This window comes from Rhizobium sp. PRIMUS64 (assembly GCF_023006465.1).
Lineage (GTDB): Bacteria > Pseudomonadota > Alphaproteobacteria > Rhizobiales > Rhizobiaceae > Rhizobium > Rhizobium leguminosarum.
Genome location: NZ_JALBGX010000056.1, coordinates 1 through 42,369, shown reverse-complemented (window position 1 = coordinate 42,369; position 42,369 = coordinate 1). Strand labels below are relative to the sequence as shown.

General features: G+C 60.4%; 32 protein-coding genes and 1 pseudogene. 4 read left to right on the top strand and 29 right to left on the bottom strand.

Going from position 1 to position 42,369, the window contains the following annotated elements; all coding sequences use genetic code 11:
- The 14 genes from MOV76_RS21480 to MOV76_RS21415 all read right to left on the bottom strand — a co-directional run.
- Window positions 1-1,414: 2Fe-2S iron-sulfur cluster-binding protein (locus MOV76_RS21480; RefSeq protein ID WP_247265236.1), on the bottom strand; the 1,414-nt coding region annotated here is incomplete at its 3' end.
- 33 nt (window positions 1,415-1,447) lie between these two features.
- Window positions 1,448-2,713: an NADH-quinone oxidoreductase subunit NuoF gene (gene nuoF, locus MOV76_RS21475; RefSeq protein ID WP_018243735.1), complete on the bottom strand. Its 1,266-nt coding sequence runs from the start codon at window positions 2,711-2,713 to the stop codon at window positions 1,448-1,450.
- Between the two features lie 4 nt (window positions 2,714-2,717).
- Window positions 2,718-3,227 (bottom strand): NADH-quinone oxidoreductase subunit NuoE, encoded by a 510-nt coding sequence (nuoE, locus tag MOV76_RS21470; RefSeq protein ID WP_018243734.1) that lies wholly within the window; start codon window positions 3,225-3,227, stop codon window positions 2,718-2,720.
- A gap of 16 nt (window positions 3,228-3,243) precedes the next feature.
- Complete coding sequence (gene nuoD, locus MOV76_RS21465; RefSeq protein WP_018243733.1) at window positions 3,244-4,458, bottom strand: NADH dehydrogenase (quinone) subunit D; 1,215 nt, start codon at window positions 4,456-4,458, stop codon at window positions 3,244-3,246.
- A 29-nt stretch (window positions 4,459-4,487) separates the two neighbouring features.
- Window positions 4,488-5,024 carry an NADH-quinone oxidoreductase subunit C gene (locus MOV76_RS21460; RefSeq protein WP_112905351.1) on the bottom strand — a complete coding sequence of 179 codons (537 nt, stop codon included), beginning with the start codon at window positions 5,022-5,024 and terminating at the stop codon, window positions 4,488-4,490.
- Window positions 5,021-5,524, bottom strand: a complete 504-nt coding sequence (locus MOV76_RS21455) for an NADH-quinone oxidoreductase subunit B family protein (protein WP_018446419.1) — start codon at window positions 5,522-5,524, stop codon at window positions 5,021-5,023. Before MOV76_RS21455 ends, MOV76_RS21460 begins: the two co-directional genes overlap by 4 nt.
- On the bottom strand, window positions 5,512-5,877 hold the full coding sequence (locus tag MOV76_RS21450; RefSeq protein ID WP_018243731.1) for an NADH-quinone oxidoreductase subunit A: 366 nt from the start codon (window positions 5,875-5,877) through the stop codon (window positions 5,512-5,514). Before MOV76_RS21450 ends, MOV76_RS21455 begins: the two co-directional genes overlap by 13 nt.
- A gap of 134 nt (window positions 5,878-6,011) precedes the next feature.
- Window positions 6,012-7,469, bottom strand: coding sequence for an NADH-quinone oxidoreductase subunit N (locus MOV76_RS21445; RefSeq protein WP_018243730.1), 1,458 nt, complete (start codon window positions 7,467-7,469; stop codon window positions 6,012-6,014).
- Entirely contained in the window at window positions 7,466-8,941 is a 1,476-nt protein-coding gene (locus MOV76_RS21440; RefSeq protein ID WP_018446421.1) for an NADH-quinone oxidoreductase subunit M, read from the bottom strand. Before MOV76_RS21440 ends, MOV76_RS21445 begins: the two co-directional genes overlap by 4 nt.
- Window positions 8,942-8,949: 8 nt before the next feature.
- Window positions 8,950-10,710, bottom strand: coding sequence for a Na(+)/H(+) antiporter subunit D (locus MOV76_RS21435; RefSeq protein ID WP_247265235.1), 1,761 nt, complete (start codon window positions 10,708-10,710; stop codon window positions 8,950-8,952).
- Window positions 10,703-10,957 carry a hypothetical protein gene (locus MOV76_RS21430; protein WP_018243727.1) on the bottom strand — a complete coding sequence of 85 codons (255 nt, stop codon included), beginning with the start codon at window positions 10,955-10,957 and terminating at the stop codon, window positions 10,703-10,705. Before MOV76_RS21430 ends, MOV76_RS21435 begins: the two co-directional genes overlap by 8 nt.
- Complete coding sequence (locus MOV76_RS21425; protein WP_112905347.1) at window positions 10,954-12,417, bottom strand: monovalent cation/H+ antiporter subunit D family protein; 1,464 nt, start codon at window positions 12,415-12,417, stop codon at window positions 10,954-10,956. The genes MOV76_RS21430 and MOV76_RS21425 overlap by 4 nt, the downstream gene beginning before the upstream one ends.
- Before the next feature lie 4 nt (window positions 12,418-12,421).
- Window positions 12,422-12,724, bottom strand: coding sequence for an NADH-quinone oxidoreductase subunit NuoK (gene nuoK / locus MOV76_RS21420; protein WP_017961910.1), 303 nt, complete (start codon window positions 12,722-12,724; stop codon window positions 12,422-12,424).
- Complete coding sequence (locus tag MOV76_RS21415) at window positions 12,724-13,224, bottom strand: NADH-quinone oxidoreductase subunit J (RefSeq protein WP_017961909.1); 501 nt, start codon at window positions 13,222-13,224, stop codon at window positions 12,724-12,726. Before MOV76_RS21415 ends, nuoK begins: the two co-directional genes overlap by 1 nt.
- Window positions 13,225-14,182: 958 nt before the next feature.
- On the opposite strand from MOV76_RS21415, the pseudogene MOV76_RS21410 reads away from it, so the two are divergent.
- Together MOV76_RS21410 and MOV76_RS21405 are read left to right on the top strand one after the other, a co-directional pair.
- Window positions 14,183-14,743 (top strand): annotated as a pseudogene (locus MOV76_RS21410) (phosphate acyltransferase); the annotation flags it as partial.
- 36 nt (window positions 14,744-14,779) lie between these two features.
- Window positions 14,780-15,958 carry an acetate/propionate family kinase gene (locus MOV76_RS21405; protein WP_210068030.1) on the top strand — a complete coding sequence of 393 codons (1,179 nt, stop codon included), beginning with the start codon at window positions 14,780-14,782 and terminating at the stop codon, window positions 15,956-15,958.
- A gap of 259 nt (window positions 15,959-16,217) precedes the next feature.
- Here the strand turns inward: MOV76_RS21405 and MOV76_RS21400 are convergent, their stop codons facing one another.
- The 5 genes from MOV76_RS21400 to MOV76_RS21380 all read right to left on the bottom strand — a co-directional run bounded on the left by MOV76_RS21400 (window position 16,218) and on the right by MOV76_RS21380 (window position 26,796).
- Entirely contained in the window at window positions 16,218-17,537 is a 1,320-nt protein-coding gene (locus tag MOV76_RS21400) for a glucoamylase family protein (protein WP_028734540.1), read from the bottom strand.
- A 5-nt stretch (window positions 17,538-17,542) separates the two neighbouring features.
- Complete coding sequence (locus tag MOV76_RS21395; protein WP_247265234.1) at window positions 17,543-21,436, bottom strand: GH36-type glycosyl hydrolase domain-containing protein; 3,894 nt, start codon at window positions 21,434-21,436, stop codon at window positions 17,543-17,545.
- Window positions 21,437-21,466: 30 nt separating this feature from the next.
- Complete coding sequence (locus tag MOV76_RS21390; protein WP_247265233.1) at window positions 21,467-23,932, bottom strand: phosphoketolase; 2,466 nt, start codon at window positions 23,930-23,932, stop codon at window positions 21,467-21,469.
- A 406-nt stretch (window positions 23,933-24,338) separates the two neighbouring features.
- On the bottom strand, window positions 24,339-25,007 hold the full coding sequence (locus MOV76_RS21385) for a CBS domain-containing protein (RefSeq protein ID WP_018446430.1): 669 nt from the start codon (window positions 25,005-25,007) through the stop codon (window positions 24,339-24,341).
- Window positions 25,008-25,107: 100 nt separating this feature from the next.
- Window positions 25,108-26,796 carry an ABC transporter ATP-binding protein/permease gene (locus tag MOV76_RS21380; protein ID WP_131604920.1) on the bottom strand — a complete coding sequence of 563 codons (1,689 nt, stop codon included), beginning with the start codon at window positions 26,794-26,796 and terminating at the stop codon, window positions 25,108-25,110.
- Window positions 26,797-27,344: 548 nt separating this feature from the next.
- Between MOV76_RS21380 and MOV76_RS21375 the strand changes: the two genes are divergently transcribed.
- Together MOV76_RS21375 and MOV76_RS21370 are read left to right on the top strand one after the other, a co-directional pair.
- Window positions 27,345-29,867 carry a HAMP domain-containing methyl-accepting chemotaxis protein gene (locus MOV76_RS21375; protein WP_247265232.1) on the top strand — a complete coding sequence of 841 codons (2,523 nt, stop codon included), beginning with the start codon at window positions 27,345-27,347 and terminating at the stop codon, window positions 29,865-29,867.
- A gap of 267 nt (window positions 29,868-30,134) precedes the next feature.
- On the top strand, window positions 30,135-30,947 hold the full coding sequence (locus tag MOV76_RS21370) for a hypothetical protein (RefSeq protein ID WP_247265231.1): 813 nt from the start codon (window positions 30,135-30,137) through the stop codon (window positions 30,945-30,947).
- 92 nt (window positions 30,948-31,039) lie between these two features.
- Here MOV76_RS21370 and MOV76_RS21365 read toward each other — a convergent pair whose 3' ends face one another.
- The 10 genes from MOV76_RS21365 to MOV76_RS21320 form a co-directional block, all read right to left on the bottom strand.
- Window positions 31,040-34,210, bottom strand: coding sequence for an efflux RND transporter permease subunit (locus tag MOV76_RS21365; protein ID WP_247265230.1), 3,171 nt, complete (start codon window positions 34,208-34,210; stop codon window positions 31,040-31,042).
- A gap of 41 nt (window positions 34,211-34,251) precedes the next feature.
- Window positions 34,252-35,448 carry an efflux RND transporter periplasmic adaptor subunit gene (locus MOV76_RS21360; protein WP_166480744.1) on the bottom strand — a complete coding sequence of 399 codons (1,197 nt, stop codon included), beginning with the start codon at window positions 35,446-35,448 and terminating at the stop codon, window positions 34,252-34,254.
- A 180-nt stretch (window positions 35,449-35,628) separates the two neighbouring features.
- Window positions 35,629-36,393 (bottom strand): DUF4239 domain-containing protein, encoded by a 765-nt coding sequence (locus tag MOV76_RS21355; RefSeq protein ID WP_247265229.1) that lies wholly within the window; start codon window positions 36,391-36,393, stop codon window positions 35,629-35,631.
- Between the two features lie 137 nt (window positions 36,394-36,530).
- The gene (locus MOV76_RS21350) at window positions 36,531-37,664 is read right to left on the bottom strand and encodes a calcium:proton antiporter (protein ID WP_247265228.1); all 1,134 of its coding nucleotides are present in this window, start codon (window positions 37,662-37,664) and stop codon (window positions 36,531-36,533) included.
- Between the two features lie 295 nt (window positions 37,665-37,959).
- Window positions 37,960-38,667, bottom strand: coding sequence for an SDR family NAD(P)-dependent oxidoreductase (locus MOV76_RS21345; protein ID WP_247265227.1), 708 nt, complete (start codon window positions 38,665-38,667; stop codon window positions 37,960-37,962).
- Window positions 38,668-38,844: 177 nt separating this feature from the next.
- Window positions 38,845-39,195 carry a ribbon-helix-helix domain-containing protein gene (locus MOV76_RS21340; protein WP_222286271.1) on the bottom strand — a complete coding sequence of 117 codons (351 nt, stop codon included), beginning with the start codon at window positions 39,193-39,195 and terminating at the stop codon, window positions 38,845-38,847.
- A 24-nt stretch (window positions 39,196-39,219) separates the two neighbouring features.
- Window positions 39,220-39,816, bottom strand: a complete 597-nt coding sequence (locus MOV76_RS21335; RefSeq protein ID WP_112905321.1) for a DJ-1/PfpI family protein — start codon at window positions 39,814-39,816, stop codon at window positions 39,220-39,222.
- A 106-nt stretch (window positions 39,817-39,922) separates the two neighbouring features.
- A complete protein-coding gene (locus MOV76_RS21330) occupies window positions 39,923-40,315 on the bottom strand; it encodes a DUF779 domain-containing protein (protein WP_222286269.1) in 393 nt (130 codons plus the stop codon).
- A 165-nt stretch (window positions 40,316-40,480) separates the two neighbouring features.
- Window positions 40,481-41,989, bottom strand: a complete 1,509-nt coding sequence (gene adh, locus MOV76_RS21325; RefSeq protein ID WP_247265226.1) for an aldehyde dehydrogenase — start codon at window positions 41,987-41,989, stop codon at window positions 40,481-40,483.
- Between the two features lie 166 nt (window positions 41,990-42,155).
- On the bottom strand, window positions 42,156-42,369 hold a 214-nt coding region (locus MOV76_RS21320), incomplete at its 5' end, for a helix-turn-helix domain-containing protein (protein ID WP_309506345.1).

The window sequence follows — 42,369 nt, the reverse complement described above, 5'->3', positions numbered from 1 at the left end:
CGCAGATCCTGCGGCTGTTGATTGACATTCGCGACCGGCGCGGCCTGTCGATGTCCGCAAAAGCGCCGCCCGGCAAGGCCTGACCAGCTGCCGCCACAAGACCGGCCACCACCGCCGCAAGGCTTGCCGCTTCTCCGCCCGGAGGCACACGAACCACCACCCTTGCACCGGCGTCCAGACGCGATGGCCGCGCCGATAGCATGAGCAATCCGGTCTGCCGCCGCCGCGCCCCGTCCCGCAGCAGGTATTCGGTGACTGGGTTCTCCTCGGTTATATTGCCTCCGACGACGAGCACGCAGTCGTTGCCGATTAAGTCGTCCAGCGGCGTGCGGCTGTAGAAAGTTCCCAATAGCGGGCCGAGCGTATCGAAGGGCGCGGCCCAGCGTGACGAACAATCAATGTTGTTGGTCCGGAATACCGTTCGCATCAGCTTCTGGAACTGATAAAGCACCTCGTTGGGCAGGCGAGGCGAGGCCAGCCCGCCGGCATCCTTGGTCTCGACGGCCAACAGTCGCCGACGCAGATAGTCCCCCGCTTCGTCCCAGGAAACCGGAACCAGGGCGCCATCCTGACGGATCATTGGCTGCTTGATCCGGTCCCGGCTTGCAACGAAATCGAGGCCGAAGCGTCCTCGCACGCAGAGAGTTTCGTGGTTGACACCTTCGTCCCACTTCGAGCGCACCCGCATGAACTCGCCCTTGCGCGTGCCCACCGTCAGCTGGCAACCGGTGCCACAATGCGGGCAGACCGTGTCGGTCTCTACGAGATCCCAGGGGCGCGCCTTGTAGCGGTAGGGGAAGCTCATCAGCGCGCCGACCGGGCAGACCTCGACGCAATTGCCGCACTGGTCGCAACTCGCCAGACTGCCCTCGAAGCCGGTGACGGCGGTATCCATGCCTTTTTCGATGGTGCCTAGCGCCACCGCACCGACGACCTCCTCACACATCCGGACGCAGCGCTGGCACTGGATGCAGCGGTTGACGTTCATGATGATGACCGGGCTCAGACGAATGTCCTCGGAGTGGAACACACGTTTGTCATCGCGGAATTGGCTTTCGCGGGGCCCGTAGGCCATTACCATGTCCTGAAGCTCGCATTCGCCGCCCTTGTCGCAGATCGGGCAGTCGAGGGGGTGGTTGGCGAGCAGCATGTCGAGCATGGAAGAGCGCGTTTCCTCGATCAGAGGCGTGTTCGTCCGCACGACCATGCCATCGGTGGCCGCAGTGGCGCAGGACGGCTGCAACCGCCGCACGCCCTCGATCTCCACCAGGCACATGCGGCACGAAGCCAGCGGCGGCAGCCGCTTCAGATAGCAGAAGGTCGGGACGTCGATGCCCAAACGCTGGGCGGCCTGCAGCACTGTCGAGCCAGCCTCAACTTCCAGCGTTTGTTCGTCGATCGTGACTTTAAGCATGGTTTCCTCACAACCCTGATCCAGCACACTTCTTCAGTGAAACGGGCACCTCCGCTCCTCGACATGGGCGACGAATTCATCTCGGAAATGCGCGAGTGCTGCACGCAATCCCATCGCTGCACCGTCACCCAAGGCACAAAACGTATTGCCGAAAATGCCCTTGCAGAGCATCTCCAGCTGCTCCAGATCGCCGGGTGCGCCATCCCCGCCTTCAACCCGGCGCAGGACCTTCACGACCCAGTTCAATCCTTCCCGGCAGGGCGTGCACTTGCCGCAGGACTCATGGTGGAAGAACTCGATGATCCTGGTGGCGACCTTGACCATGCAGGTGCTATCGTCGATCACGATAACGCCAGCCGAACCGAGCATCGAGCCGGCGGCAGCCAGCGAGTCAAAATCCATCCTCACGTCCAGCCCTTGCTCAGGGATGACCGGCGCTGAGACCCCGCCCGGGATCACCGCCTTGATCTTGCGTCCCGGCAACGCCCCGCCGGCATGTTCCTCGACCAGCTCGCGCAGCGGTATGCCCATCGGCAACTCGTAGAGGCCGGGTTTGCGCACCTGCCCACTGAGGCAGTAGAGCTTCGGGCCCGGGCTCTTGTCCGGGCCGATGCCGCGGAACCAGTCCGCGCCCCGCGCCACGATATGCGGCACGCAGGCCAGCGTCTCGACATTGTTGATCACAGTCGGGCTGGCATAGAGCCCGGCCACGGCCGGAAACGGCGGCTTCAATCGCGGCTGCGCCCGCTTGCCCTCGAGCGACTCGAGCATCGCAGTCTCCTCGCCGCAGATATAGGCGCCTGCGCCGCAGTGGATGTGGACGGCGAAATCGAAATTCGAGCCCAGAATGCCCGTTCCCAGATAACCCTTTTCGTGTGCCTCGGCGATCGCCTGCTCCAGGCGGCGGATCGCCGTCATATATTCTCCGCGGATGTAGACATAGGCGGTTTTGGCCCCAATCGCATAGGCGCTTACCGCCAGCCCCTCGATGAGTTGATGCGGATCGCGCTCCATGATGATCCGGTCCTTGAAGGTGCCTGGCTCGCCCTCATCGGCGTTGCAGCAAAGATATTTCGGCTTGTCGACCTGCTTCGGCACGAAACTCCATTTCATGCCCGTCGGGAATCCGGCACCGCCGCGACCGCGCAGGTTGGACTGTTTGACGAGGTTAACGACCTCGTCAGGCGTGTATTCGCGCAGCGCCTTCGCCAGTGCCTGGTAGCCGCCGTCAGCCTCGTAGGTCGACAGCAGGTGACTGTCCGGCACGGCGACATTCTTGAGGAGAACCGGCTCGAACATGGCGCTACTCTCCCTGCGGTCGCGCAGAGGGCTCGATGCTCGCGACCCGTTCCGTGGTAGCCCGCAGGTTGTCCAAAAGTGCATCTATCCGCGCGACATCAAGGGCACCATGGTAATCGTCGCCGACCTGCATCACCGGAGCCATCTCGCAGGCACCGAGGCACTCGACGGAGGAAAGCGTGAACAGCCCGTCCGGCGTGGTGTCGCCCTTCCTGATCGCCAGCGCCGTTTCCAGATGCTTCAGCAGGTCCTCGGCTCCGCACAGCATGCAGGAAACATTGTCACAGAGTTGCAGGTGGAACATGCCCACCGGCTCGGTATGGAAGAGCGTATAAAAGGTCGCCAGCTCGTAGACCCAGATCCGTTCGACTCCGAGAATGTCGGCGACTTCTTCCAGCACCTGACCAGGCAGATGGCCATGCTCCCTCTGCGCGATCAGAAGCGCGGGCATGATCGCAGAGCGCTGGTCGGGATACCGCGCCGCTGCCTCTTTTATCCTTTCGCGCATGGTCATTGCATTCAAATCCCTGCTACTTGTCCACCTCCGCCATCACTGGGTCGAGACTGCCGAGCACGGCGATCATGTCCGCCAGATAGCGGGCGTTGGTCACCCCGAACAGTCCCTGAAGGTTGACGAACGAGGGTGCCCGCACCTTCATGCGGAATGGTTTTGGCGACCCGTCGCTGATGATATAGAACCCAAGCTCGCCCTTTGGCGCCTCGATCGCCGAATAGACCTCGCCCTTCGGCACCTTGAAGCCATAGGCCGACAGGTCGAAATGCTGGATCAGTGCTTCCATCGAGCAATGCACCTTGTCCTTGTCCACTGGGAAGGCGATTGTTGGCATGTCGATCTGAAACGGCCCCTCGGGCATCTGGTCGAGGCATTGCTCGATGATCCGGACGCTCTCGCGCATTTCCTCGACCCGACATTGCCAGCGCGCATAGCAGTCGCCCTCGTCGCGCGTGATGACGTTGAAGTCGAGCCGGTCATAGATCTCATAGGGCTCGTCGCGACGGATGTCCCAGTCGACGCCCGAAGCGCGCAGGTTCGGACCGCTCAGGCCAAGATCGATGGCGTCCTCGGCGGAGATCACGCCGATCCCCTGCGTGCGCTTCAGGAACACCCGGTTGTTTTCGAGCAACCGCTCATAGTCGCGGATCCGGTTCGGGAAGATGTCGCAGAACTCCCTGATCTTGGGAAGGAAACCGTCAGGCAGGTCCTCGCGCACTCCGCCAACCCTGCAGAAGGACGTGTGCATGCGTGCACCGCTGATCATTTCCAGGAGGTCCATGATCATTTCGCGCTCCCGCATGGCGTAAAGCAAGGCGGTCATGGCGCCGAGGTCCATCGGCAGCGCGCCGGTGATCAAGACATGGCCGGAGATCCGCGCCAGCTCGGCCATCATCACGCGGATATATTGTGCGCGGATCGGTGCTTCTATGCCGAGGAGTTTCTCCACCGCCAGCGCGAAGGCGAGGTTGTTCGACGGTGGACAGAGGTAGTCGAGCCGGTCGGTGAGCGGAAAAATCTGGGTGTAGGTGAAGCTCTCCGCCAGTTTTTCGGTGCCGCGATGGAGGTAGCCGATGTGTGGGTCCACGCGCTTGACGTACTCGCCGTCCAATTCCAGGACGAGCCGAAGAACCCCATGCGTGCTGGGGTGCTGGGGGCCGAGATTGAGAAGCACCTCCTTGGTGTCGAACGCTTCGCCTTGCGGCCTGATCAGTTCGGTGACTTCGGTCATTTTAAGTTCCCGGCGTGGAGCGGCCTCCCTTATGGAATGTTCTTGGTGGCGAGGTCGGGCTGCGTCGGTGGCGTGCCTTCGGCGCCAAACGGGTTCAGCTTGTCCTTGTAGCCACGGAGCGGAAAATCCTTGCGCTGTGGGAAGCCCTCGAACCCTTCCCACATGTAGATCCGGCGCAAATCGGGGTGGCCCTCGAACCTGATCCCGTACATATCCCAGGCTTCGCGCTCATGCCAATTGGCGGTTCGCCAGATCCCCGTCACCGACGGGACCCGCGGCGGATCGGCGAGGCGGCATTTGATGCGAACGCGCAATTTGTTCGGTAGCGAATAGAGGTGGTACACCGTCTCGTAGCGTGGCATCTCAGGATAATGATCGACCCCGCAGATGTCCGACAGGAAGTTGAACCGCAACGCCGGGTGTTCCTTCAGAAACCGGCAAAGCTCGACGATCATGTCAGGCGGAGCGGCGAAGGCATATACACCATGCGCGAAGCCAAGATCGTCGATTGCCTCGCCGAAACGCTCCGTGATCGTAGTGCGGATGAGGGGCGTCTCCACACTCATGACGCTGCAACCCGACCCAGAGGAGTCCCGGCCAGTGCTCGGGATTTTTTGATCTTCTCCTGAAGTAGCAGGAATCCATGCATCAGCGCCTCGGGCCGCGGCGGGCAGCCGGGCACATGCACGTCCACCGGCACGAAGGTTTCCGCTCCCTGCACCACCGCGTAGGTGTTGTAGACCCCGCCCGAGATGGCGCAGGTGCCCATGGCGATGACCCAGCGGGGCTCCGGCATCTGGTCATAGAGGCGGCGCACCACGGGCGCGAACTTCCGCGTTACTGTGCCGGCGATGATCATCACATCGGACTGGCGCGGCGAAGGCCGGAACACCACGCCGAACCGGTCGAGATCATAGCGGGCGCACCCCGCCGAGATCATCTCGATGGCGCAGCAGGCAATTCCGAAGGTCTCGGGCCACAGCGCCGAGCTCCGGCTCCAGTTGATAACGCTCTCGGCCGTGGTGAACAGCACGCTGTCGCGGATCGCGTTGTTTACGCCTCCCATTCGAGTGCTCCCTTCAGCCAGGCATAGGCGAAGCCCACAAGAAGCAGCACTATGAAGACGAACATCTCGACAAAGCCGACCAGCCCGATGTCTTTCAGGACGGCGGCCCAGGGAAAGAGGAACATCGTCTCGACATCGAAGACGACCAGCAGGATCGCAAGGATAAAGAACGGCACTCTGAAGCGCCCCGCGGCGGCCTCACCCGCGGCGTCCATGCCGCACTCATAAGGCATGTTCTTTTCGGGATAGGGATTGGACGGACGCAGCAGCGAAGAGACAAAAAGCGTCGCGCCCGTCACCAGAACGACTCCGACGATCATAAAAAGAACCGGCAAGAATTCCATCGCAGCCATATCGCACTGCACCGGTTACCCACTGACTGCTTTCCTCAGGCCGCGACCGTCCTGTTCAGGACCGTAATGCAGTCGCCCCGGGAAGCAACTTGGGCAATCCTTTCTTGAGCTTTGAGTTTATTCCGTCGGACAGATCATTGCAAATTCAATCGGTCAGCCGCCAACACGGAATGCTGGGCAAGTCTTAAAAACCAGGCGGGGAACAGGCCGATGCCGATGGTGCCCGCAGCAGTGAAGGCGAGCGTCGCGCGCACCAAGGGCGTCAGCGCCGGGTCGAACGTCCTTTCCGGCTCGCGCATGTAGATCACCATGACGATGCGGATATAAAAGTAGGCGGCAACAGCACTCAGCAGCACTGCGATCACCGCCAGCATGACGAACCCTCGCTCGACGAGCGCGACCAGCACGTAGAACTTGGCGAAGAACCCGGCCGTTGGCGGAATGCCGGCGAGCGAGAACAGATAGAGCAGCATCAGAAGCGCGAGCCCGGGACGGGACTTGGCGAAACCCGAGTAGTCTTCGATAACCTCGCCCGAGAAATTGCCGTTCCGCATCATGATGACAGTGGCGAAAATGCCGAGATTCATCAAAGAGTATATCAGCAGGTAGAGCATCACGCTGGCGATCCCGTCGGCACCGCCGGCCACCACGCCGAAAAGGGCGAACCCGGCATGGGCGATGCTGGAATAAGCGAGGAGCCGCTTGAAATTATCCTGCACCAGCGCCACGAAACTGCCGAGCGCCATCGTGCCCACGGCAATGACCGCGACGATGATCCAAACGTCCGAGGCTGCTACCAGCGGGTTGAGGAACACCCTCAGGATCACTGCGAACCCCGCCGCCTTGGGGCCGACTGACATGAAGGCGGTGATCGTCGTCGGCGCGCCTTCATAGACGTCCGGCAACCACATATGGAACGGCACCGCGCCGACCTTGAAGACCAGCCCCGCGACGATGAAGACCACCGCCAGCAGCAATCCGGGATCGAGCGGATCGCCGGTGACCGCCGCAGCCATCCCGTCCAGCTGCGTCGTGCCGGTGAGCCCGTAGACCAGCGAAACGCCGTAAAGGAAAATCCCGGTCGAGACCGCGCCAAGGATCACGTATTTCAGCGCCGCTTCGTTTGACCGCCGCTCTCGCCGCAGGAATCCGGTCAGCACATAGGTGCAGAGCACCATCAGTTCGAGGCCCACATAGATCGAGAGGAGATCGGTCGCCGAGGCCATGATCATCATTCCCGAAAGCGCAAAGAGCAGCAGGACATAGTATTCGCTGCTCCCGATCCCCTCGATATCCGCATATTTTCGCGAAAGGAGGAATGTCAGGATGGTGGCCAGGTAGAACACGAACTTGAAGAAGACCGCGAAGCGGTCGGCGACGAACATGCCCGTATAGGCCGGCCGCACCTCGCTCGAAAGAATGAGTGTCGCCAAGGCGGCAATCAGCACGATCGCGACGGAAGCCCAGACCAGGAAATATTCCTGCCCCCTGCGCACAAGCTGTCCCAGGATCAGCAGGATGCAGGCTCCAGTGATCACCACGATCTCGGGCAGGCTTGCGAGAGCCGACTGGAAAAGTGCTGCGGCGGTCATGGGCCGCTCCCCTTATCGTGCACCTGAGCCAGCAAATGCTTCACCGAGACGTCGATGATGCCGAGAAAGGGTTTCGGATAGAGCCCGACCCACAGCACTAACACGGCCAGCGGCAGGGTCGCTGCCAGCTCGCGGGCGTTCACGTCGCGTATCTTGAACCGGACGCCGACGCTGGCCGGACCAAGCGCGACTTTCCTATACATGCCAAGCAGATAGGCCGCGCCAAGCAACGCGCCCAAAACGGCGGCCGCGCCGATGGCCAGGTTGGCCGCAAACCCGCCCGACAGGACCAGCAATTCGCCGACGAACGAATTTGTTCCCGGCAGCGCCATCGACGACAGAGTGAACAGCGCAAGAAACGCGGTATAGACGGGTGCTGCCTTCATCAGCCCGCCATAATCAGCGATGCTGCGGGTATGGGTCCGCTCGTAAATCAAGCCGACGAACAGGAACAGGGCGCCCGTCGTCACGCCATGATTGAACATTTGCAGGATACCTCCTTGGAGTCCGCGGAGATTCAGCGCAAAAATCCCCATGGTCACGAAGCCCATGTGGCTGATGCTGGAATAGGCCACCAGTTTCTTCAGATCGTCCTGTGCCAGCGCGAGCAACCCGCCATAGACGATCGCAAGCGCTGAAAGCGAAAGCATCAGTGTCGAATAATATACCGACGCCTCTGGCAGCATCGGCAGCGAGAACCGCAGGAACCCATAGGCGCCCATCTTCAGGAGTACGCCCGCCAGGATGATGCTGCCCGCGGTCGGCGCTTGTACATGGGCGTCCGGCAGCCAGGTATGGACCGGCACCATCGGCACTTTGACGGCGAAGGCGATCAGGAAGGCGAAGAACAGCCAGGACTGGACCGGGAACGGCAAATCCTGCGCTGTCAGCGCGAGGATGTCGAAGGTCTCGCCGCCGTTGAAATAGAGCACGATGACACCGATGAGGAACAGGAGGCTGCCCGCCAGCGTGTAGAGGAAGAACTTGAACGCCGCATAGATCCGGCCTTCGCCACCCCAGACGCCGATGATCAGGTACATCGGGATCAGCATCGCTTCCCAGAAAACGTAGAACAAGAACAGGTCGAGCGCGCAGAACACCCCCAGCATCAGCGCCTGCATGGAGAGCAGACTGACCATGAACGCCTTGACCTTGCGGTCGATCGCAACCCACGAGGCGAGCACACAGATCGAACCCAGCAACGCGGTCAGGAACACGAAGAGCGCGCTTATCCCGTCGATACCAAGCGCATAAGTGATCCCGAGCGCGGGCACCCAAGGGCGCTTCTCTGTGAACTGCATCTCGTGGGTCGTGGTGTCGAATCCGGCCAGCATGGCGATGCAGAGGGCGAGGTCAAGGATTGTGACACCCAGCGCTGTCCAGCGCACCGCATCGTCGCCGCGGAGAAACATCAGAACCGCTGCCCCGGCGACGGGCGTGAAAATTATGAAGCTCAGAAGCGGCAATCCCATCGCGCCCCCTACCGCCATACCACGGCGAAGACCACGGCGGCTGCGATCACACCAGCGATCATCGCCAGCGCGTAATGGGTCACGACGCCGGTCTGGAGCCGCCGGAGCCGCCCGCCGCCGCGCAGGATCGAGCGGGCGACGCCGTTCACGACGGCGTCAACGCCGGTGACATCGATCCGCAGTCCCATTCGCGCCGCCCCATGCAGGAAAGGCAACACAGCAGTCTCGGACACGTCGCTCACCGCCTTCTCGTAGCGCGCCAGCGGTTTTCCGGCGATCCACATGAAGACCCGAGCGCCCTTGCGGTAGAACCAATCGGTGTCGATGCTGATCGTGTTCTCGGGGTCGAGCGCCCTGAGGAATATGACAAAACCCAAGGCGGTGAACATCAGCACTCCAAGGCTCTCGGTGACATGGACGCCGGTGTAAGGTTCGTAGTCCACCGGATAGGGCAGAAGATCGTAAAGCGGCTGAGGGAACACCCCGATCGCGATGCAGAGCACCGCCGCCATGCCCATCGCAACCAGCATGTTGCGGGGCGGCTCCCGCGCCTCCAGCCCACGGTCGGTGCCAAAGAACATGTAGTACGGCAGCTTCAGTCCGGTGTGCAGGAACGTCCCCGCCGACGCCATCGTCAGCGCGAGCACCATCACAGCGCGGTGATCCTGTCCGGCGGCGGCCACCACCATCGACTTGGTGACGAAGCCCGAGAAGAATGGAAATGCCGAAATCGCGAAAGCGCCAACCATGTAGAGCGCCACGGTCACCGGCATGGTCTTGTAGAGCCCACCAAGCTCGGTGAGCTTGCGCCGGCCGGTGACGTAAATCACCGCCCCAGCACCCATGAACAAGAGCGCCTTGTAGAGGATATGTGCGAAGGCATGACTGGTGGCCCCGTTCACCGCCATCTCGGTGCCGATGCCGACGCCCGCCACCATGTAGCCCACCTGGCTAACGATGTGATAGGCCAGTAGCCGGCGGCAGTCGTTCTCCAGCACCGCGTAGACGACGCCGTAGAGCGCCATCGCGGTGCCGAGCCAAACGAGAAGTTCAGTTCCCGGAAACGCCCGAGCCAGCACATAGACGGCGGTCTTGGTGGTGAAGGCGCTCATGAACACCGCGCCGGTGACAGTCGCCTCCGGGTAAGCGTCGGTCAGCCAGGCGTTGAGCGGCGGCACAGCGGCGTTGAGCATGAACCCGGCAAGGATCAGGTAAGCGCCGACGCCCATCTCGCCTCCGATCGGGCCGAAGAGCAGCGAGCCAGTCGAGAGCCCGTAGAGAATGACGCCGCCAAGTAGGACGACGCCGCCAGTGATATGGACCATGAGATACCGGAACCCGGCGGCGATCGCCTGTCGGCCGCCCTGGGCGAAAACCAGATAGGCAGAGGCAAACGCCATGCCTTCCCAGAACAGGTACAAGGTCAGGTAGTCGCCGGCGAAAACCACGCCAAGCGCGCTGCCGACATAGACGAACGCAGCGACATGCTGGCCGGGGCGCGTCAGGTGCAGAGCATAGACCGTTCCGATCAGCGCCATAATGGTGAAGACCGTTGCGAAGACGATGCTCAGCTTGTCGACCTTCGCGATGAGGATTTCCTGCCCGATGAACGATGCCGCGCCGTAGCTGCCTGACTGCATCGTGAGCACGGTGAGGATCGCAAGTATCGGGATCAGCAGCAGATAGGCCTTGCGGATCGACCCGTTCAGAAAGGGGATCGGCAGGGCACCGAGAATGAACAGCAGGGCGGGATGGACGAAGTCAGTCATAATAGTCCTCGCGCCGCATGAGCCCAGCCCGATGGCCGAGGAACTTGGAAACGAAAATCAGCAGCACGCAGGATAAGAAGCCGTAGACGGCCGACCAGCCCGGCAGACGGTCCCACGGGTATTCGGCGTGTTCGCGCGGCACCAGGAAGTCGGCGATGACGATCAGGACGAGCACCAGATAGAAAAGCCGACGCCGTTCGGTCGCATACTTTCCGTCGCCAAAGAAATCGACCAAGCGCTTTATCACCTGACAACTCCTTCCGCCAAGGCGACGAAATAGTCGGGGAAGATGCCCATCGCCACCGACAGGATGGCGGTCGCAACTAGCGGGATCGTCACCATCGGAATTTCACGGACCGTTGCCGGGCTCCCTTGCGCCTCCGTCCCGAAAAAGGCGACATAGCTGACCGGCAGGAAATAAGCGGCGTTGAGGACCGAACTCGCTAGGAGCACGATCAGGAACGCGATTTCCCCCGCCTCCACCGCGCCTCGCGCCAGATACCACTTGCTCACGAACCCCGCAGTCGGTGGCACGCCGATCATGCTGAGTGAGCCGACGAAGAACGCCCCCATCGTCCAGGGCAACCGGCGGCCGATACCTGCCATGTCGCTGATGTTGCGCTTGCCAGACGCGCAATAGATCGACCCGGCGCAGAAAAACAGTGTGATCTTTGAGAATGCATGCGCCGCGATGTGGATGATCCCGCCGACCATCGCGACCGGCGAGAGCAGAACCGCGCCCAGCACGATGTAGGAGAGCTGGCTGACCGTCGAATAGGCGAGCCGCGCCTTCAGGTCGTCCCGCGTCAGGGCGTAGACCGACGCCATCAGAATCGTGAACGAGACCAGATAGGCCGTGGCGATGCCCAGTCCTAGCCCGTCCACCAGCCCCGTGCCGAACACATGGAACACCAACCGCAGCACGCAAAACACGCCCATCTTGACCACGGCCACGGCATGCAGGAGCGCACTGACCGGTGTCGGCGCCACCATCGCGGCAGGCAGCCATGCGTGCATCGGCATCACCGCAGCCTTGGCGAAGCCGAAGAGGTAGCAGAAATAGACGACTGTCAGCAGCGCCACCGAAGCATCGCTCCCTGCCAGCAGGCCCCCCGTGACAAAGTCGAGCGATCCCGCAATGTGGTAGGTCAGCGCCAGCGCGGCGAGAAGCACGCTCTTTGACGCTCCCATCAAATAGACCAGGTACTTGCGGCTGCCCGTCCATCCCTCTTCGTCTTCGTGGTGGTAAACGAGCGGATAGGTAACGAGGGTGAGCATCTCGTAGAAGATCACCAGCGTGAACAGATTGGCGGCGAAGGCGCCTCCGACCGCTGCCGCGAGACTGGCGGCAAAGCAGGCGAAGAACCGGGTCTGCGCATGCTCGTTCAAGTGCCGCATGTAGCCGATGGAATAGATCGCCGCGACAATCCACAGCAGCGACGAGACGGTGGCAAACACCATGCCGAGCGCATCGACCCGGAAAGCCAAGTCAATCCCCGGCAGAACCTCAAACAGGCGCAATTCGACCGTCCCGCCCGCCAGCACCGTGGGCGCCATCGAGACGACAATTGCGAACATGGCGATTGCCGCCAATGGCGAGACGATATCGCGGAGTTTCTCGCGGTTGTTCAGGAGAAGAACTGCAAGGGCCGCCAGGCCCGCGACGGCGACGGCAAGTAGCGGCCGGATCGATACCACCGGGTCCAAGCCTCTATCCTTTCATCATGGTCACGTCGTCGACCTTGAGGGTAGATTTGTTCCTCACGAGGGCGACCAGGATTCCGAGGGCGACGGCAACCTCCGCCGCGGTGATTGCGATGACGAAGATCGCGAAAATCTGACCGCGGAAATCGGCGTAGTAACGCCCGAAAGCGATGAAATTGATGTTGACCGAGTTGAGCAACAGCTCCAGCGACATCAGCACGACCAGAATGTTGCGCCTGAGCAGCACGCCCGCCGCTCCGATCACGAACAGCGCCACTCCGAGCAAAATATACCACCAGAGCGGAACCATCACCGCTGCTCCTTCTGCGCCAGCACGATGGCCCCGATCAGGGCGGCCAGCAGGATGACGGACGCAACTTCAAACGGCAGGAGATAGTCGGCGAACAGCGTTGTGCTGAGCTGCCTGACCTGATCGCCACCGCGCACGGTGACGGGCTGCGTGAGCGAAAAGCGGCCGCTCCAGAGCACCAGCGCAACCATCTCGATCCCAAGCAGGACGAGCAACACCAGAGCCGCCATGTTGCCGCCCGGCAAGAACCGTTGCAAGACCGCTTCGCGCACATCGATCATCATGATCACGAAGACGAACAGGACCATAATCGCGCCGACATAGACAAAGATCTGGATGACCGCGAGCAGCGGCGCCTCGAGCAAGACGAAGATTGCCGATATCTGCAGGAAGCACGCCATCAATGCCAATGCGCTGTGAACCGGATTGCGCGCCATGACCAGCGTCAAGGCGGTGATCACGGACACCGTAGCGAACAGAAGAAAGAACCCCTGATCCATCGACGCCGACCCTCCGACGCGAACTGCTACCCGGCGCGAGACGGCCGGATTTGAGATTGCGCCGCAACTTCCGATGCGTTCAAAAATTGTGCCCTAAAATCGGATTTTTCACAAGATTATTGTCATTGGCGGAGCAAGACCGGGTCGGTCCGGATGTGGCGAAGGTCGCTTGCGAAGCGCGCGCTTTCGATAGCGCCGTACCGATTTTATTGTTCCATAGGCAAATGGCTTGAGCCGGTCGGTACCGACGTTTTGTTACGGCGTAGTGGGAAATTTCTTCCAAATAACACCGGCTGTTCCGCCGAAGTTACAAGTCGCTGTGGCTTCAGGCCCCCGCAACCAAATCTTTCCCTCCAAAAAACAAAACGCTCCTCGTGGAGCAGCCCGCTCGGCGGGCAATCGAGTCACTGGATCGATTGCTTGTTGGAAGCCGCTGGCAAACACGCATGCCCGTAGGGCCGCCGGCAATGAGATCGAGGACGAACATCGCTCCGCCGCTGCGGCCCGACTTTCGGAGATCAATCTCGCGAACTACCGCGTCTTTGCCTAGCCAGCCGTCCGGGCGGCCATTACGCCGCCGGTGGCCGATGCGGCATCCCCACCCCTTGCGCCTCGGCTACGAAAGTCGTGCCAGCGCAGGTCGATTGACGCTGGCTGGGTTCAAGACGATGATGCGAGAACAGTATTTCGTCCTCTTGATCGACGAGCCCGGGTCCTTGGGACAATTCCGGCACTCCTGCCGGCGGACATGGACGAGCGCCGAAAGGCCTTCGAGGCCCTGCGCGAGCTGCTGGTGTCGTCGGGCGTTGCAGGCCGGCGGGAGCCGATTGCCTCGATCGTGTGGCCGAGCTGTTCAGCCTCGGCAAGGAGGAATTCGGCAGCAACCCAGTCCGCGGACCGGCAAGCAAGAGCGCTCGCGTTCGCAACGCATCCTGATCGAAGCAGAGGGAGCTTCCCAATGACCGACCTTTCCACGACCAAACCTGAACAATCAAAATACGACCGACTGATTGCCGCTGCACGGGAGGTTGCGCCTGCCGTCACGATCGTGGCGCATCCCTGCGACGAGACGTCATTGCAGGGCGCGCTTGACGCCGAGAACAGACTGATCGTACCGGTCCTGGTGGAGCCCGCCGCAAGAATTCAGACGGTGGCCGCGGAGAATGGGCTTGATCTGAAAGAGCACGAAATCGTCGACGTTCCAAATAGCCACGCCGCTGCGGCGAAGGCAGTCGTCCTGGTACGAGAGGGAAAGGGCGAGTTCCTCATGAAGGGCAGCCTCCATACGGACGAACTGATGCGCGACGTCACGGCCCCCGCCACCGGCCTGCGCACCGAACGCCGCGTCAGCCATATCTTCGTGATGGATGTGCCTGACCACGCCGACACGCTCTTCATCACCGACGCGGCGATCAACATCTCTCCCGACCTCGATGTTAAACGCGACATCGTGCAGAATGCAATCGACCTCGGGACGACGGTCGGGCTCGGTCAGCCCCGTGTGGTGATCCATTCCGCCGCCCGGCGGCGTGTGACACAAGTGGCGGCCTGAACCATGGACGCGATCCTTGTCGTCAACGCCGGCTCGTCAAGCCTAAAGTTCCAGATCTTTGAGATCGCCGACACCGGCCCCAATTGCCGCATTCGCGGCCAGATCGATGGCATCGGAGTACGGCCCCGTCTAGCGGCGAGCGCCGCCGACGGAACGGTCCTGGTTGATCGTCGATATGCGCCGGAGGTAGTCGACCACCTGCCGGCGGCAATCGCTGAAATCCGTGCGTGGTTGCTGACCCTTAAGGGTTTCACGCTCCGTGCCACTGGTCATCGCGTCGTTCATGGCGGCCCGGACTATGCGAAACCGATCCTCATAGACCGCGACACACTCGACAAGCTTGCGACTTTCCAGGAGCTTGCTCCGCTGCACCAGCCGAACAACCTCGCGCCGATCCGCCTCGCGATGGAAATCAATCCGGATGTGCCGCAGGTCGCCTGTTTCGACACCGCTTTCCATCGCGGCCACGCCCCGCATACGGATTGCTACGCCTTGCCCTGGGACTACTACGAGCACGGAGTACGACGATACGGCTTTCATGGCCTGTCCTACGAATACATTGCCGAGCGGTTGGCCGAAGTCGCGCCCGGAATCGCCGGTGGACGCATCATAGTTGCCCACCTCGGCAGCGGTGCGTCCATGTGCGCGCTGAAGGACGGACGCAGCCTTGAGACTACGATGGGCTTCACGGCACTCGATGGCTTGCCGATGAGCACCCGCCCGGGCCAGATGGATCCCGGCATCGTGCTATACCTGCTCGATCACAGAGGAATGACCATGGGGGAGGTTACGGACCTTCTCTACAGGGCGTCCGGTCTGAAGGGGCTGTCAGGCATTTCGGCCGACATGCGCGATCTTCTTGCCAGCGATGACCCGCGTGCGGCCCTCGCCATCAATCACTTCGTCCATCGCTGTGCGCTCAGTGCCGGCATGCTTGCCGCCGCGCTTGGAGGTCTTGACGCTTTCGTCTTTACGGCTGGCGTCGGGGAGAATTCGCCGCCAATCCGCGCTCGCATCGCCGAACGGCTTGCCTGGCTGGGAGCCGAACTCGATCCCGCGGCCAACGAAGCGGGCGCGGTGCTCATTTCCACTTCTGCGAGCCGCGTCGCGCTCTACGTCCTGCCGACGGATGAGGAACTGATGATCGCCCGCCACACGCTTGCACTCATAACAGCACCCTGAAACCGATGTAATGCGCATGATCAACCCTTTCGGCCCGAGAAGCGCCGCGCGCCCAATCACTGGGTAGGAGCTCTATGTGGACGGCGGCTATCATATTGTCGACTGAGCATGCGGCGAACAAAACAGCCGCCGACCCCTTGATCCCGCCAAGTTGAAGTAATCCAGCTCGCCTTCGCATGCCCGGAAGATACCAATTGACAACGAAGGCGAGAGTTGGCATCCGCGGGCGTGAGGCGATAGAATCCAAGCGGCATCCAATCTAAAGCCAGCCCCCTGAAAATCCCGCACGTCTCAACCCGGTCACGATGGGCTTGCATTGGCGCATGATGTTCCAGAGCAAGCCGGTCCGATAGTTTTCGATCATCAGCACCACCGGTCCTTGGTCGATGCCGAAGTGATAAGGGCTTACCCACCATCCGGCTTGACTGTTTTCCACCGCATATGTCTGGTTAAACGACGGTTTGAAGCCGTAAAGCCGCGTCATACCGAGCTTCATCCGCGCAAAGTTGCGGACAGTTGGCACGACAATCTCCGGCGCGAACGGCAGCGAGGCGACAACGACCCATGGCGCGATAGTCCCATCGTCAGGTCCGAAAGGAGCCCCGCGGGCTACGTAGTCGAAGAACTCCCGATCGACCCCATCTATCGTCCGCTTACCCCAACCCGGGCCGTCGCATGCGGTGAACCCCCAACAATGTTCGCCATACCCTACAAAGTTCATCGGGTTGCGGATTGCGTATTGTTGCTGGATATATGTCGCATGCCGACTGTTTTCGAAATAGTCGGTGTCATGGTGGCGCATGAACGCATCGCGGATGCCTCGAAAGTCTATCCACATGTGCGACAGTTGATGGGTAAAAAGCGGTCCTGAATACAACAACTCGCGGCCGTAGATATTCCGCCATTCGTAGGTTTCGGTGTAGGCGGCATAGCACTCGGGCGGCAAAGGGTGAGTTGGGGATCCCAGACCAATGATGTAGAGCAGCAGGCCTTCATCATAGCCACGCCACCGATAGGGGATGAAGCCACTCTCCGGACGCCAGCCATGCGTTAAAGTTGCACCGCCATCGCAGGCCCAATTCCAGTCGGCACGCTCGTAAAGCGCCATCGCGAGCTGGCGGATTTCAGCCTCAGCGGCCGTGTCGCCATCAAAGTAGGTGGCAACGGTCAAGGCACCTGCGAACAGGAAAGCCGAGTCGATTGTCGACAACTCGCATTGCCAAACCCGGCGCCCAGTTTCGATGTCTAGGAAGTGATAAAAAAACCCTTTGTAGCCGGATGAATCCGGCTCCGGCCCCTGCGGGCATGCCATCAGGTATCTCAAGCGATTGCGGGTGATCTTTGCCGCAAATTCGCGGATGAGGACGCCGCGTTCTACAACCACGGGGATGGTCGCCAACGCCATGCCGATCGCCGCGATGCTTGCCGGGGCGTTCGGTTCTGTCTTGTCGCGCACCAGGCCGTTGTCCGGGTTTGTGCATTGGAGATAGTACAAAAGAGTGGTGAATTGCAGCCGAGCGAGGTCCTGGTCCGTTGGCATGCGGTCGAGATCAGCGTCGGTTGAGAGCATTTCGGGCATGGCCGCTAACCAACTATGATGTGGACGTTATGCATGCGTCCGTCATCCACAAGCGAGACGGCTTCGTTCGCGACTGGTTCACCGTCCAGGGTGACGGAGTGCACGCCTCGGCCAATGCCCTTCGCGTTGTCGAAACGGATGCGGTAGGTCGCTGATCCATATCGGTATGCGATCTCATAGGCCGGCCAGCCTGCCGGAACGCACGGCTCGAACCGCAGAAACGGCCCTTGCTGGCGAAAGCCGAGGATCGCCTCGAGCGCTACGCGGTAGAACCAGCTGGCCGATCCGGTGTACCAGGTCCATCCACCGCGCCCAGTGTGTGGCGGCGCGCCATAGATATCGGCGCTGACCGCATATGGTTCCACCTTGTAGCGTTCGACTTGATCTCGCGTGGCGCCATGACAAATCGGATTGATCAGGTTCCACAGCTTTAAGGTGAGATCGCCGTCGCCTTGCAAAGCGGTCGCCCAGACAACCCAGGTTGCCGCATGCGTGTATTGGCCGCCATTTTCACGGATGCCCGGGACATAGCCCTTGATGTAGCCGGGCTGTAGCAAGCCTTCGTCAAAAGGCGGGTCGAAGAGTTTGATCAGCTTGTCCTCTTGGCGTACCAGCCGGTCGTGGACCGCACGCATCGCGTTTGAAGCTCGTCCAGCATCGGCTTCGCCCGAAATGACAGCCCAGGCCTGCGGGATGGCGTCGATCTGGCATTCGTCGTTCAGGTCCGACCCGAGCGGCGTGCCATCGTCAAAATAGGCCCGGCGATACCAACCACCGTCCCAGGCGTTGGCCTCAAGGGCTGTGCGCAGCGCCTCGACTCGCTCGCGGCACCAGGCGGCTCTGCTTTGATCTCCACGCGACACTGAAATCTCGGCAAATGATTTCAGGACCGTGAGGAAGAACCAGCCGTTCCAGACGCTCTCTCCCTTGCCTTCGGCGCCGACCTTGTTCATGCCGTCGTTCCAGTCACCGGTTCCCATGAGAGGAAGGTCGTGGCTGCCCAATCGATAGCCATGCTCCAGCGCACGGATGCAATGCTCGTAGATGGAGCCGGACTGTTCGCTGGTCGCCGGCTGGTTGAAGTCTTCCTCCTGGTCTTCTTTCAACACCGGCGACGTGATGAAGGGTACCATCTCATCAAGCAGTTGAACGTCGCCCGTCGTGGACACGTAGTGGTGAACGACCAGAGGCAAGAAATAGAGGTCATCGGTGATCCGGGTACGCACGCCGATACCGGATGGAGGATGCCACCAGTGCTGGACGTCCCCCTCCTCAAATTGCCGTGCTGCCGATCGCAGGATCTGGGAGCGGGCCTCGCTCGGAGCGCTGTAGACCAGAGCCATCACGTCCTGGAGCTGATCCCTGAAGCCGTAAGCGCCTCCGGACTGATAATTGGACGTACGCGCCCAGACACGGCACGCCAGAACCTGGTACAGCAACCAGCGGTTCATCATCAAGTTCATCCCGACATCGGGCGTGGTCACCTGGATCGAGTTTAGAATATCGTCCCACTGGCGGACAACAGCCGACAGGCTACTGACAGCACGCTCGGAGTCGGCATGCTCGTGGACCAGCCTGCGGACTTCATCGAGGTCGGTAGTCTCTCCCAAGACAAAGACGATTTCTCTGCTTTCGCCGGGTGACAAGGAGATATCCACCATCAGCGCAGCGCAGGGATCCAGCAATGGACCGAACCGTTCTGCAAGATTGGTTCGCAGCATAGCCGCTGGCTGAAATACGGAACCATAGTTGCCAAGAAACTCCGCGCGGTCAGATGTCGCCGAGCGCGCCGGCTGACTGGCGGCTGCGAAAGCCAGCTTCCCGGCAAAGGCTCCGCCCCAGGGGTTTCTGGCGACGATGGCGCCCGACCGCGTATCCCGCGTGCAGACAATCCGCGTCGCCGCGTCTTCGCGGTGGGTCCCAAGTACCCACTCAGCGAAATAGGTTGCGGTGACGTGCCGAGCCCGAACATCATTGTTAGTAAGCCTGAGACGAATGATCTTGACCGGATCGTGGAGTGAAACGGAGACCGTCAGCTCTTGATCGAGGTGACGGCAGTGACCGATATAACGGCTGTAGCCTTGGCCGTGACGCACGGTCACCGCCGCACCAGGACCGATGGGCAGGGGTGTCGGCGTCCAGATATCTCCGGTTTCCTCATCCCGCAAATAGAGGACTTCGCCCGGCGCATCCGTAACCGGGTCGTTCGACCACGGTGTTAGCCGGTTCATCTGGCTATTCTCCGACCATGTGTAGCCGAGACCGGCTTCAGTCGTCAGACAGCCAAAATGCGGGTTTGCGATCACGTTGCTCCAAGGCGCAGGCGGCAGGGCGGCGGCTTGGGGTTTCAGCGCGCTCACGTGCACCACATACTCCTGTCCATCGGCTGTGAAGCCGCCGAACCCATTCCAGTATTGCAAATCCTCGGCTGGTTTAGGCGGAGGGGCTGTGGGTTGCTCGCTCAGCCCAGTGGTGATGGTGGGCGAAAGAGGTGACGTGGCCGGGAAGAGCCGGTTGAGTTGATCGCTGAGTTCACCGCCGGTTCCCAGCAGGACGATGCGCGCTGCCGCGGCGATGGTCGCCAGGTGGTCGCTTTCGGTACCGGGCTCGGAAAGGATAAAGATTCCGCCGGGTTTGCCGAACATTTCCGCTTGCGGGCCTGATTGCAGCTTTTCGGCCAGCCGCTTGGCGCTTTCTGCACCGCCCCCGTCAAGCAGAATCAGGTCAAATCTCAATCCCCTCCGTCGAGCGAAATCATGGCCCATCGTCACCTGGCGAACGAGCGCATGATCCCCATCGCCATCCGCGCGGACCAGCACGATCGGGAGGTCGCCGGAGATACCTTGAGCCCAGAGAGCCGCTTGATCCCATCGATCTCTCGGGATAACAGGCGCCTGCCGCATGGCCTGGTTCGCAAATGCGACGCTCGCGGCCAGCCGATTGAACAGCGAGATATCGTCGGGCTTCAGGTTCAGTGTCCGGAGCTCGCTTTCGTATTTCCTTGACGCATCGGAGAAAGCTTGTTCGACCGCGTCGAACTTGGCGTATCTCTCGGCGATGCGCTGCACGGCCGACTGATCGTCTGCCGCTCCTGTGACGAAGGCGACGCGCGCGTCGGCGCCTGGCGCCAGACGAACCGTTCGCCGCAGACAGAAAATCGGGTCGAGGACAGGGCCGGTTGTTCCGGAGAGCGATGCGCCCACGTCGAATACCGAGGGGTTGGTTGTCGTCCGGCCTCGGCCAAGAAATCTCAGCCGATCGGTTTCATATTCGGCCGCTTCGGCAGACGGCACGTTCGATGAGGAAACGTGAACTGCCCAAGTGGCTTTCTCCCCGGCAGCACGTGGCCTGCGGCGGGCAAACAGAGCGCCTGTCGCCTCGTCAAACCGGGTTTCTATAAAAAGCTTGGCAAAACCCGGATGCGCCATATCCGCGCGACGATTGATCAGGCAGACCTCGGCATAGCTTGTCAGTTCGAGGGTTCGTTCCCGTGTACCATGATTCATGATCATGAGCACACGCACCTCCGCGTCCACATCGGACGCGACACAGATCTTCGAGACGATTTCAATGTCACCGGCGTGACAGCCAAATTCGGCCCTGTCTCCGTGAAAGGCGTGCTTGTAGACATTTAAAGGGCGAAATATTGGCTGCTTTCCGATGGACCAGAGATCGTTGTCCGTCAGATCCCTGATATAACAAAATTGGCCCCAGCAATCGCGGGTGCTGTCCTCGCGCCACCGGGTAATGTCCAGGCCTTGCCACATTCCGTAACCGGCCCCGGCGGCCGTGACCAGCACACTATACCGATCGTTGGAAAGCAAGGCGACCGCGGAGCCGGGATTCGCCGGCTCCGCGATATTGTCATGTCGTGCTGCGTCGGACGTGCTCGTTGCCACTGGAACCTCCGTTCGATTGGACGCCGCCGCTCAAGCATTATCCCCTTCGGTCGAGGTTCTTTGGGACCTTCCCGGCTGGCCTTTCGAGCCCCATTTCCAGCCGCTGATTGCTGGCATGTCGTCGCCGTATTTCTCGATGTATTGCCTGTGTTCGATCAGCTTCTCGCGAATTGCCTGTTTGAAATAGGCAGCGCGCGCACCGAGTTGCGGCAGCCGGTCGATGACGTCCTCGACCAGATGGAAACGGTCCATTTCATTCAGGACCACCATGTCGAACGGCGTCGTCGTCGTTCCTTCTTCCTTGTAGCCGCGGACGTGTAGATTGCCGTGATTGGTACGGCGGTAGGTGAGCCGGTGAATGAGCCACGGATAGCCGTGGAAGGCGAAGATGATCGGCTTGTTCTTGGTGAACAGTGCATCGAAATCGCGATCCGGCAGCCCGTGTGGATGCTCGGATGGCGGTTGAAGTTTCATCAGGTTCACCACGTTGATGAGGCGGACTTTCAGTTCCGGCAGGTGCTCCCGGATCAGCTCGACTGCCGCGAGCGTCTCAACTGTTGGAACATCGCCACAACATGCCATCACGACGTCTGGCTCACTTCCCTTGTCGTTGCTTGCCCATTCCCAAATGCCGAGACCCTCGCTGCAATGCTTGATGGCCTGATCCATCGTGAGCCACTGCGGGGCGGGCTGCTTGCCTGCGACAACGACGTTGACGTAGTTGCGGCTGCGCAAGCAGTGATCCGTCACCGAGAGCAATGTATTGGCGTCCGGCGGCAGATAGACCCGGACAACCTCCGCCTTCTTGTTGACCACGTGATCGATGAACCCCGGGTCCTGATGGCTAAAGCCATTGTGGTCTTGCCGCCAGACGTGGGAACTCAGGAAGTAGTTAAGCGAGGCGACCGATCGCCGCCATGGAATGTCGTTGCACACCTTCAGCCATTTGGCGTGCTGGTTGAACATCGAGTCGATGATATGGATGAAAGCTTCATAGCAGGAAAAGAAGCCATGCCGGCCGGTCAGCAGGTAACCTTCCAGCCAACCTTGGCATTGATGCTCGCTGAGCACCTCCATCACTCTGCCATCGGGCGACAGATGATCATCTTCCGGATAGATCTCCGCCATGTAGCAGCGGTCGGTGACCTCCAATACATCCTGCCAGCGATTGGAGTTGTTCTCATCGGGGCTGAACAGTCGGAAGTTCTTGCTGTCCATGTTCATCTTCATGATATCACGGAGAAACTTACCCATCACCCGCGCCGCCTCGGTGTGGGTTTGCCCGGGCCTTGGAACGGAGACTGCGTAGTCGCGGAAGTCGGGCATCTTCAGGTCCCGCAACAGCAATCCACCATTGGCATGCGGATTGTCGCTCATCCGACGATGCCCCACGGGGGCCAGCCCCGCCAGCTCTGGCTTGAAGCGGCCATTGTCGTCAAACAGTTCCTCTGGGCGGTAGCTCTTCATCCATTCCTGCAGAATTTGGATGTGCTCCAACTTGTCCATGTCGCCCATCGGCACCTGGTGCGCCCGCCAGTAGTCCTCGCACTTCTTACCGTCGATCTCGGGGGGGCAGGTCCAGCCTTTCGGCGTGCGGAAAACGATCATCGGCCACATCGGACGTTTCACGTTGCCCTTGGTGCGGGCTGCTGCCCATATTTCCTGGATATCCGTCACTGCTGTGTCGAGCACGCCGGCCAATTGCTGGTGCACGCTTTCTGGGTCACTGCCTTCTACGAAATATGGCGTGTAGCCCATGCCTTCGAAGAATTTCCTTAGCTCTTCACGGGGAATGCGGGCCAGGAAGCACGGGTTGGCGATCTTGTAGCCGTTCAGATGCAGGATCGGCAGCACGCAGCCGTCGCGAGCCGGATTGAGGAACTTGTTGCCGTGCCATCCCGTCGCAAGCGGCCCCGTTTCGGCTTCCCCGTCGCCGACGACGCAAGCGACAATCAGATCCGGGTTGTCGAACGCCGCCCCGTAGGCGTGGCTAAGGGCATAGCCCAGCTCGCCGCCCTCGTGGATGCTGCCGGGGGTTTCCGGCGCAACATGGCTAGGGATGCCGCCGGGGAAGCTGAACTGCTTGAACAGCTTCTTCATGCCTTCGTCGTCTTGGCCGATATTGGGATAGACTTCGCTGTAGGTGCCTTCGAGATAGGCGTGCGCAACCAGCGACGGTCCGCCATGTCCCGGTCCGATGACGTAGATCATTTCAAGATCATCGCGTTTGATCACGCGGTTGAGGTGCACGTAAAGCATGTTCAAGCCCGGCGACGTGCCCCAATGGCCAAGCAGCCGTGGCTTTATATGCTCGCGTTTCAATGGTTTTTTCAGCAGCGGATTGTCGAGAAGATAGATCTGACCCACCGACAGATAGTTCGATGCCCGCCAATAGGCGTCCATCGACTGTAATTCTTTTTTCGAAAGGGGGCCGCCCGTTGCTATCTTCTTGTGTATGGCGACCTTTGCGTCTCCAGTCGTCTTGAGCGAAACCATGGTATCTCCTCCTCTGAGCCCAGATTGCTACGGTAAGATCTTCCAAGGCGAGAAATCGTCGAGTTTTTAAATGCCAGGAGTTTTTAAATGCCAGCGATTGAAGAGGGCGGTGCGATGCTTGGCGGAAGGAATGCTAAGCGCGAGGCATAGTCTGCCCCGCGATCGTTATCGACCGAATATGCGATATGGTGCCCGTTTCAATCAGCCTAAGGCGCTGGCACGCCGTTGCGGCGGTCCATCACCCATGCCTCCAGCTCCTATGTATCGCCCTGCCGTCAAAAACGGCTTCGTGCCAGGCTGTCTATGCGTAAGAGCTAATACTCTCACGAAACGCGTCTGAAGCACAGTCAAATTCGAAGGTGTCTGAGGTTTAATCCGAAGCCGATGGCAAAGAGCTTGCTGACTCTCACGGACGATCGCCGGAGAAGTGTTCAACCACTCGCGTCACGCCCCTGACACTTTCGGCAGCGACGCGCGCTGCCCTCTTGCATTCCTCCGTGTCGATGCTTCCCCACAGGTGGGCCACGCCGTCAGTAACCGTTACGGCCATGTCTTTTCCTAGAAGACTTGAATTTTCGCTGAGGCGTATCGCAATGCTGCGACGGATGGCCTCGTCACCTGGTGCGGTTTCATCACGATCGGCAGCAACGATCGCCTTCAGCAGATCTGCACGACTGATGATGCCAATCGGCACGCCATCTCTCATCACGGGAATACGTTTTATCCGGTGTTTCTGCATCAAGGCTGAGACCTGGCCCAGAGACGTGTCCTCGCCTACGACGACCGGGTCGCGGCTCATGACGTCGGCGACTTTCCACGCGTTGCTCTTGACGTACGCCGTGGCTTTCTCTTCGGCGGTAAGGGCAAACGTTCCGAGTTCGGCGGCGGCTGCCCCTCCTAACTCCGTTCTCCGCAGCAGATCACCTTCACTGAGGATCCCGATCAGGCGACCCGCATCGTCGATGACCGGGACGCCACTAACCTGATTTGCGAGCATGATTTCGGCGGCTCGCCGAACGCTGTTATCCGGTGATACACCGACAAGCTTCGTGGTCATCACATCTTTGACTAGCATCTCCGCACGACCTTCCCCCAAAGAGGGCAACGAGGATTTGCTAAATTAAACCTGTTGCGGGTGTACGACAACCAAATTAACGGCGTTGCCGCGCCCTGTCTCAGGCGCGGTTCACCGTCCATGTCCAGCTGCCATCCTCACCGCATTCCAACACCGCATCGTGGCAATCGCGTAGGACGTCAGTTTCCGCGTTGTTGATGCAGGTGATCGAATTTTCAGAAAGTATCTGCAGGATCCTGGGAAATTGTTCGAGACCGAGCGTCGTGTCGATTCGATCCAGGAAGACGAACTGCGGGGCCGCGAGAAGAATATTGACGAGCGCGAGGAGTTGCTGCTCCTGCAGCGAAAGCAACTTTTCCCAATCCTTCTCGGCATCTAGCCCGCCCGCTTGTGCTAACACCCGTTCGAGATTGAGCTCGTGCAGGAGCTGGATGATGCGGTCGTCCGGGATTTTGCTCGAGCGTACGTTGCGTACGAGAATCTGGTGCAGCGTGCTTGTCGGCAGATAAGGCCGCTGAGGGAGAAAGAGTATATCGTCGGGACCTGGGCGAATGATGCGCCCGGAGCCCTTGAAGGAAATGCCGGCTGTCGCTCTAAACAGCGCGACGCGTGCAGCTTGGGCCGGCCCCGTGATCAAGACACGCATCCCGATGGGGATCGAAACCGACAAGTCTTTGACGACAGGAACTTCGCTCGCCGATGACAGCAGAGTCAACGTCTCATAGGCCAGACGCCCTTTTTCTTCGACAATCGCGATACCTGATCCTGCGGGTGCTCGTACCTGTTCTATAGCCTCCATCAGCGAGCTAAGCCGCGCCACGACCGCAGCGAACGTCGAGATGGACTGGAACTGGGTTATGATCAGCGAAAAAGCTCCCACCAGCATTGCGAAAGCTGCGCCGGACTGGGTGATCACGCCGAAGTCGATGTCCCCTCTCATGTAGGCAGGAGCAATGATTAAGGCGGGAATGATTTGGATCAGCCAGTTGTAACCCGTGGTGAAGAATCCCACGTTGCGATTGATCGCGGTGACTTTGCGAAAATTGGTGACCGCATCCTCGAGTCGCTGCAGTAGACGAAAGCTCTGCTGTTCTTCGCAATGCGCCAGCACAATGGATTCGGCGTTTTCTCGAACTTGAATTAGGCCGGAGCGGAAGCTGGCCTCCTTGTCGAGCTGATCGTAGTTCAGTTTGATGAGCGGTCGCCCAAGCGCGATCGTCAGGTACGACCCGCAAGCGGCATACAGAACGGCCACCACAAACAGCAGGGGACTTATCGACCACAGCACACCGGAAAAGGCTATGATTGTGAGGCTGCTGTTGAGTACCATCAGGACGAAGGACAGCGTAGTGACCGTGAATACACGCATGTCCTCAGTGATCCGCTGGTCGGGGTGGCTAAGCTGTCCCGACACATCCAGCTGATAATAAGCCCTGTCGGCGAGATAGAGATTGATGGCCCGCCGGGTGAGGAATTCCCGCCAGAGCAGCGCAAGGCGTTCCTCAATGAACCGGGAGACGACCGCGACGATGGTGAATGCCGCAAAGACCCCGATATAGAATATTGCCTGCCGGATGAATTCGGGCGTTTCGCGATTGGCGATCGCGGTCATGAAGTTACGGCCGACGTAACTGTTGACGACGTTCAGGCTGCTGAGCGCGAACAAGAGCGCCACGAGCCCGGCAAACATCAAGCCAGCTTTGCTGCCGACCTCCGATGTCATGAAGACCCTGACCGCTCGTACGAAGCGAACGGCGGTCACCTTGAAGGGAATTTGTCGCGTGTCCATGGCATCCCTTTTGGCGAGCTCGAGTTACGAGTAGGAATGGCCTCTTAGTCGTTGGGCAGCGCCAAAACCGAACGTCTATGAGAAGGCCGTAAAGTGAAGATCTGCGGGATAATCTGACCAATATACTCCCTCAACCGGCGGCCTGCTCACACTTCATGTGACGTCGTCGGCGATGAATCGGCAATGAGGATCGCCTCCACGGCGAGGTCGCGCATCAACAGACATACGCGGAGCGTGCAGCCAGCCATAGATGGGCGAATAAGCCCCTTGGCTCTTGATAAGAGATAATCGATACCAACTACGTCCTCGTAGAGCGGGTGCATTGCCTGTTCAGCGCAGACGACAAGGAGGGCTTTTTGCGTTTCCAGAAGTTCCTCAGCAGGGGCCGCTTATGATGAATACCCGATCTGCTTACATGCTTGTTCGAGTGTCTGAACCACGCCCTTCTCCCCGAGAGGCGAAGCGTGCATGGTCCTCGGATCAACCCATTTATCGGTTCTTAAGCAAAGAATGACAGCTTAGCTGCAATCGGTGGTGGGGGTGCATTCGTGGTAAATGGCTTGATGTCGCGGGTTCGCATTCAGACGAAGGTGCTCGTACTTTTGGCACCATTCGTCATTAGTCTCTGCGCAGTGGGACTGACGGGGTACTACGCGTCCAGCCTCCTCGAGGGACGGATGGAGATCTCCAACCATGTCTTGCAGTCCCTGAACGGGTTCAAACATGTTTCTTCCAGCATGACCGGCTTTCTGATGAAACCGTCGCAGGAAGCTCGTGATACCGCGCTTGCGGACGCCCGAGAGCAACTGGCAAACCTGAAGCAGACGATCGAGAGGCTAAGGCCGACGACCGATGTGGGGCTTCTTGACCGGGCGCTTGATCAGTCGCAAATCATCCCGCAAAAGATCGAAGCGATCTGGCAAATCGAAACGGGACAGCAGAAAATTCTCAGTGATGTGGACGCTGCTTCCGCTGCACTACTTGACCTGCAAGGGCAGGTTGGCAAGCGCTCGTTCATGCTGATGGCCAGTGCGAAAAAGATGGAAAATGCCAACAAGAGCGGCCTGAGCAATTCCGTCTCCATCAGCGCCGCCGCCAGTGTCGCGACAAAACTTCGCAATGACTATACGAACGCGACGACGCCGGCTGACAAAGTTAGCCTGCTAGCCAAATATGCGCCCGATTTGAAAAAGGCAAAGGAGCAGCTTTCGCCTGCTGTAGCGACCGAAGCCCTCGCCGCGCAGTATGCCGCTGCTGTGGATGCCATCGCCAACGCTTCGAAGGTGTCGCCTGACATTTTGGATGTCCCAGCAACGGATACCGCCGTCGCCAATCTTGCTGCAACTGGCGACAGTCTCAAGACGATTGGCGACGATCTGATGCGGACCTCCGTGCTTGCGCTTGCCGCGTCGGACAAGGATATCTCTCAGGCGACGAATGTCGGCAACGAACTGCGCGCCATCGTTAACAGCAACAACGAGATCCGCGTCGGCTTCGCCGAACTCGCCGGCAATCCAGACGACGCGCGAGTGAAGAAAGTCCAGCAGTCGATCTACATGTATCAGACCGAGCTCGGCCGTCTCGCCGGCGTGGTGAACGACGATCCGGTCTTTGCCGAAATTCCGAAGAAGGCTCAACCCGTCCTCGATCTGCTTGCGGCGAACGCGGCAGCGCTCTCCGAAGGTGCGGTGCGCAAGCTGGCTGAGTTCGACAGCGCTGCGGGGCAGATCGACAACACCTGGAACCTGCTTGCTCAATTCGCCGAGACGCAGAGGCAAAATGCTGGGCAGGATCGTCAACAGGCCAATAGGATATCCGGCGGCGCGATTGTCATTGGCATCCTGATTGCTATGACCGCAGGTGCCGCGCTGGTCGTCACCCTGAAGGGACCGATCACCCAGATTACCGCAGCGATGCGCAAGATCGCAGAGGGAAGGCTCGATACCACAATCACCGGCGAGGCGCGGGGCGACGAAATCGGGGAAATGGCCCGTGCGCTTTCCGTCTTCAAACAAAATGCGCTGTCGAATGTCGAAATGGAACAGCAGGCCCAGATCGCGCGTAGTGATGCGGAATCTGAGCGCGCCCACAACGAACTCGAGCGACGTCGCGCCAAGGCCCAGGTTGACGCCGCAATCGAGGCGCTTGCAGAGGGACTCACACGGCTGTCGCGCGGGGAGTTGAATTTTTCGATCGATACGCCCTTTGCCGCCGAACTCGACCGGATCCGTATCGATTTCAACATGTCGGTGGCGGGGCTCAGGGAAACGCTCAGCGATATCCGCGGGACGTCTTCCCTCATTAGCGACAATGGCCGACAGATGGCGGAAGCCGTTGATGACCTGGCCAGTCGAACGGAGAAGCAGGCGGCTGCACTTGAAGAAACCGCAGCGGCAGTGGAGGAGATTTCTTCCGCCGTCAACACCTCTTCAGGACGGGCAGCAGCAGCGCTTGCGCTTGTCCAACGCGCCAAACAGGGCGCCGACGCCTCGGCTTCAGTGGTCCAAGACGCGGTTTCGGCCATGGGACGGATTGAGGACGCGTCGGGCAAGATCGTTCAGATTGTCAGCGCCATCGACTCCATCGCCTTCCAGACCAATCTCTTGGCCCTAAATGCGGGAGTCGAAGCGGCGAGAGCCGGTGAGGCCGGCAAGGGCTTTGCTGTCGTGGCGCAGGAGGTGCGGGAGCTGGCGCAGCGATCGGCTCGCGCAGCCAAGGAAATCGGCGAGCTCATCAATAATTCCGTTCGAGAGGTTGCGTCCGGCTCCGAATTCGTCGGCCGCACGGGCGATGCGCTGACGGAGATTTCCAGCGAGATCGTCCACATCGTCGGCCATATTGAACTCATCGCGTCGTCAAGCCGCGAACAGGCAACGACACTTCATTCGATCAACGCGTCGGTCAACGATATTGATCGTATGACGCAGCAAAATGCGGCGATGGTGGAAGAGACGAATGCTGCCACCCAACAGCTATCGTCCGAGGCGCTTGCACTTACCGACATGATTGCACGCTTTCGGCTTGAAGGCCGCGAGAGCCCGGCTTCAAGAGGATACGAGGCTGCGGCATGACGGCAGCACGTATTCGCAGAGCCTGTTAACTTGCTTTGAGATGCATGGTTTCCGATTTGAAGGCTGATGAGTGATACGTTTCCCTTGATCAGTTTTCAGGCGCACGATCGTTGCTAAAATAGCAATATTCTAATATACGTGGAGCCGGCGTTTTAATATTTTCGCAACGGCAAGCAACGTCCCACCGAATGGCGGGCGTTTATTATCCTATTCAGCAGGGCGTTCGATTTCATGAAGTAGATCATGGATTTATAGGGGGAGGAATAAATGCGGCAATGGGCATCTTCTTTACTGACGGCTCCGCATGGAAGGCGTCGTCTTTGGTTTGCTGTCTTGGGATTGCCAGCGCTCTGTGTAGCGGCGTTCTCAGCTGGAGTCGCGTCCGCACAGGCGCCGACTGAAGAGCAGCGCAATGCGATCAGGGCGGAATGCCGATCCGATTTCATAGCGCAATGTTTAGGGGTGACGCCGGGCGGCATCGAGGCGCTCACTTGTCTACAACAGCATAATGCCACACTGTCGGCTGGCTGCCGGAAGGCGGTGTCGGCGGTGAGCAAACCCAAGTCGACATCCGCGGAGCCGGCTCCGGCTGCGCCCGCGACCACTGGGTCGACCACCCCAGCGCCGGCGACGGGCGCACCGGCACATCAGCCGACGCAGGCGCAGCGCAACGCCGTCAAATCGGCCTGCCAACGCGATTTCATGACGCAATGCTCGGGCGTCACACCGGGCGGCACGGAGGCACTCAGCTGCTTGCAACAGCACAATGCCGCTCTATCGGCGCCGTGCCAACAAGCCGTTGCGGCTTTAGGAGGATCAACTGGGGGAGGATCAGCCGGATCAAGCCCAGCCACCGGCGGTGCTGCTGCGACGGTTGCGACCACGCCTGCTCCTCGGGCCATGATGCCGGCCTTCTCGCCACGCGAGGAACTGATGATCCTGCGCGAAACCTGCGGATCGGATTTCCAGGCCCTATGCCGCATGGTGCCTTTGGGTGGAGGGCGGGGTATCGCTTGCCTGCGGGACAATCTGCAACGTGTGTCGCCTGCCTGCCACAGGGTACTGACCTCGGGATTATAGCGCTTGTTCGAAACTCGCACTGTGAAGTGCCGCCAACAACCTGCCCCGGCGCGAAACCGCAGGTGATCGCGCAACAGGTTGTTGCAACAGCCTTACTGAACCTTCGGCATCTCTGCCTCTGCGACGCCTGCGGCCTTTGCGCGGCCTTTCCAATATTCCTCGAGGCGCTGCAACACGACGTAAAAGGACGGTACGAAGAGCACAGCCAGGCAGGTCGAGGCGATCATGCCGCTGAAGACCGATATGCCGATTGACTTGCGGGCCGATGCGCCGGCGCCGGTCGCCAGCACCAGCGGCAGGACGCCGAGGATAAAGGCGAAGGAGGTCATCAGAATTGGCCGGAAGCGCAGGCGGGCGGCCTCGACGGCCGCGTCCAGGATTTCCATGCCTTCCGCCCGCTTTTCCCGCGCATATTCGACGATCAGGATGGCATTCTTCGATGCAAGCGCGATCAGCAGAATAAGGCCGATCTGCGTATAGAGATTGTTGGCAACGCCGGCTGCCGTGAGTGCTGCCACCGTGCCGAGGAGGGCGAGCGGCACGGCGAGAATGACGGCGAAAGGCAAGATCCAGCTTTCATACTGGCCCGCGAGCACGAAATAGACGAGGAGCATGGCGAGCGCGAAGATGAAATAGATCTGCCCTCCCACGGCCTTCTCCTGATAGGACAGCGCCGTCCACTCGAAACCTGTGCCCGGCGGCAGTGTGCGATCGGCAATCTGCTCCATGACGTCGAGCGACTGGCCGGAACTGAAGCCGGCGGCAGGCCCGCCAACGATGGTTGCTGTGGGGTAGAGATTGTAGAGGCTGATCAGAGAGGGGCCTTGCGTCGTCGAGACATCGACGACCGTGCCGAGTGGCACCATCGTCCCGTCACCGGCTTTGACCTTCAGATTGCGGATGTCTTCGGCGCTGACCCGGAAATCGGAAGCGGCTTGCGCATAGACCTGGAAGGTGCGGCCAAATTTGTTGAACTGGGTCACATAGCTCGATCCGACATAGCCGGAGAGAGCGGAGAAGACCTGCCCCACCGTAATTCCCAGCGTCTCCGCCTTGATGCGATCGACGGAAACGGCGAGTTGCGGCACGTTCGAGCGAAAAGGCGTGCTCAGCCTTTGCAGCGACGATTGGGCACTGCCGTTCTTGACGATCGTATCGGCAAGCGATTGCAGCAGCGGGTAGTCGGAAATGCCGTTCCTGATTTCGACCTGCATGGTAAAGCCGCTGGCATTGCCGACGCCCTGGATCGGAGGCGGGACGATCACCAGCGTCTTGGCGGCCAGCACACTTTGCAGCGCGCTATTCAGATGCTGGTAGATGGACCGCAGATCCTCCCCCTTCTGCTTGCCGCGCTCGTCCCAATCTTTCAGCACGACATAGGCAACGCCGGCATTCTGCAGGCTGGCATTGTTATCGAGAACGGAAATGCCGCTGATGGTCAGCACCTGATCGACGCCGGGTGTGGCTTCGGCGATCTTGCCGACCTCCTCCATCACCGCGTCGGTGCGCTCTTTCGAGGCGCCGTCGGGCAACTGCGCGCTGATCAGCACATAGCCTTGATCCTCGATGGGCAGAAACGCAGTCGGTAGGCGGGCGAGCCCCCAGACGGCGACCCCGATCAGCGCAAATGCTGCTATGACCATGATACCGCTGTGGCGGGTCATCGATCCGATCAGTCCGGCATAGCTGCGTTCACCCCTGTCGTAGACCCTGTTGAAGCCGCGATAGAAGACGTTGCGTCTCTCTGGTGGGACAGGCGGGCGCAGCCAAAGCGCGCATTGCGTCGGTTTCAGGGTGACGGCATTGATCGCGCTGATCAGCGCCGTGGCGGCGATGACGAGGGCGAACTGCCGATAGAGCTGCCCGGTCAGGCCGGGCAGGAAGGCGGCCGGAATGAAAACGGCCATCAGCACCAGCGTAATGCCGATGACCGGGCCGAGCAGTTCCTCCATCGCCTTCTCGGCCGCCTGTCGGCCGGACATGCCCGCCTCGATGTGCCGGGCAACCCCTTCGACGATGACGATGGCATCATCGACGACGATGCCGATGGCGAGAACGATGGCAAACAGCGTCGACAGGTTGACGGTGAAGCCCAATGCCGCCATGGCCGCGAAGGCGCCGATGATGGTAACCGGAACGGTGGTTGCCGGCACGAGCATCGCCCGCCAATCCTGCAGGAAGACGAGAATGACGATGAGAACGAGAACACCCGCCTCGATCAAGGTGACGTAAACCTCGTTGATAGAGGCCTCGACGAATTTCGTCGTGTCGAACGGCACGTGATATTCGAGGCCCTGCGGGAAGCTCTTCGAGAGCTCCTGCATTTTCGTGTTCACCGCCTGGGCCACCGCGATGGCATTCGCCTCCGGCAGCTGAAAAATGCCGATACCGGCCGCCGGTCGACCGTTCTGCATGAAGGACTGGCTGTAGGTTTGGGCGCCGAGTTCGACGCGGCCGATATCGCGGATGCGGGTAACGCGGCCGCCCTGTCCGCTCTCGACCTTGACGATGATGTTTTCGTAGTCTGCCGCCTCGTTCAGCCGGCCATTGACGTTCAGCGTGTATTGGAAGACCTGCCCTTTCGGCACCGGCGGAATGCCGATCTGGCCGGCGGCGACCTCCTGGCTTTGCTGCTGCACGACGCTGACGACATCCTGCGGCGTCAGGCCGCGCGCCTGCAGCAGGTTCGGATCCATCCAGATTCGCATGGCATACTGGCCGGCGCCGAACACGGTAACGTTGCCGACACCCGGCAGGCGGGCAAGTTCATTCTGCAGGTTGATGACGGCATAGTTCGACAGGAACAGGCTGTCATAGCGGCTATCGGGCGAGGTCAGGGTGACGAACCCGAGGATCGCCGTCGATTTCTTTTGCGTCGTCACGCCCTGAAGCTGCACCGCTTCGGGAAGCGATGACATCGCTATGGCAACGCGGTTTTGCACCAGAACCTGGGCCTGGTCCGGATCCGTTCCGATGGCAAAGGTCACGGTCAGCGAATAAGTGCCGTCGCTGGCGCTCGTCGACTGCATGTAGAGCATGTCCTGCACGCCGTTGACCTGTTGCTCGATCGGCAGCGCGACGGTGTCAACGAGGGTTTGGGCGTTGGCGCCCGGAAAGCGTGTCGTCACCTGTACCGTCGGCGGGACGACATTCGGATATTGCGCCACAGGCAGTTGGAAAAGGGCCACCGCGCCGATGAGCACGAAAACCAACGCCAGAACGTTGGCGAGTATCGGTCGCTCGATGAAGAAGCGCGAGATCATGCTGTTGTCCTTAGACGTTCAGATGAACCATGGTGGCGAATTCATTGCGTGGTGGTCTTGGCTTTGGCATCGCCGGCGGCAGCTGCCGGCGGGTTCATTTCTATTTTCTCGGGCGTGACCTTGCTGCCGGGGATGGCCTGCTGGATACCTTGGGTCACGACCCAGTCGGCCGGATCGAGACCGGAGTCGATGACGCGGAGCGCACCTTCACGCTGGCCGGTCTTGACCTGCTTCTGCTCGATGACGTCGTCCTTGCCGAGGACAAGCAGGTAGCTGCCCAACTGGTTCGTTCCGATGGCGTCGTCGCGCACCAGCAGAGCCTTGTCGTTATGGCCGACCGGCACCCGAACCCGCACGAAGAGACCGGGCAGCATGGCGCGGTCCTTGTTGTCGAACAGCGCGCGCACTTGAAGCGTGCCTGTGGAGGCATCGAGCTGCGGCGAGACGTAGTCGAGATGGCCCTTGTGCGGATAACCTTGTTCCGTCTGCAGGCCGATCTCCGCAGGAATGCTTGGAAGGTCCGTCTGCTTGAAGGTATGACCCTGCTTCGCCAGGCTTTCCTTGATCATCAGCACCTGAGTTTCGCTGACGTTGAAATAGGCATAAAGCGGATCCGTCTGCACGATGCTGGCGAGTTTGGTGGGACCGGATACGCCGACAAGCGCGCCGATATCGACGAGGTGATCGGTGACGGTGCCGTCGAACGGGGCAAGCACCTCCGTATATCCGAGATTGATCGTCGCCAGATCGAGATTGGCCTGGGCATTGAGGATGGACGCATTCGCCTCGTCGAGCGTTGCCTTGGCGCTGTCGACGGCGGTCTGCGTGGTGACCTGTTGCTTCGACAGATTGAGCTGGCGGTCATACTCCTGCTTGGCGCCGACTTGGGAAGCCTGTTGCGAGGCGAGTGACGCCTTCGCCTGATCCAGTTGCGCCTGATAGGTGTCGCGCTCGATGCCGAAGAGCTTGGTGCCCTTCATCACCGTCATGCCGTCCTGGTAGTCGATCGATTGGATATAGCCCTGGACGCGCGCCTCGATATCGACAGCATTGAGCGGCGCGGTATTGCCGGTGAGTTCGAAATAGAGCGTTACCGGTTGCTGGAGCGGCTGAGCGACGCGAACCGGAGGTGGCGGAGGGGGAACGTAGGTGTTGCCACTTTCCTCACAGCCAGCGAGAATTACCATGCCGGCAAGCACCACGGACAGGTGCAGACCCTGATACAATCTCACACGCATTGCCGCCGCCCCGATGTTTACGAGCCCCAGTCTTCATGCGTGCCTCGGCGGAGACGACCCCTCTCCGAAAAGTTCCGGGCATGCGATATTATGTCGCGGCATTGCTGCAAATTGCAATAGCGGCTGGCGCACAATTAAGCTGTGTCGAAGCTCACTCTCGACGGACGCCATTACGTGGCTCTAGGGCTTCCCCAGGCGTTCGATGGCAGACTGCAAAGGTGCATCCGAAACATGGACCAGCCCGACATAGGGATTGGCCATATCCGAAATCAGGAAAATCGCGCCCGCAACGGACAGGGCGCAAACAAGCAGAATTGACAGCACCGTCGGATTGACCGGTGCCTGCAGCCCGAAGGTCGCGAAAAGCAGCGCGAGCCAACAGACGAGAACGGTAAGGAAGGCCCAGGGCAAACCCTCCTTACCGGATTCGACCAGCAGCCAGTGGGTTTCGGCTACCATGCCGCTCACCTCCAGAGCACGCGCCTGGAGAGAGCGCTGCGCCGCATCCTTCGGCGCCAGGGATCGAAGGTCGGCCTGAACCGACTCTATATCCTGATATTCTCCCAGCGCTTTGGCGGATGGCTCGTCGGTGGTTTCGGCAGTCCAGCCGCGGCTCAGTCGTTTCGCGATGAGTTCACGTAGCAATTGCCGCGCCTTGTCAGTTTCCGGCCCGTATTGCGCCATGACGCGGTCAAGCAGCAGTACCCGTGCAGCCGCCGTTCTCATCTCGACCTCGGCGTTGTCGTAGGTCGACTTGGCGGATGCGATCAGCAGGCCGAGCGCCAGGGCCGACAGCGTTCCCACCACTGCGGTTGCCAGCCTGATGACGTCCTTGGATTCCGCATTGAGATGGTGATCGGGCAAGCGGGCACGCACGATCAATCCTATCGACGTCGCCATCGACAGACATAGAAATACAAGCCCGCCAACCACTAGTGAGCCCAAGTCCGGTCTCCGTATCGCCACGTAAGTCGTGCAGCCATCTTGCAAGCTGTGCAATAGCTCCCGTCATCATAGCGGAAGACAGACCAAGCGCGGGAATCTTTACTTGCTTGCCCTCACGCGGTCGCCATCGGGCGGTTTCATTGCTGGAAAATGAGCAGCACGTAAGCCAGGAAAAGCACCAGATGGACAGCGCCTTGCATGAGATGCGTGCGGCCGCTGGCAAAGGTGATGATGCTGACGGCAAGAGTGAGCAGGAGCATCACCAGATCTCCATGCTCCAGGCCGAGTGTCACGGGGTGTCCATAAAGCTGACTGACAACAAGCATCGCCGGCACCGTCAGCCCGATCGTCGACAGCACCGAACCAAGGAAGATATTGACGGAACGCTGAAGATTATTGGCGATGGACGCACGCACGGCGCTGATTGCCTCAGGCGTAGCGACCAGGATGGCCATGACAACACCGCCAAATGCGGTTGGAGCATGCAGGGTTTCGATAATGTAATCGATCGGCAGGGCAAGCTGTTCGACGAGAAAGACGACGGGAGCCATATAGGCGAAAAGCAGAATGGCATGAGGCCAGACCGGTCCGTGGCGAGGGACACGCTCGCTGTTGGGCTCGTGACGGTTGCTGTCGTCAGTGAAATAGTCCCGATGGCGGCCGGCCTGAAGAAACAGAAACGTAGCGTAAAGGCCGACCGATATTATACCTAGTATCAGTTGTCTCGGTGCGGATGGATGCTGTCCGTCCGGGCCTGCAAGAAATGTCGGCATCACCAGGCTCAGGGTCGCCAGCGGTACGATGACCCCGAGATAGGCGTTGGCGCCCTGCAGATTATGTTGCTGTTCCGGTCGCCGCCATGCGCCCAGCAGCAAGGACAGACCGACCATGCCGTTCAGGATGATCATGACGACGGCGAACAGGGTGTCGCGCGCAAGCGTGGGATTGTTCTCGCCGTGAAGCATGACGGCTGATATTGCCATCACCTCGATCGAGGTGATGGCAAGCGTCAGAATGAGCGTGCCGTAGGGCTCCTTCAGCCGCTCAGCCAAATGATCCGCGTGCCGGACAACTGACAGAGCGGAGCCAAGGACGGCAGCGAACAGCCACGCGAAAACGACAGTGAACCAAAGCGGATCGGAAAGCTGCCCGAAGAGCTGCTCCTGGAAAACAAGAAACGCCAAGCTCGTTGCGACGCTGACGCCCAGGAACCATTCCTCGCGTAACAGGCTGTTTGCGCCGATAGCGCGCAATGCCGGACCGTCTGTCATCGAAACCACCCGCCTTCTGGCAAATGCCGCCGCAATGCGATCCTCACGACCATTGTGTCCGCCCGCTGTCTTGTGCCCGTCACATGAGCGGGCGGAGACGAGGCTGCCTTAAGGCGAACCGAACCTCAAGCCAGATCGTGTGTCACTGATTAAAACTTGCAGGTCTCTGTAGTCTCGTCACCCATTGCTCAAGACAAAGGGACTGCCGCCGAAACGGAAGGCAAGGCGAGGCCGGCCACAGCTCGGCGCGGCGGTTGAAGCGCGTTTCGACGACGGGCTCACGCCGCGTCTTCCACTATTCGCGGCCGGTCGCGGGGATTGCTGCGCCAGTGACGACGGCTGCGGCCGGCGAAATCAGGAAGGCGATGAGGCGGGCGATCGATTGCGGCGACACCCAGCCATCCGTCTTCGCATTGGGCATGGCCGCGCGATTCTCAGGCGTGTCGATTGTCCCGGGCAGAATGCAGTTGGCGGTGATGCGGTCGTCGCGGCATTCGGCAGCGATCGCCTCGGTCAGACGGATGACAGCGGCTTTCGAGGCGGCGTAAGCGGCCTGCTTGGCGCCGGCCTTCAGGCCGGGCGCGGCGGCGATATGAACGATGCGGCCGTAGCCCGCAGCCTTCATGGTCGGGAGAACCGCGGCGCTGATCGTCAGCGCAGTGCGGGCGTTTGCGGTCATCATCGTCTCCCACTGCGCGGGGGCCTCCGGCCCGACCGGCCCCATCTGGAAACCGCCGACGGTATTGACCAATGCGCTGACACCGCCGAAGCGCTTAACGGCCCGGGCGACGGCGGCGGCGCAGGAAGCATAATCGGTGAGATCCGTTCCGGCGATCGACAGAAACTCGGTGGAGGCAGGAAGATCACCGGCCAAGGCTTCCAGCTCACTGCTCGAACGGTTCATGCAGACGAGTTTTGCGCCGGCGTTGGCAAGCTCGCGGACAACGGCGCTGCCGAGGTTGCCGCCGGCTCCGGTGACGATCACGGCTTTCAGGTCGTTCATGGCAATCGATCTCCTGACGGTGCCGGTGCTGGATGATACCGCGCATTGTTGATCCAGGCTGCCCGGCAGTGCAAGCCCGCTGGGGAAGACAAGGTCAGACATCTTGCGGAACTGCCCGAGGAGTTATCCGCGGGCAGTTCCGTCCGTCATTGTCCGATGGTCCGGTCGGACCGGCTTTCAGTGATACTTCGCCCGTTCTCGGCCGAGAATTCCAGGGGCGTCGAGACCGGAGATTGGGCGGGTGACGTCGGCTGGGATGTCACCTGCGAGCTGCAGGTCAAGATAGCGGGCGCAGCAGACCCGCAGGAAGGATGTGAAGTTTCCAAGGTCATGGCCGGCATCGATCGATTCATGATGCAGCCGGGTGATCAGCTGGACGACGTTCATGCCGTCGCGGTGGGCGATCTCCTCGAGCTTCGACCAGAAGAAATTCTCCAGCCTGACGCTGGTGACCATGCCGTCGATGCGCAGCGACCGGGTGGCGCTTTCCCACAGCCGCGCATCCGCCTTGATGAACAATTCACACATGTCGTCCTCCCGGTGCCGCCCTTCTTAGGCGGCGTTGGTTTCCAGCAGTGCTGCGGCATCGAGCACGGCCATGAACTGACGCAGCCACGAGGGATGGGCGGGCCAGGCGGGTGCCGTGACCAGATTGCCGTCCGAGACTGCATCGCTGATAGCGATGTCGGCATAGATGCCGCCGGCAAGTTCGACTTCCGGCCGGCAGGCGGGATAGGCCGAGCAGGTGCGGCCCTTCAAAACCCCGGCGGCGGCAAGCAGCTGTGCGCCGTGGCAGATAGCGGCAACGGGTTTTCCGGCGTCGAAGAAGTGCCGCACGGATTTGATGACGTCGGCATTGAGGCGTAGATATTCGGGTGCGCGGCCGCCGGGGATGACGAGCGCATCGTAATCTTCGGCACGCACGCTGTCGAAGGTGGCATTCAGAGCGAAATTATGGCCGCGTTTTTCGGAATAGGTCTGGTCGCCTTCGAAATCGTGGATGGCAGTGGCGATGGTGTCGCCGGCCTTCTTGCCGGGGCAGACGGCGTCGACCGTGTAGCCGCAGGCGAGCAGCGTCTGGAACGGCACCATCGTTTCGTAATCTTCGGTGAAATCACCGGTGATCATCAGGATCTTTGAGGCTGGCATCGTTTCCTCCCTTTGAAACCAACTGGCGGAGAGTAGCAAACAGCGACGGAGTGCAGGTACTATGGGAATACTACAGGCTAAATTCGTACCCGATAAGGCGACGGCATTAAACCGCCCTGACCTTCACATCAGGCAATGCGCAAGCCTCGCCGTCGCCGAAGAGGCGGGAGCGGGTCAGGAAACGCTTCTCCCGGCCGTTATCGAGCGAGAACATGCCGCCGCGGCCCGGTACGACGTCGATGATCAGCTGCGTATGCTTCCACGCCTCGAACTGGCTGGCGCTGATATAGACCGGTACGCCGCCGATCTCGCCGAGCTTGACGTCGTTGTCGCCGATCATGAATTCATTAGCCGGGTAACACATCGGCGAGGAGCCGTCGCAGCAGCCGCCGGACTGGTGGAAGAGGATATCGGGATGATCCCGCTTGATTTCTGCGATCAAATCGAGAGCTGTGTCGGTTGCGAGAACACGCGCTTCGCCGTTGATGGTGGTTTCCATGGCTGCCTCCTCAGGCGGATAACCCCGAAATCGGATCGATTTTCGGAAAGATTATACGCAAATTCAAAGCGTTATGGCGTCCTACGGGATGCGTGGCGCTCTAAAGACAAGGCCTTCTCCCCGTGTCGGAGAGAAGGCTTTTCATCATAACATCATCGGCTGCTCTCAGAAGAAGCCGAGTGCTTTCGGGCTGTAGCTCACCAGCATGTTCTTGGTCTGCTGGTAGTGGTCGAGCATCATCTTGTGGGTTTCACGACCGATGCCCGACTGCTTGTAGCCGCCGAAGGCGGCATGGGCCGGGTAGGCGTGGTAGCAGTTGGTCCAGACGCGGCCGGCCTGGATTTCGCGGCCGAAACGGTAGCAGCGATTGGCGTCGCGGCTCCAGACACCGGCGCCGAGGCCGTAGAGCGTGTCGTTGGCGATTTCGAGCGCCTCCTTCTCGTTCTTGAAGGTCGTAACCGAGACCACCGGTCCGAAGATCTCCTCCTGGAACACACGCATCTTGTTGTGGCCCTTGAAGATCGTCGGCTTGACATAATAGCCGTTCGCCAGCTCGCCGCCGAGATCGTTGCGCGAGCCGCCGGTCAGCACCTCGGCGCCTTCCTGCTTGCCGATGTCGAGATAGGCGAGGATCTTTTCCAGCTGCTCCGTCGAAGCCTGGGCGCCGATCATCGTCGCGGTGTCGAGCGGGTTGCCCTGCTTGATCGCCTCAACGCGTTTGACGGCCTTTTCCATGAAGCGGTCGTAGATCGATTCCTGGACGAGGGCGCGGCTCGGGCAAGTGCAGACTTCGCCCTGGTTGAGGGCAAACATCGCAAAGCCTTCGAGCGCCTTGTCGAGGAAGTCGTCGTCTTCCGCCATCACGTCGGCGAAGAAGATGTTCGGCGATTTGCCGCCGAGCTCCAATGTCACCGGAATGAGGTTCTGGCTGGCATATTGCATGATCAGCCGGCCGGTCGTCGTCTCGCCGGTGAAGGCGATCTTGGCGACGCGCGGGCTGGTCGCCAGCGGCTTGCCGGCTTCTATGCCGAAGCCGTTGACGATGTTGAGCACGCCGGGCGGCAGCAGATCGCCGACGATCTCGGCCCAGAGCAGGATCGAGGCCGGTGTCTGCTCGGCGGGCTTCAGCACGACGCAGTTGCCGGCGGCAAGTGCAGGTGCCAGCTTCCAGGTGGCCATCAGGATCGGGAAGTTCCACGGGATGATCTGACCGACGACGCCGAGTGGCTCATGGAAGTGATAGGCGACGGTATCGTGGTCGATCTCGCCGATCGAACCCTCCTGGGCGCGAATGCAGGAGGCGAAGTAGCGGAAGTGGTCGATCGCCAGCGGAATGTCGGCCGCCATGGTTTCGCGGATCGGCTTGCCATTGTCCCAGGTCTCGGCCTGGGCGAGCAATTCCAGCTTGTCTTCCATGCGCTGGGCAATCTTCATGAGGATATTGGAGCGCTCGGCAGCGGAGGTGCGGCCCCATTTTTCCTTTGCCGCATGGGCGGCGTCGAGCGCGAGATTGATGTCCTTTTCATCGGAGCGGGGAATGTCGCAGAGCTTGCCGCCGGTGACGGGCGTGAGGTTTTCGAAGTATTTGCCTTCGACCGGCTCGCGCCACTCGCCGCCGATATAGTTGCCGTATTTCAGCTTGAACGGCGACTCGACGATTTTCTGATGAAGCATGTCATCCTCCCTTGATGATCCAGGTTCCCAAGCGAACCAGTGAGAGGAAAATGAGCATGTTTTGGCGGAAGGAACAGGGCGGGTCTTCCATACCGCAGTGCACAGTGTCGCAGACCTGCGACAGCATCGGGTTACGATTGCTCCAGGAGCGGGACCTTTGCTCCGATCAGTGGAGATCGAGCTTATTCATCTTCCTGTGTAGCGTGGCGCGGCTGATGCCGAGCGCGATCGCCGCCTGCGAAACATTGCCGCCGGCGCGCGACAGCGCCCGCAGGAGTGCCGCCTTCTCCGCCTCGATCATCTCGTCCTTCTGGGAAACGCCAGCCTCGTGCAGGGCATCGGCTGCCGGAATGCCGGCGGCGATGCGTTTGTCGTCCAGC

Coding starts and splice junctions, on each gene's coding strand:
- nuoF (WP_018243735.1), bottom strand. CDS start 2,713: ATGTTCGAGCCGGTTCTCCTCAAGAATGTCGCCGTGCCGGACAGTCAC.
- nuoE (WP_018243734.1), bottom strand. CDS start 3,227: ATGACCATGCGCGAAAGGATAAAAGAGGCAGCGGCGCGGTATCCCGAC.
- nuoD (WP_018243733.1), bottom strand. CDS start 4,458: ATGACCGAAGTCACCGAACTGATCAGGCCGCAAGGCGAAGCGTTCGAC.
- MOV76_RS21460 (WP_112905351.1), bottom strand. CDS start 5,024: ATGAGTGTGGAGACGCCCCTCATCCGCACTACGATCACGGAGCGTTTC.
- MOV76_RS21455 (WP_018446419.1), bottom strand. CDS start 5,524: ATGGGAGGCGTAAACAACGCGATCCGCGACAGCGTGCTGTTCACCACG.
- MOV76_RS21450 (WP_018243731.1), bottom strand. CDS start 5,877: ATGGCTGCGATGGAATTCTTGCCGGTTCTTTTTATGATCGTCGGAGTC.
- MOV76_RS21445 (WP_018243730.1), bottom strand. CDS start 7,469: ATGACCGCCGCAGCACTTTTCCAGTCGGCTCTCGCAAGCCTGCCCGAG.
- MOV76_RS21440 (WP_018446421.1), bottom strand. CDS start 8,941: ATGGGATTGCCGCTTCTGAGCTTCATAATTTTCACGCCCGTCGCCGGG.
- MOV76_RS21435 (WP_247265235.1), bottom strand. CDS start 10,710: ATGACTGACTTCGTCCATCCCGCCCTGCTGTTCATTCTCGGTGCCCTG.
- nuoK (WP_017961910.1), bottom strand. CDS start 12,724: ATGGTTCCGCTCTGGTGGTATATTTTGCTCGGAGTGGCGCTGTTCGTG.
- MOV76_RS21415 (WP_017961909.1), bottom strand. CDS start 13,224: ATGGATCAGGGGTTCTTTCTTCTGTTCGCTACGGTGTCCGTGATCACC.
- MOV76_RS21405 (WP_210068030.1), top strand. CDS start 14,780: ATGGACGCGATCCTTGTCGTCAACGCCGGCTCGTCAAGCCTAAAGTTC.
- MOV76_RS21400 (WP_028734540.1), bottom strand. CDS start 17,537: ATGCCCGAAATGCTCTCAACCGACGCTGATCTCGACCGCATGCCAACG.
- MOV76_RS21390 (WP_247265233.1), bottom strand. CDS start 23,932: ATGGTTTCGCTCAAGACGACTGGAGACGCAAAGGTCGCCATACACAAG.
- MOV76_RS21385 (WP_018446430.1), bottom strand. CDS start 25,007: ATGCTAGTCAAAGATGTGATGACCACGAAGCTTGTCGGTGTATCACCG.
- MOV76_RS21380 (WP_131604920.1), bottom strand. CDS start 26,796: ATGGACACGCGACAAATTCCCTTCAAGGTGACCGCCGTTCGCTTCGTA.
- MOV76_RS21370 (WP_247265231.1), top strand. CDS start 30,135: ATGCGGCAATGGGCATCTTCTTTACTGACGGCTCCGCATGGAAGGCGT.
- MOV76_RS21365 (WP_247265230.1), bottom strand. CDS start 34,210: ATGATCTCGCGCTTCTTCATCGAGCGACCGATACTCGCCAACGTTCTG.
- MOV76_RS21360 (WP_166480744.1), bottom strand. CDS start 35,448: ATGCGTGTGAGATTGTATCAGGGTCTGCACCTGTCCGTGGTGCTTGCC.
- MOV76_RS21350 (WP_247265228.1), bottom strand. CDS start 37,664: ATGACAGACGGTCCGGCATTGCGCGCTATCGGCGCAAACAGCCTGTTA.
- MOV76_RS21345 (WP_247265227.1), bottom strand. CDS start 38,667: ATGAACGACCTGAAAGCCGTGATCGTCACCGGAGCCGGCGGCAACCTC.
- MOV76_RS21340 (WP_222286271.1), bottom strand. CDS start 39,195: ATGTGTGAATTGTTCATCAAGGCGGATGCGCGGCTGTGGGAAAGCGCC.
- MOV76_RS21335 (WP_112905321.1), bottom strand. CDS start 39,816: ATGCCAGCCTCAAAGATCCTGATGATCACCGGTGATTTCACCGAAGAT.
- MOV76_RS21330 (WP_222286269.1), bottom strand. CDS start 40,315: ATGGAAACCACCATCAACGGCGAAGCGCGTGTTCTCGCAACCGACACA.
- adh (WP_247265226.1), bottom strand. CDS start 41,989: ATGCTTCATCAGAAAATCGTCGAGTCGCCGTTCAAGCTGAAATACGGC.